At 71.0% G+C, this 43,334-nt stretch carries 43 protein-coding genes and 1 pseudogene; 33 read left to right on the plus strand and 11 right to left on the minus strand.

What is annotated here, in order from left to right; all coding sequences use genetic code 11:
- Positions 1 to 886 (minus strand): tetratricopeptide repeat protein (locus Aple_RS03345; RefSeq protein ID WP_155342954.1); only part of this gene is annotated, 886 nt, incomplete at its 3' end.
- Between the two features lie 114 nt (positions 887 to 1,000).
- Here Aple_RS03345 and Aple_RS03350 point away from each other — a divergent pair.
- Both Aple_RS03350 and Aple_RS03355 read left to right on the plus strand, forming a co-directional pair.
- Entirely contained in the window at positions 1,001 to 2,272 is a 1,272-nt protein-coding gene (locus tag Aple_RS03350) for a S8 family peptidase (RefSeq protein ID WP_155342955.1), read from the plus strand.
- A 133-nt stretch (positions 2,273 to 2,405) separates the two neighbouring features.
- Positions 2,406 to 2,867 (plus strand): hypothetical protein, encoded by a 462-nt coding sequence (locus Aple_RS03355; protein WP_155342956.1) that lies wholly within the window; start codon positions 2,406 to 2,408, stop codon positions 2,865 to 2,867.
- Positions 2,868 to 2,879: 12 nt separating this feature from the next.
- Here Aple_RS03355 and Aple_RS03360 read toward each other — a convergent pair whose 3' ends face one another.
- The gene (locus tag Aple_RS03360; RefSeq protein WP_155342957.1) at positions 2,880 to 4,424 is read right to left on the minus strand and encodes a dolichyl-phosphate-mannose--protein mannosyltransferase; all 1,545 of its coding nucleotides are present in this window, start codon (positions 4,422 to 4,424) and stop codon (positions 2,880 to 2,882) included.
- Positions 4,425 to 4,546: 122 nt separating this feature from the next.
- Between Aple_RS03360 and hisD the strand changes: the two genes are divergently transcribed.
- The 8 genes from hisD to hisF are packed head-to-tail and all read left to right on the plus strand — an operon-like array spanning position 4,547 to position 10,375.
- On the plus strand, positions 4,547 to 5,851 hold the full coding sequence (gene hisD, locus Aple_RS03365) for a histidinol dehydrogenase (RefSeq protein WP_155342958.1): 1,305 nt from the start codon (positions 4,547 to 4,549) through the stop codon (positions 5,849 to 5,851).
- On the plus strand, positions 5,848 to 6,921 hold the full coding sequence (locus Aple_RS03370; RefSeq protein WP_174889782.1) for a histidinol-phosphate transaminase: 1,074 nt from the start codon (positions 5,848 to 5,850) through the stop codon (positions 6,919 to 6,921). The genes hisD and Aple_RS03370 overlap by 4 nt, the downstream gene beginning before the upstream one ends.
- A complete protein-coding gene (gene hisB / locus Aple_RS03375) occupies positions 6,918 to 7,511 on the plus strand; it encodes an imidazoleglycerol-phosphate dehydratase HisB (RefSeq protein WP_155342959.1) in 594 nt (197 codons plus the stop codon). Before Aple_RS03370 ends, hisB begins: the two co-directional genes overlap by 4 nt.
- Complete coding sequence (gene hisH / locus Aple_RS03380) at positions 7,508 to 8,143, plus strand: imidazole glycerol phosphate synthase subunit HisH (RefSeq protein ID WP_155342960.1); 636 nt, start codon at positions 7,508 to 7,510, stop codon at positions 8,141 to 8,143. The genes hisB and hisH overlap by 4 nt, the downstream gene beginning before the upstream one ends.
- A gap of 7 nt (positions 8,144 to 8,150) precedes the next feature.
- Entirely contained in the window at positions 8,151 to 8,489 is a 339-nt protein-coding gene (locus Aple_RS03385) for a hypothetical protein (RefSeq protein ID WP_155342961.1), read from the plus strand.
- A 1-nt stretch (position 8,490) separates the two neighbouring features.
- Positions 8,491 to 9,225, plus strand: a complete 735-nt coding sequence (priA, locus tag Aple_RS03390) for a bifunctional 1-(5-phosphoribosyl)-5-((5-phosphoribosylamino)methylideneamino)imidazole-4-carboxamide isomerase/phosphoribosylanthranilate isomerase PriA (RefSeq protein WP_155342962.1) — start codon at positions 8,491 to 8,493, stop codon at positions 9,223 to 9,225.
- On the plus strand, positions 9,222 to 9,608 hold the full coding sequence (locus tag Aple_RS03395) for a RidA family protein (protein WP_155342963.1): 387 nt from the start codon (positions 9,222 to 9,224) through the stop codon (positions 9,606 to 9,608). The genes priA and Aple_RS03395 overlap by 4 nt, the downstream gene beginning before the upstream one ends.
- Positions 9,605 to 10,375, plus strand: a complete 771-nt coding sequence (gene hisF, locus Aple_RS03400) for an imidazole glycerol phosphate synthase subunit HisF (RefSeq protein WP_155342964.1) — start codon at positions 9,605 to 9,607, stop codon at positions 10,373 to 10,375. Before Aple_RS03395 ends, hisF begins: the two co-directional genes overlap by 4 nt.
- 3 nt (positions 10,376 to 10,378) lie before the next feature.
- Here the strand turns inward: hisF and Aple_RS03405 are convergent, their stop codons facing one another.
- From Aple_RS03405 to Aple_RS53085, 3 genes are all read right to left on the minus strand, one after another.
- A complete protein-coding gene (locus tag Aple_RS03405; protein WP_155342965.1) occupies positions 10,379 to 11,020 on the minus strand; it encodes a GOLPH3/VPS74 family protein in 642 nt (213 codons plus the stop codon).
- Positions 11,021 to 11,372: 352 nt separating this feature from the next.
- A complete protein-coding gene (locus tag Aple_RS51790; RefSeq protein ID WP_170321267.1) occupies positions 11,373 to 11,534 on the minus strand; it encodes a hypothetical protein in 162 nt (53 codons plus the stop codon).
- A gap of 150 nt (positions 11,535 to 11,684) precedes the next feature.
- Positions 11,685 to 11,852, minus strand: a complete 168-nt coding sequence (locus Aple_RS53085) for a hypothetical protein (protein ID WP_170322588.1) — start codon at positions 11,850 to 11,852, stop codon at positions 11,685 to 11,687.
- Positions 11,853 to 12,153: 301 nt separating this feature from the next.
- On the opposite strand from Aple_RS53085, the gene Aple_RS03415 reads away from it, so the two are divergent.
- The 6 genes from Aple_RS03415 to Aple_RS03440 all read left to right on the plus strand — a co-directional run bounded on the left by Aple_RS03415 (position 12,154) and on the right by Aple_RS03440 (position 22,608).
- A complete protein-coding gene (locus tag Aple_RS03415) occupies positions 12,154 to 13,323 on the plus strand; it encodes an SAM-dependent methyltransferase (protein ID WP_155342967.1) in 1,170 nt (389 codons plus the stop codon).
- 63 nt (positions 13,324 to 13,386) lie between these two features.
- The gene (locus tag Aple_RS03420; protein ID WP_155342968.1) at positions 13,387 to 13,836 is read left to right on the plus strand and encodes a hypothetical protein; all 450 of its coding nucleotides are present in this window, start codon (positions 13,387 to 13,389) and stop codon (positions 13,834 to 13,836) included.
- Positions 13,837 to 13,845: 9 nt separating this feature from the next.
- Entirely contained in the window at positions 13,846 to 15,795 is a 1,950-nt protein-coding gene (locus Aple_RS03425; RefSeq protein WP_155342969.1) for a CHAT domain-containing protein, read from the plus strand.
- Complete coding sequence (locus tag Aple_RS03430) at positions 15,792 to 21,044, plus strand: hypothetical protein (protein WP_155342970.1); 5,253 nt, start codon at positions 15,792 to 15,794, stop codon at positions 21,042 to 21,044. The genes Aple_RS03425 and Aple_RS03430 overlap by 4 nt, the downstream gene beginning before the upstream one ends.
- 152 nt (positions 21,045 to 21,196) lie before the next feature.
- The gene (locus Aple_RS51795) at positions 21,197 to 21,361 is read left to right on the plus strand and encodes a hypothetical protein (RefSeq protein ID WP_170321268.1); all 165 of its coding nucleotides are present in this window, start codon (positions 21,197 to 21,199) and stop codon (positions 21,359 to 21,361) included.
- Positions 21,358 to 22,608, plus strand: coding sequence for a hypothetical protein (locus Aple_RS03440; RefSeq protein ID WP_155342972.1), 1,251 nt, complete (start codon positions 21,358 to 21,360; stop codon positions 22,606 to 22,608). The genes Aple_RS51795 and Aple_RS03440 overlap by 4 nt, the downstream gene beginning before the upstream one ends.
- A 25-nt stretch (positions 22,609 to 22,633) precedes the next feature.
- Here the strand turns inward: Aple_RS03440 and Aple_RS03445 are convergent, their stop codons facing one another.
- A complete protein-coding gene (locus Aple_RS03445) occupies positions 22,634 to 23,287 on the minus strand; it encodes a TIGR03085 family metal-binding protein (protein WP_155342973.1) in 654 nt (217 codons plus the stop codon).
- Between the two features lie 375 nt (positions 23,288 to 23,662).
- On the opposite strand from Aple_RS03445, the gene Aple_RS03450 reads away from it, so the two are divergent.
- On the plus strand, positions 23,663 to 25,441 hold the full coding sequence (locus tag Aple_RS03450) for an ABC transporter ATP-binding protein (RefSeq protein WP_246264086.1): 1,779 nt from the start codon (positions 23,663 to 23,665) through the stop codon (positions 25,439 to 25,441).
- A 2-nt stretch (positions 25,442 to 25,443) separates the two neighbouring features.
- Entirely contained in the window at positions 25,444 to 27,204 is a 1,761-nt protein-coding gene (locus Aple_RS03455; protein WP_155343113.1) for an ABC transporter ATP-binding protein, read from the plus strand.
- Between the two features lie 151 nt (positions 27,205 to 27,355).
- Here Aple_RS03455 and Aple_RS03460 read toward each other — a convergent pair whose 3' ends face one another.
- From Aple_RS03460 to Aple_RS03475, 4 genes are read right to left on the minus strand one after another with little or no spacing between them, the layout of a single operon-like run.
- The gene (locus tag Aple_RS03460) at positions 27,356 to 28,150 is read right to left on the minus strand and encodes an ABC transporter permease (protein WP_155342975.1); all 795 of its coding nucleotides are present in this window, start codon (positions 28,148 to 28,150) and stop codon (positions 27,356 to 27,358) included.
- Positions 28,147 to 28,980 carry an ABC transporter permease gene (locus Aple_RS03465; RefSeq protein WP_218038095.1) on the minus strand — a complete coding sequence of 278 codons (834 nt, stop codon included), beginning with the start codon at positions 28,978 to 28,980 and terminating at the stop codon, positions 28,147 to 28,149. Before Aple_RS03465 ends, Aple_RS03460 begins: the two co-directional genes overlap by 4 nt.
- A 1-nt stretch (position 28,981) precedes the next feature.
- Positions 28,982 to 30,187, minus strand: a complete 1,206-nt coding sequence (locus tag Aple_RS03470) for an ABC transporter substrate-binding protein (RefSeq protein WP_155342976.1) — start codon at positions 30,185 to 30,187, stop codon at positions 28,982 to 28,984.
- Positions 30,188 to 30,202: 15 nt separating this feature from the next.
- Entirely contained in the window at positions 30,203 to 31,222 is a 1,020-nt protein-coding gene (locus tag Aple_RS03475) for an ABC transporter ATP-binding protein (RefSeq protein ID WP_155342977.1), read from the minus strand.
- A 67-nt stretch (positions 31,223 to 31,289) separates the two neighbouring features.
- Here Aple_RS03475 and Aple_RS03480 point away from each other — a divergent pair, with 67 nt between their 5' ends.
- The 15 genes from Aple_RS03480 (at position 31,290) to Aple_RS03550 (ending at position 42,768) form a co-directional block, all read left to right on the plus strand.
- Positions 31,290 to 32,015: a FadR/GntR family transcriptional regulator gene (locus Aple_RS03480; RefSeq protein ID WP_155342978.1), complete on the plus strand. Its 726-nt coding sequence runs from the start codon at positions 31,290 to 31,292 to the stop codon at positions 32,013 to 32,015.
- 4 nt (positions 32,016 to 32,019) lie between these two features.
- A complete protein-coding gene (locus tag Aple_RS03485) occupies positions 32,020 to 32,733 on the plus strand; it encodes a cache domain-containing protein (protein ID WP_155342979.1) in 714 nt (237 codons plus the stop codon).
- Between the two features lie 57 nt (positions 32,734 to 32,790).
- The gene (gene hisI / locus Aple_RS03490; RefSeq protein ID WP_174889783.1) at positions 32,791 to 33,138 is read left to right on the plus strand and encodes a phosphoribosyl-AMP cyclohydrolase; all 348 of its coding nucleotides are present in this window, start codon (positions 32,791 to 32,793) and stop codon (positions 33,136 to 33,138) included.
- Positions 33,135 to 33,668, plus strand: coding sequence for a Trp biosynthesis-associated membrane protein (locus Aple_RS03495; protein ID WP_155342981.1), 534 nt, complete (start codon positions 33,135 to 33,137; stop codon positions 33,666 to 33,668). Before hisI ends, Aple_RS03495 begins: the two co-directional genes overlap by 4 nt.
- A 118-nt stretch (positions 33,669 to 33,786) precedes the next feature.
- Entirely contained in the window at positions 33,787 to 34,350 is a 564-nt protein-coding gene (locus tag Aple_RS03500) for a DUF4190 domain-containing protein (RefSeq protein WP_155342982.1), read from the plus strand.
- Between the two features lie 38 nt (positions 34,351 to 34,388).
- The gene (locus Aple_RS03505; RefSeq protein ID WP_155342983.1) at positions 34,389 to 34,793 is read left to right on the plus strand and encodes a DUF2752 domain-containing protein; all 405 of its coding nucleotides are present in this window, start codon (positions 34,389 to 34,391) and stop codon (positions 34,791 to 34,793) included.
- 119 nt (positions 34,794 to 34,912) lie between these two features.
- Complete coding sequence (gene trpC / locus Aple_RS03510; RefSeq protein WP_155342984.1) at positions 34,913 to 35,734, plus strand: indole-3-glycerol phosphate synthase TrpC; 822 nt, start codon at positions 34,913 to 34,915, stop codon at positions 35,732 to 35,734.
- Complete coding sequence (trpB, locus tag Aple_RS03515) at positions 35,731 to 36,960, plus strand: tryptophan synthase subunit beta (protein WP_155342985.1); 1,230 nt, start codon at positions 35,731 to 35,733, stop codon at positions 36,958 to 36,960. The genes trpC and trpB overlap by 4 nt, the downstream gene beginning before the upstream one ends.
- A 9-nt stretch (positions 36,961 to 36,969) precedes the next feature.
- Complete coding sequence (gene trpA, locus Aple_RS03520) at positions 36,970 to 37,767, plus strand: tryptophan synthase subunit alpha (RefSeq protein ID WP_155342986.1); 798 nt, start codon at positions 36,970 to 36,972, stop codon at positions 37,765 to 37,767.
- Between the two features lie 236 nt (positions 37,768 to 38,003).
- Complete coding sequence (locus Aple_RS03525; RefSeq protein WP_155342987.1) at positions 38,004 to 38,489, plus strand: MauE/DoxX family redox-associated membrane protein; 486 nt, start codon at positions 38,004 to 38,006, stop codon at positions 38,487 to 38,489.
- Positions 38,486 to 39,238: a DsbA family protein gene (locus Aple_RS03530; RefSeq protein ID WP_155342988.1), complete on the plus strand. Its 753-nt coding sequence runs from the start codon at positions 38,486 to 38,488 to the stop codon at positions 39,236 to 39,238. Before Aple_RS03525 ends, Aple_RS03530 begins: the two co-directional genes overlap by 4 nt.
- A gap of 315 nt (positions 39,239 to 39,553) precedes the next feature.
- Complete coding sequence (gene lgt / locus Aple_RS03535) at positions 39,554 to 40,609, plus strand: prolipoprotein diacylglyceryl transferase (protein ID WP_155342989.1); 1,056 nt, start codon at positions 39,554 to 39,556, stop codon at positions 40,607 to 40,609.
- Positions 40,606 to 41,211 (plus strand): VIT1/CCC1 transporter family protein, encoded by a 606-nt coding sequence (locus Aple_RS03540; RefSeq protein ID WP_155342990.1) that lies wholly within the window; start codon positions 40,606 to 40,608, stop codon positions 41,209 to 41,211. The genes lgt and Aple_RS03540 overlap by 4 nt, the downstream gene beginning before the upstream one ends.
- Positions 41,208 to 42,116, plus strand: a complete 909-nt coding sequence (locus tag Aple_RS03545) for a hypothetical protein (RefSeq protein WP_155342991.1) — start codon at positions 41,208 to 41,210, stop codon at positions 42,114 to 42,116. Before Aple_RS03540 ends, Aple_RS03545 begins: the two co-directional genes overlap by 4 nt.
- Before the next feature lie 67 nt (positions 42,117 to 42,183).
- A complete protein-coding gene (locus tag Aple_RS03550; RefSeq protein ID WP_155342992.1) occupies positions 42,184 to 42,768 on the plus strand; it encodes a hypothetical protein in 585 nt (194 codons plus the stop codon).
- Positions 42,769 to 42,969: 201 nt separating this feature from the next.
- On the opposite strand, the pseudogene Aple_RS51800 reads toward Aple_RS03550, so the two are convergent.
- Positions 42,970 to 43,334, minus strand: a pseudogene (locus Aple_RS51800) (hypothetical protein); the annotation flags it as partial.

Consider the following 43,334-nt stretch of genomic DNA (forward strand, 5'->3'; position numbering starts at 1 on the left):
GCGCGTCCTCGTGGTCGCCCGCCATGGTGGCGGCGCGGGCCAGCAGCAGCCGCACCTCCGGCAGCAGGATCGCCCGCCGCAGGCGTTCCAGCTCGGCCACCGCCTCCTCGGCCGCCGCCCGCGCCTCCGCGACCAGGCCGACCGACAGCAGCAGCTCGGCCCGGTCGGTCAGCAGCCAGCCCAGCTGGTGGGTGCGCAGCTCCCGGAACCGGGCCTCGGCCTGGTCGAAGTAGCGCAGCGCGGTGGGCACGTCGCCGCGCGCCCCCATCACCCAGCCCAGGTTCCCGCGCGCGATGGCCAGCGACAGGTCCAGACCGAGCTCCCGGCAGAGCGCCTCGGCCTCGCGGAAGTCGGTCTCGGCGGCGGCGAACTCCTGCCGGTAGCCGTGCACGATGCCCCGGTTGGACAGCACCCGCTGCAGCCACAGGTGGTCCTGGGCCCGGCGCAGCACCGGGATGGCCGCCCGGTAGCCGGCCAGCGCGTCCGCCCGCCGCCCGAGGTGGTTGAAGACCGCCGCCTTCTGCGCCTCGGCGCGGGCCCGCAGCACGCCGTGCAGGCCGGGCAGCAGCTCCTCGATCTCCCGCAGCGCCTGCCGCGGCCGCCCGCCGACGCTGGTCACGAACGCCAGCCGGAGCCGGGCCTCGGCCGCCAGCTCGGGCGATCCCGCCCGCTCGGCCAGCCGGATCGCGGCGTTCAGGTGGCGGCTGGCGGTACCCAGGTGGTTCAGGTGCACCGAGGCGATGCCCATAGCGCGCCTGGCGGTCGACTCGGCCAGCGGGTCGCGGGCCGCGCGCGCCCGCCGGGCCAGGGTGGCGGCGAAGGCCACCGCCCGCTCGGGATCGGCTTCGGCCAGCGCCAGGGGGTCGTCGACCGTGGTCGTCGTCATCACCCGGATTTCTCAGGCGGGATTCTCCGAGAGATGTATCAAATCCGGGTGGCACGCCTCCGTCAATAGAGCAACCGATCAATAGCAGCCGATCGATACCGTCAGGAGCGAATCATGGCGCAGACGCCAGAGATATCGGAGAACGTCCATCGCGGCGCCCTCGGGGCGTGGTGGCAGGACCAGATCGTCGTCGACCTGCGCCACGCGGAACTCGTCCGCGAGCGCCTGGTCAAGGTGGCCGGCCTCGCCTGGCGGGAGCTGCGGGCCAGCCAGGAGCTCGGCCTGGCCCTGGTCGAGCTGCCCGGCCTGGCCGACGCCGCCGCGTCCTTCCGCGCCGACCTCGCGCTGGTCCGGGCCGCCCAGGCCAGCCGCCAGCTCGCGTACGGCCCCGACGCCTCCGTGCCCGACCTGGACCTGGTGATGTTCGCGCTGCGCAAGAGCTTCTCCGACGAGTTCGAGGGCTGGGTCCCCACCTGGGGCAAACACCGGCTGATCGACGGCGTCGCCGGCTCGCCGTACACGGGAGGCGGGGAGGACCGGCCGACCCCGTGCCCGCCCGTGGCGATCCCGCCGGCCACCGGGACGGGGCTCCGGGTCGGCGTGCTGGACACCCGCCTGGTCGCGCACCCGGCGCTGGACGGGCGCTGCGACGTCCCGGCGGACGCGATCTTCGAAGGGACGGCGCCCTACCCGTCGCTCGCCGGGCACAGCGCGTTCATCTGCGGTGCGATCCTCCAGGAGGCGCCGGACGCGCGCCTGGTCGTCCGCGCCGTGCTCGACGACCACGGCGTCACGGTCTCGTCCTGGGACGTCGCCGAGGCCATGATGAGCTTCCACGGCAAGGCCGACATCCTCAACATGTCCTTCGGCTGCGTCACCGCCGACCACTCCCCGCCGCTGGTGCTCAGCCGGGCCATCGAGCGGCTCAGCGGGAGCATGGTCCTGGTGGCCGCCGCCGGAAACCACGGCATGCGCCAGCCGGCCTCGCCGGGCGAGCCCAAGTTCTCCGTGGTCACCGCCAGGACGCCGGTGTGGCCCGCCGCGTTCGACGAGGTGATCGCGGTCGGCGCCACCCACGACGACACGATCACCGTGAAGGCGCCCTTCAGCCCCGACCTGCCCTGGGTGGACGCCGCGGTGGACGGCGTGGACGTGGTCAGCACCTACTTCACCGGCCTGGTCGAGATCGTCAGGCCGGAGCTGGGCGGCACCCGCACGCCGATGGGGACGGAGACCTTCGACACCGGATTCGCCCGGTGGAGCGGCACGTCGTTCGCGGCCGCCCGGTTCTCCGGCATGATCGCCCGGCGCGCCGGGGAGCCGGGGCTCGACCTCAGGACCGCCTGCGCCCAGGTCGTCGCCGAGCACCGTCCGCCCACGAAGTGATTCGCCGTGACGGTGGTCGGGGCTGGCCGGGGCCTGCCCTGACCGCCGCTCGGGGTCGCCGGGAGGGGCGTCTCCATGTCAACGATCCATTTACTGCTGTTAGCTGTTCCGCTGCTCGGGCAGGATGGGTGCCATGCGTGAGCACCCGTCCGATGATGAGTTGATGGCCGAGCTGGCCGCGCTCTTTCAGGCCGTCGACGGCGTGCCCGCCGAGGTGCTGGAGATGGGCCGGGCTGTGTTCACCTGGCAGCACGTGGACGCCGAGCTGGCCGAGCTGACCTACGACTCCTGGCGCGGCGATCCCGCGCCGGGAGTGCTGGTCCGGGCCGAGGTGGCCGCCCTGCGCGACCTCGCGTTCGAGACCAGATCCGGCGTGCAGATCGAGATCGGGGTGACCGGCGACGCGCTGCAGGGCCAGCTGATCCCGCCCCGGTCCGGGGAGGTGCGGGTGGTGCTGGTGTCCGGCCGGGACGCCAGCGCTCCGGTGGACGAGGTCGGCGGGTTCACCATCCGCCCGATCCCGCCCGGCCGGTTCCGGCTGCACTTCCGCACCCCGGACGGGGTCAACGTGGTGACCGCGCCGATCTCACTGTGAATATCGCTGTGATCAGATCCAGCTGCTGAACAACATGCGGCGGAACCACTCCTCGTGCGGGATGTTCTCGGCGGTGAGGACCGGCTGCAACCACCAGAAGTTGGCCAGCGCGAACAGGGTGAACACCCCCACGATCGCGGCCCCCACGGCGCGCCGGTTCGGCGGCGCGTCGGCGGGCCCGATCAGCAGCCCCGCGGCCAGCACGATGGCCAGGATCAGGAACGGCAACATCGGCAGCGCGTAGAACAGGTACATGGTGCGGTTGTCGGCGATCGCGAAGTAGAACCACGGCAGCCAGCCGACGGCGTAGGCCAGCAGCACCGCGCCGCCGCGCCAGTCCCGGGTGGCGGTGTACCAGGCGATCATCGCGATCAGGGCGAGCAGGCCGCCGTACCAGATGACCGGGGTGCCGACGCTGAGCACCGCCTGGTTGCAGGAGGCCACGTCGCAGCCGGGGGCCTGCTCGTTGAAGAACAGCACCGGGCGCTGCAGCAGCGGCCACGACCAGGGCCAGGACTGGTAGGAGTGCGAGGTCGCCAGGCCGGTGTGGAAGCTCAGCGCGGCCTGCTGGTAGCCGAACCAGGACCGGAAGGAGTCGATCACGAAGAACACCGGGCCGTGCGCGGTGGCCTGGTCCCAGTTGCGGCCGTAGCCGCCCGCAGTGGCGAACCAGCCCGCGAACGACAGCACGTAGAGGACACCGGGCAGCACGAACGTCCAGGCCGCCGTCAGCGGCAGATCCCGCCGGTACGCCCCCGCCAGCGGCCGGCGCAGCCCGATCGCCCGCCGCGCCCCCATGTCCCAGATGAACACCATGACGGTGAACGCCACGATGTAGAAGATCGCGGTCCACTTGGTGGCCAGGGCCGCCCCCAGGCAGAGCCCGGCCGCCAGCCGCCACGGCCGGTACCCCAGCTGGGGCCCGAGTTCCTCGAGATCGGCTGATTCGTACCAGGCGACCAGCCGTTCCCTGGTGCGATCCCGGTCCACGACCAGGCAGGCGAACGCGGCCACCAGCCAGAATGTCAGGAATATGTCCAGCAGCGCCGCCCGGGACAGGGTCAGGTGCAGCCCGTCGATGGCCAGCAGGAACCCGGCCAGCGAGCCGAGCAGGGTGGAGCGGGTCATCCGGCGGGCGGTCCTGGCCAGGATGAGGATCGACAGGGTGCCGAGCAGGGCGGCCATGATCCGCCAGCCGAACGGGTTCACCCCGAACATCAGCTCACCGAGGCCGATCACCCACTTGCCCAGCGGCGGATGCACCACGTAGTTCGCGCACTCCGAGACCGTCGGGCAACTCGCGAACACCTCGCCGCCGTTGAGCAGCGGGATGTTCGGCTCCTCCACCGACTTGCGCTCCACGCCGAATTTGATCAGTGAATACGCTTCTTTGGCGTAGTACGTCTCGTCGAACATCACCGCGTGCGGAGTGCCCAGGTCACGTAGCCGGAGGTAGGCCCCGAAGGCCGTGACGAGCAGTGGTCCCGCCCACCCCCACAGAACGCTGTCCTGGAATGGCGGTAAAAGGCGGTCGCGCGCCGACGGTGATTCTGCCATTAGGCAATGGTATTGAGGTTGCTGAGGTGAATTGACCCTCTTATGGGGTATCGGGGGCGCGGCGACACGTCCGAATCGTGGACAGAATCGGATCAGGGCCGGTCCCTCCGTAGACTGGGCGGGTGATTTCCCGTATCGACCTGCGCGGCCCGCTGCCGCGGGACCTGCGCGACGTGCTGCCCCGCGCCGACCTCGACGTGGAAGCCGCCCTGGAGAAGGTGCGGCCGATCTGCGAAGACGTGCGCCATCGCGGCGCGGCAGCCGTACGGGAGCTGACCGCGCGATTCGACGGAGTGGATCTGCCCACCGCGCGCGTGCCCGCCGAGGCCCTCGCCGCCGCCCTGGCCGGGCTCGACCCCCAGGTCAGGGCCGCCCTGGAGGAGGCCATCCGGCGCACCCGCCTGGTCCACCGCGACCAGCGCCGCGCCGACGTGACCACCACCGTCGTCCCCGGCGGCACCGTCACGGAACGCTGGATCCCGGTCGAGCGCGTCGGGCTGTACGCGCCGGGCGGCCTGGCCGTCTACCCGTCCAGCGTGATCATGAACGTGGTCCCCGCCCAGGAGGCCGGCGTGTCCTCGATGGCCGTGGCCTCGCCGCCGCAGGCCGACGGGCTGCCGCACCCGGCCATCCTGGCAGCCTGCGCCCTGCTCGGGGTGGACGAGGTCTACGCCGTGGGCGGCGCCCAGGCGATCGCCATGTTCGCCTACGGCACCGCGGACTGCCCGCCCGTCGCCATGGTCACCGGACCTGGCAACATCTGGGTGGCCGCCGCGAAACGGCTGCTCAAGGGCCGGATCGGGATCGACGCCGAGGCCGGGCCCACCGAGATCGCGGTGCTCGCCGACGCCACCGCCGACCCGGTGCACGTGGCCGCCGACCTGATCAGCCAGGCCGAGCACGACCCGCTGGCCGCCGCCGTCCTGGTCACCGACTCCGAGGACCTGGCCGAGGCGGTCGAGAAGGAACTCGCCGCCCAGATCACGGCCACCCGGCATGCCGAGCGGATCTCGGCCGCCCTGACCGGCCGCCAGTCCGGCATCGTGCTGGTGTCCTCGATCGACGACGGCCTGCGGGTCGTGGACGCGTACGCGGCCGAGCACCTGGAGATCCAGACCGCCGACGCCGCCGCCGTGGCCGCCAGGGTGCGCAACGCCGGCGCCGTCTTCGTGGGGGCGTTCGCGCCCGTCTCGCTGGGCGACTACCTGGCCGGGTCCAACCACGTGCTGCCCACCGGCGGCTGCGCGTGCCACTCCTCCGGCCTGTCCGTCCAGACCTTCCTGCGCGGCGTGCACGTGATCGACTACACCCGCCCGGCGCTGGCCGAGGCCGCCCGGCTCGTGTGCGCGCTCGCCGACGCCGAGGACCTGCCCGGTCACGGCGCCGCCATCCGTGCCCGCTTCGACTGGGAGATTCCGGCCTCGTGACCACTCTTGACGACCTGCCCATCAGGGACGACCTGCGGGGCAAGCAGCCCTATGGGGCGCCGCAGCTCAACGTGGCGGTGCAGCTCAACACCAACGAGAATCCGTACCCGCCGTCGGCGGCGCTGGTGGCGGATCTGGCCGAGGCGATCCGGCGGGGCGCGGCCTCGCTCAACCGCTACCCGGACCGGGACGCGGTGGAGTTGCGCAAGGATCTGGCCGACTATCTCGGGCACGGGCTCACCGGCGGGCAGCTGTGGGCCGCCAACGGCTCCAACGAGATCCTCCAGCAGGTGCTGCAGGCGTTCGGCGGGCCCGGGCGGTCGGCGATCGGGTTCGAGCCGTCGTACTCGATGCATCCGATCATCGCCTCCGGCACCAGCACCCGGTGGATCGAGGGCGGGCGCGAGGAGGACTTCTCGCTCGATCCCGACCGGGCCGTCGCGCTCATCGAGCGGCACCGGCCCGACGTGGTGTTCCTGACCTCGCCGAACAACCCGACCGGGACCGCGCTGCCACTCGCGGTGATCCAGCGGGTGCTCGAGGCCGCGCCGGGCATGGTGGTGGTGGACGAGGCGTACGCGGAGTTCGCCAGGGCCGGCACCCCGTCGGCGCTGACCCTGCTGCCCGGGCGTCCCCGGCTGATCGTGACCAGGACCATGTCCAAGGCGTTCGCGCTGGCCGGGGCCCGGGTCGGGTATCTGGCCGCCGACCCCGCCGTGATCGACGCGCTGCTGCTGGTGCGGCTGCCGTACCACCTGTCCACGCTGACCCAGGCCGCCGCCCGGGTGGCCCTGGCGCACCGCGACGAGCTGCTCGGCACGGTGGACGCGCTGCGCGCCGAGCGGGACGCGACCGTGACCTGGCTACGGCAACGTAACCTGACAGTTGCTGACAGCGACTCAAATTTCGTGCTATTCGGTAAGTTTCCGGATCGGCATGCGGTGTGGGCGGGGATTCTCGACCGCGGGGTCCTCATCCGGGAGACCGGTCCCGACGGGTGGCTGCGCGTTTCCATCGGCACACAAGATGAGATGGCGGCCTTCCGCGCCGCGCTGGAGGGGATTCTCTGATGAGGGTCGGACGGATCGAACGCGCCACCAAGGAGACCTCGGTCCTGGTCGAGGTCAACCTCGACGGGACGGGGGAGGTCGACGTGTCCACCGGGGTCGGGTTCTACGACCACATGCTCGCCCAGCTCGGCAAGCACGGCCTGTTCGACCTCACCGTGAAGACCGAGGGCGACCTGCACATCGACTCGCACCACACGATCGAGGACACCGCCATCGCGCTGGGCGCCGCGTTCCGCGAGGCGCTGGGCGACAAGTCGGGCATCAGGCGGTTCGGCAACGCGTCCTGCCCGCTGGACGAGGCGCTGGCCGAGGTCACCGTGGACCTGTCCGGGCGGCCGTATCTGGTGCACAGCGAGCCGGACGGCATGGCGCCGATGATCGGGCCCGACTACGACACCACGCTCACCCGGCACATCCTGGAGTCGTTCACGGCGCAGGCGGCGATCTGCCTGCACGTGCGCGTGCCGTACGGCCGAAACGCCCACCACATCGTGGAGGCGCAGTTCAAGGCCCTGGCCCGGGCGCTGCGCGCGGCCTCGGAGCCGGACCCCCGCGCGGTCGGCGTGCCCAGCACCAAGGGAGTCCTGTGAGCAAGCGCGTCGTCATCCTCGACTACGGCTCGGGCAATCTGCGCTCGGCCGAGCGGGCGCTGGCCAGGACCGGCGCGGAGGTCACCGTGACCGCCGACTACGAGACGGCGCTGGAGTGCGACGGCCTGGTCGTGCCCGGGGTCGGCGCGTTCGCGGCCTGCATGGCGGGGCTGAAGGGCGTGCGCGGCGAGCGGATCGTGGGCCGCCGCCTGTCGGCCGGGCGGCCGGTGCTGGGCATCTGCGTGGGCATGCAGATTCTGTTCGAGAAGGGCGTCGAGCACGGCGTGCACACCGAGGGCTGCGGCGAGTGGCCCGGCACGGTGGAGCGCCTGGACGCGCCGGTGCTGCCGCACATGGGCTGGAACACCGTCACCGCGCCGCCGGAGTCGGTGCTGTTCCGCGGCCTGGACGCGGGGACCAGGTTCTACTTCGTGCACTCTTACGGAGTCCGGACGTGGGAGCTCCAGGCCGGGCCCGGGTTCACCCAGCCGCTGGTCACGTGGGCGGAGCACGGGGTGCCGTTCGTGGCCGCCGTGGAGAACGGGCCGCTGATGGCCACCCAGTTCCACCCGGAGAAATCCGGCGACGCGGGCGCCTTACTGCTCGCCAACTGGCTTACCACCCTGCCATGAGCCGCTTATGAGCAAGGAACGAGCCAAGCGCAGGGCCGTCCGTGAGGCGGAACGGGAGCGGCTGGCCGCTGTCAGGGCTCGCCGCGAGGCCCGCGCGACCCGCCGCAGGGAGCTGCGCGGCCGGCTCGCGGCCGCGCTGCCCAAGCCGATGCGGGTGGCCAGGCAAGGTGGCTACCTGGCGCGGCGGCGGCGCGCCCAGAACGCCGTGATGGCAACGCTGTGGTTCCTGATCCAGGTCCTGGCCTGGATCCTGCTGGACACCTGGATGGCCAGGCTCGCCGTCTTCGGGGTGTCGCTCCTGCTGATCCCGGTGCTCGTCACCGTCTTCTTCGACCGGAGGTCGTGAAATGTCTATAACCGGGTCGCTTGTGTTGCTCCCCGCCGTGGACGTGGCGGACGGCCAGGCGGTTCGCCTGGTGCAGGGTGAGGCGGGGTCTGAGACCTCCTACGGCGACCCGCTCGCCGCCGCCCTCGCCTGGCAGGACGCCGGAGCCGAGTGGATCCACCTGGTGGATCTGGACGCCGCCTTCGGCCGGGGCACCAACCGGGAGCTGCTCGCCGAGGTGGTCGGCAAGCTGGACGTGCAGGTGGAGCTGTCCGGCGGCATCCGCGACGACGCCTCGCTGGCGGCGGCGCTGGCCACCGGCTGCCGCCGGGTCAACATCGGCACCGCCGCGCTGGAGAACCCCGACTGGTGCGCCAAGATCATCGCCACCCACGGCGACAAGATCGCCGTCGGCCTGGACGTGCGCGGCACCACGCTCGCCGCCCGCGGCTGGACCGAGGAGGGCGGCGACCTGTGGGAGGTGCTGGACCGGCTTGAGGCCGACGGCTGCCCCCGCTACGTGGTCACCGACGTCACCAAGGACGGCACGCTCCGCGGCCCCAACCTGGACCTGCTCCGCGACGTCTGCGCCAGGACCGACCGGCCGGTGATCGCCAGCGGCGGCGTCTCCTCGCTGGACGACCTGCGGGCCCTGGCCACCCTGGTCCCCGACGGCGTCGAGGGCGCCATTGTCGGCAAGGCCCTGTACGCCGGGCAGTTCACGCTGGAATCGGCGCTCGCGGCGGTGCGCGCATGATCCCCGCCACGCGTATCGCCTCCGGCGGCCCCTGGGAGGACCGCTACGGCTACTCCCGCGCCGTGATCGCCGGCCCGCACGTCCTGGTCTCGGGGTGCACCGCCGTGGTGGGCGGCGAGGTCCAGCACCTCGGCGACGCCTACAACCAGACCATCACCGCCTTCGGGATCGCCCTGGACGCCCTGGACCGGGCCGGGGCGAGCCGCGACGACGTGGTCCGCACCCGGCTGTACGTGGTGAACGTGGCCGACTTCGACGCGGCCGGCCACGCGCACGGCCACATCTTCGGCGAGGTCCGCCCGGCCTGCACCAGCATCCAGGTGGCCGGCCTGGTCGACCCGCGGATGCTGGTCGAGGTCGAGGTCGAGGCGTACCTGCCATGACGGTCGCGGTGCGGGTGATCCCCTGCCTGGACGTGGACGCGGGCCGGGTGGTCAAGGGCGTCAACTTCGAGAACCTCCGGGACGCGGGCGACCCGGTGGAGCTGGCCCGCCGCTACGACGCGGAAGGCGCCGATGAACTGACATTTCTGGACATCACCGCGTCCAGCTCGGATCGCTCGACCATGTACGACGTGGTCCGCAGGACCGCCGAGCAGGTCTTCATCCCGCTCACCGTCGGCGGGGGAGTGCGCGCGGTCGAGGACGTGGACCGGCTGCTCCGGGCCGGCGCCGACAAGGTGGGCATCAACACCGCCGCGATCGCCCGTCCCGAGCTGCTGCGCGAGGCGTCCTGGCGGTTCGGCGCCCAGTGCGTCGTGCTGTCCGTGGACGCCCGCCGGGTGGTGGACGGGCCGCCCACGCCGAGCGGGTTCGAGGTGACCACGCACGGCGGCCGCCGCGGCACCGGCATCGACGCGGTCGAGTGGGCGGCGCGCGGCCAGGAGCTGGGCGTGGGCGAGATCCTGCTCAACTCGATGGACGGCGACGGCACCAAGGACGGCTACGACATCGAGATGATCGAGGCGGTCCGGGCCGTGGTGACGGTCCCGGTGATCGCCTCGGGCGGGGCGGGCAAGCCGGCCGACTTCCCGCCCGCCGTCGCGGCGGGCGCGGACGCGGTGCTGGCGGCCAGCGTCTTCCACTTCGGCGAGCTCAAGATCGGCGACGTGAAGGACGCTCTGCGCGCCGCCGGTCACCCCGTCAGGTGAGACTCAGCGGCGGCTGATCACCGCGTCGCCGCAGGCCGCCTCGGTCTGGGCGATCAGCTGCTGCAGCGTCTCCGGCAGCGCGGCCAGCGACTCGCGCAGGTAGCGCGGGTTGGCGTCCCAGAGCACGAGCTGCCCGCCGCCGGTGGCGACGATCAGGCCGAACAGCACGCCGTCCTGCATCCGCATGGGCTGGCGGCGTTCGATCGCCAGGTTGAGGCGGCCGACCGGCCAGGCGGCCGTGTTGGCCGCCACCGGCGCCTGCACCTGCTTGGCCAGCAGGCGCCGCCCCGGCGGGTGCAGCAGCCCCGCCTCGGTCATCCGGGCGGCGATGTCGGCGTGTGCCGTACGGGCCAGGAAGAGCAGCCAGGTGCCGACCGGGTGGGTGGGCTCGGCCTGGATGTGGTCGAGCGCGAACTGGGTCGGCGCGTCGCCGGTCTCGGCCGGGTCGACCACGGCGAGCTGGATCTGGCCCGGCACCAGGCGCACGGTGACGCGCCCGGCCAGCATGAGCTCGCCGAGGACGGCGGCGGCCAGCCCGAGACCGGTCAGCCGCGGATGCAGACGCCCGCGCCCCGTGACGTCGTCGTGCATGACGAAATACAGATCGTCAGCCAGACGCGATGCTGGAAGATCACCCTCAGCCACGTTCGGTGATGTTATCGGCGAATTGTTAATTCTGTCAGTACGGCGCTGGAGTTCGGTCACGGGAATTTCGCCGACGCGCCCGCGCGAACCCGTGGAATAAATGTGTTTTCAGCGACTTTTGGGTGATAAGTCCAATTTTGTGTGCGTGGTGGTCAAGTGACGCTCCGTAGCGGATACTGGGATGAGCGGGCTGACAAGGTGTCGGCCTGATCCTCGACTCAGGGATGGGGCCTGGGCACGCGTGACAGGCGTGCGCAAGCCCACCCCTCGACCACATTCGTTCTGTCCGGGCTCAGCCCCGGACCGAGTCGCAAAAAAAGACCCGTGAGGCGAGCTCACGGGCCGGGTCAGATCACCCTAGAACCTGCGTGAAGAAGGTCGCCAACTGCGTGGCACCTGTGTTGATCGTGTCGAACACGCCCGTCACGGCCGCGGCCGCGGCGGACGGCTGCGTGTAGAGATAGAAGACCACGAACGCGATACCCGCATACGTGAGCACCTTCTTGACCTGCATCAGGGGGCCTCCTGCGGTCAGTTTCCCGCTGCTATGTACCCGGCAACCCGAATGATCATAACTAGCCGGGAAGAGAGGAGGACCTTCCGCCCGCCCTTAGGACGCTGACTTCTCGCTGACTGGCCCTGACCGGCGGCTACCGACTGGCGGCTACGACCCCGTGAACAGGGAGTTGAAGAACTGCGCCAGAGAGTTCGCCCCGGTGCCGATGCCGTCCATCACGCCGCGCACGGCGTTCGCCGCCCCTTCCGGCTGGGTGAACAAATAGAAGACCACGAACGCGATGGCCGCGTAGGTCACCAGCTGCTTGACTTTCATGGAGGGGCTCCAACCGTGATGCGCGCTGCCCTCATGCTGCCCCATTTCGGCCGCAACCGTAGGGGATTTGCGGAGATCATCCCAGGCCCGCAACTCGCCCGCGCGCCGGAAATTTCCCGTCATCGGGTGAAACGCCTGCCCCAGGGTCGCGTGGATGAACCATTCATCGAACATGGCTCGCGCATGATCGTATGCTGGCCTCGCGCACCGCATGTGGACGCTGCACCCTGGCGTATTCCGCGGCCGGGTTCCGGTCCGGCTACCTGAACGTCCACCAGTTCATCCTGGAAAGGGCAGAAACATGTCGGAGACGCTCACCTCCGGATTCGCCGGGCGGCTGATGCACCTCGTCGAGGAGCTGTTCGGGGGCTTCTCGCCGGTGGCCCTGCGCACCTGGGACGGCGGCTTCGCCGGGCCGGCCGGAGCGCCCGTGGTGGTCCTGAGATCGCCGCAGGCGCTCCGGCAGCTGCTCTGGAGCCCGGGAGAGCTCGGCCTGGCCCGGGCGTACGTCACGGGGGATCTCGACGTGGAGGGCGACCTGGCGGAGGGTTTCCGGCGGGTCTGGGCGAGCCGTGGCGCCAAGCCGGGCAAGGCCGCTCTGGCGCGGGCGCTGCGGGCCATCCCGGAGGTGCTCGGGCCGCGCCCGCCGGTCCCCGCCAGCGAGGCGCGGCTGCGGGGTAAGCGGCACGCCCGGGATCAGGCGTTCCACTACGACCTGCCCAACGAGTTCTACGAGCTGATCCTGGATCCGTCCATGGCGTACTCGTGCGCCCGCTGGGCGCCCGGCGACTCGCTGGCGGACGCGCAGCGCCGCAAGCTCGACCTGGTCTGCCGCAAGCTGAACCTGCGGCGCGGCGACCGCCTGCTCGACGTGGGCTGCGGCTGGGGCTCCATGATCTTGTACGCGGCCCGCGAGTACGGCGCCCGCGCCACCGGCGTCACCGTCTCCCGCGAGCAGCGCGCCTTCATCCGGACCAAGAGCGCCGGGGTCGAGGTGCGGTTGCAGGACTACCGGGACATCACGGGCGAGCCGTACGACGCGATCTCGTCGATCGAGATGGGCGAGCACGTCGGCGAGGAGAACTACCCGGCCTTCGCGGCCACCCTGTTCCGGATGGTCAAGCCGGGTGGCCGGGTCGTGGTCCAGCAGCGCTCGCGCGGCGCCGGTGAGCCCGGCGGCGGGCCGTTCATCGAGCGCTACATCGCCCCCGACCTGCACCTGCGCCAGGTCGGCGAGACCATCGCCGTCTTCGAGGAGGCCGGGTTCGAGGCCGTGCACGTGGAGAGCATGCGCGAGGACTACGCCCGTACCGCGCACGCCTGGCACGAGACCTTCGAATTCCGCTACGACCGGGCGGTCGCGCTGGTCGGCGCGGAGCTGGCCCGGGTCTGGCGGCTCTACCTGGTCGGCGGCGGCCTCGCCTTCGAGCGGGGCCGGATGGGAGTGCACCAGATCACGCTGGCCCGTTGACAACCACTCCCGCGCCGCCCGCGTCTGGTGAAAAGCTCGGAAAAAACGCGGAGGGGAATGCCGATGGAGCAGCAACAGGGCGGCTTGAGCATGTTGCAGGCCGTGGTGGCGATCGTGCTGATCGTGGTGTTCGCGGCCGTGCTGGTGGTGCTCGGGTTCCTGCGCGACGACGAGCACTGGGACCGCCTGGTCTACCTGCTCGGCGGGCTTGAGGCGATCGTGTTCGCCGGGGTGGGCGCGCTGTTCGGCAGCTCCATCCAGCGGGCCGGGACCGCCGCCGCCCGCCAGGACGCGGCCGAGGCCAAGGAAGAGGCCAAAACCGAGCGGGAACGCGCTCAGGGCCTGCAGGAGGCCGCCACGAACGGGGCGAACCTGGCGGCGGCCGTGCAGATCGCCGCGGCGGGCGAACCGGACGCGCGCCGGGGCGCCCGCCCGGACGCGGCGGCGCGGCCGTCCGACGGCCGGTTGGGGGACCTTGCGGCATACGCGCAGAGGCTGTTTCCTGGCGTCTAGGGGCACACATTGATCACCAGCATCCTGAGGGTCGGCCCGGTGGCCGCGGGAGGCTACCCGGCGGCGCTCCACACCGACCGTGGCGCGGCCTCCGACGCCTGGGCGCGGGAGCCGGTGGCCAGGTGCGTCATCCCGGCCTCGGCGGCCCTGGACGATGCCCGCGCCGTCCTGCTCGGCGCCGTCCCCGACCCCGCGGCCCGGCGCGCGGTCGGGAAGTCCCTTTACGACATGGTGGCCGCGACCGACGTCGGCCGCGCCTGGACCGACCTGCTTCAGGATTCGCCGATCCGGACTTATCTCGATATCCGTCCCGCCGAACTGCGGGCTCTGCCGTGGGAGCTCATGACCGATCCGGACCGGCGGCATCTGTTCCTCGACGACGACCGCGCCTGCGTGCGCGGCGACTATCGGCCCGGCCCGGTCGGTGAGTTCCTGGTCCCGATCCGCCTGCTGATCGTGGTCGGCAACGCCCGGGATCCCGAGCTGCGGGCCGCCGATGAAGTGGACGCGATCCGGAGCGCGCTCGGGGAGCAGCTCGGCGAGTGGCACATCGAGGTGCTCTGGGAGCCGACCCCGAACGAGCTGTTCGATCGATTGGAGGCGCTCCGGCCGCACGTGTTCCACTTCGTCGGACATGGCGGCACCGATGATGGTCTGCCCATGCTGGAACTCGTCACCAGGCAAGGCATCGAGACGCTCACCAGCGAGATGATCGACAACGTGCTGCGGCACGGCCCGAAGATGGTGTTCCTCAACGCCTGCCGCACCTCCTACGGGGACCCCGCCGAAGCGCAGCTCTCCACCTGGGCCATGGCGGGCGCCTTCGAGGCGCGCGGCGCGGACGCGGTGCTGGCCATGCAGGGCGACATCCCGTCCCCGTCCGCGGTCGACTTCGCCGGGCGCGTCTACGCCGCCCTCGCCGCCGGGGATCCGCTGGACGCGGCCGTGCGCCGCGCCCGCCGCGCCCTGTTCGCCGCGCGCGACCCCGCCTGGGCGCTGCCCTCCCTGCTGGTACGGCGCGAGCCCGAACACGTGCTGCCCTGGCGGCTCGGCGTGGCCAGGCCGAACGCCGAACGAGCCACCCGCGCCTGGAATCCCACCGTGCGCGCGACCATCGACAGGACCAGGGAACACTGGCGGCTGTGGGGCGGTCCCGACTTCGACGACAACGGGTGGCACGCGCTGCTGGTCGGCGGCGGCGAGAAGACGGGCAAGACCTCGCTGGTCCGCTCCTGCGTCTTCACCTGGCACCTGCGCGGCTGCCAGGCCGTGTACGTGGACGTCCAGGCGATCAACGACGGCAAGAACGTGTCCTGGCTGGACATCCTGCGCGAGCTCGCGGGAACGCTCGCGGAGTGCGTGCCGGACCGCGCCGCCGTACCGGTCCGCCGGTTCCTGCACCGGCTCTCCTACCTCCGCCGGGGTGAACTGCCGCCGGCCGATCTCGGCGAGCCGGACCCAGGCGAGGTGGATCCGAAGGACCGCAGGCGCTGGGATCCCGCCCACGAGGGCGAACCCGAGCTGCGCGCCCGCCTGTTCACCGCGACGCGCGCCCTGCTCGCCGAGGTGGCGGGCGGCCAGCGGCTGGTCATCGCGTTGGACCACGTCGCGGCCGCGCTCGCGCTCGAACTGACCGCATTCCTGGTGCCCGGCCTGCTGGTGCCGATCGCCGAAGGCCAGGTGCCGGGGGTGCGCGTCATCGTGGCCGAGCAGACGGCGATCACGTCCGGCCTGCTCGGCGACTTCGCCCGGCTGGCCGAATCGCTGGAGGTGGAACGGTTCCCGCAGGCGCAGGCGATTCAGATCTTCCGGGAGTACGGGGCCCGGGTGCGCAGGCCGTACCGGGATCAATGGAAGCGCATCGTGGAGGAGCTGAGCACCCTGCCGGGGCCGTGGCTGGACCCGGTGATGCTGACGCAGCTGCACGCCATGCTGCCGCGTGAGGCGGGCCGCCCGTGACGCCCGCGACCGGCCTCGCGGCCGCCTTGTTCGGCCTGTTGCCGGAGACCGAGCGCGGCATCCTGCAGCGCTGCGCCGCGGTCACCCGGTTCGACCCGTCCTTGTATGAGCGGCTGCTGCGCCGCGACGGGGGCGACCTGGACGAGTTGGTCGCCCGCGGCCAGGTGCAGCGGGTCGCCTCCGGGTGGTACCGGCTGGAGCCCAGCCTGCGGGTCTGCGCCTGGGACCAGTGGTGGGTGGACGAAGGGCTCACTCCGGGCGCGGCCCAGGTTCCGCCCGCGCTCGCGTCCCTCGCCTTGGACCTGGCCGCGTTCTACCGGGGAACCGACGAACTGGAAGAGTTACGCCAGTGCGTGCTCTGCGCTCCGGTCCGCGCCCGCGAGCTCTTCGACCGCCTGTACGCCGCCGCCGACCGTGACTTCGACCTCGTGCGCTGCCAGGACCTGGTGGACGTGCTGGCCGATCCCGACCGCGCCCACCTGGTCCCGATCGACCTGGCCGAGCGGCGCGACGCCCGCCAGGTCCGGCTGACCGCCCGCGGCCTGGCCGCCACCGAATACCACCAGACCGGCCGATACCTCGCCCGCCACGCTCTCGAACAACGGCTGGCGGCACTGACCGGAGAGTCCGGGATCCTCCAGCTTCACGCGATGGGCGGCATGGGCAAGACCATGCAGCTGCGCTGGTTCACCGCCCGCCACTGCCTGACCCAGGACCCGCTCATCCCGTGCGCCCGGATCGACTTCGACGTGATCGACCCGGTCAACGCCCTCCGGTTCCCGTGGCTGCTGCTCCTGGAGCTGGCCGGGCAGCTGAACCCGCAGATCACCGGCTCCCCCTTCCAGGAACTCCTCCGCGACCAGGGCAAATACCGCCGCGCGCTCAGCCGGTCCGCGGTCCCGGACACCGCGCTGCTGGGCGAGGTGGCGTCGGTGGCGGCCGACTCCGCCGACATCACCGGCCGATTCCTCGCCGCCCTCGCCGAAGCCCCCGGCCTCACCCGGGCGATCATCGTCCTGGACACCCTGGAAGAGGTCATCCTCCGCCCGGTCGCCGACCCCGCCGTCCTGCTCGACCTGCTCGCCGCCCTCCACACCGCCGCCCCCACCCTGAGCTTCGTCCTCTCCGGCCGGTACGACCTCCGCGACCGCCTCCCCGGCTTCACCGGACGATTCCCCGCGGCGGAAAGCGTCGAAGTCACGCCCTTCGACGAGGAGGAGGCGACCCGCTACCTCGCCCGGCGCGGCGTGCGCGCCGACCTGATCCCCGCCATGATCAGAAGATCGGACGGCCTGCCCTTCACCCTCGCCCTGTACGGCGACCTCGCCCAGGGCAACCCCGCCATCACCGCCGCGGAGATCGACCAGACCGAGGACCCCGGTCTGCTCTACTGCCTGGACCGCATCCTCGAACGAATTCCCGACGACCGCCTCCGCTGGCTGCTCCGCTACGGCGTCGTACCCCGCCGCTTGGACCTGGACTACGTCACCCGGGTGCTGCCGCCGTTCCTGATCGAAGGCATGACCACCGACAACCCCCTCGACAACCCCGCGCTCGACGACCGCCCGCCCCGGGATATCACGATATTTCTGACAAACGAGCAGTCGCCCCAGGACCTCGACCTCCCGGGCCTGTGGACGGATCTGCTCAAGTACGCGGGCGCGTCCTCCTGGGTCTTCCCCGTCGCCCCCGACGTGGTGATGTTCCACGAGAACCTGCGCGGCCCCGTCCGCGCCTTCCTCCGCGACCAGGCGGTGTTCTCGCGGCTGCACGAGGCGTCGGCCCGCTACCACACCGCACGCCGCGACGCCGAGCCCGCCCTGTGGTCCCGCTGGACCCGCGAGATCGTCTTCCACCGCCTGCACCTCTCCCGCGACGACGGCCTCGCCTTCTGGCGGGCCGGCCTCGAAGAAGCCTGGCGGGCCGGTCGTGACGACTGGGCGGCCGAACTCGCCGCCGACCTGCTGGCCGCCGACTACCAGGACCTAAATGGCGAACCCGCCCTGATCGACCACCAGGCCTGGTACGAAGCCCACATCGCGCTCGCCCGTGCCGCTGTCGCCCGCGCCCGCAGGGAGAGCGGATCGGGCGCGGCCGGAGCATCATGGAGCACGGCCGAACGAGACCTCGCCGCCGCCGACCTGCTGCTCATCGGCCATCCGGAGCTCACCGGCCCGACCGTCCCCCACCTGGTCGCGAAGGCCGCCGTCGACGCGCTGCGAGGCCGGACCGAGGAGGCCGCGGCCACGCTCGCCCGCGCCGAGGAACTGGGCATCCCGCCGTCCCTCGAAGCCGACACCCTGCTGACGCACGCCGACATCAGGCCATCCGAAACGCTGCTAACGATCTTCACACGCGCACAGGAGCTGGCCCTGGACGAGGTCGCGGCACACGCGGCACGACGATTGGGCAATCAGCATGCGTCCGATGGCCAGCTGACGACCGCTCTCGACTGGTACGAGCGAGCGGGCAGCGCCGGCCTCCCCGAACTGGGCGAGACCCTGATCAGGCTCGGCCGTCCAGCTGAGGCGATCGACCGCCTGACGCGCCCCAGCGCACGGCCGAGGACGAGCGAGATTGCGCGGGCGGCCGCCAAGGCGATGCTCGCACTGCGCCAACCCACTCGAGCCCTACTGTTTCTGGCGGAAAACGACCTGGGCGATGGGGATCTGGATCGGGCTGCGGTTTTGGGGACCCGTGCCGAGAATGACCCGGGCGATGGGGATCTGGATCGGGCCGCGATCCTGGGAGCCCGTGCCGAGATCGATCCGGGTGACGGGCACCTGGTTCAGGCTGCGGTTTTGGGGACCCGTGCCGAGAATGACCCGGGCGATGGGGATCTGGATCGGGCCGCGATCCTGGGAGCCCGTGCCGAGATCGATCCGGGTGACGGGCACCTGGTTCAGACCGCAGTCCTGCGAGCCCGTGCCGAGGGCGATCGCCTGCGAACGGCCGCGGCTGAGGCGATCCTGGAGGCCGCGCGCCGCCAGGTCTCCTCGGACCTGGACCACGCCACGCTCACGCTGGAGCTCGTGCGGTTGCACCTCAAGCGAACCGGGAACCTGCGCCTCGCCGAGCGGGCACTGGACGCCGTCGAGCGTCATCCGGAGCTGCCGCCCGGGCTCGAACTCTCGGCCAGGCTGGCCCGGATCGACGTGCGATACGGGCGTTCGCAGTGGTCCCTAGCCCGGGAATTGGCCTCCGACACGGTGGACAGAGCGCAAGATGGTCCGCCAGACCTGTTGGTGGCGGCGGGCTTGGGCGGCCTCCCGTTCGGCGACGCCCTGTTCGCGCGCGCGATCTTGCGGGGGATCAGGCAGTTCGAGGAAACGGGGGCACGGCTCGCGCTGCTGGGCGAGCTGCGGGGCACCGCGTCGTTGGGCGACATGGAGCTGGCCCACGCACTCGCCCGGGAGACGCTCGATCCATGGCTGCTGGAGCGCGATCAGTACCAGGGCGCCGACCGGGCGCACCTGGATCTCGTCGCGGCCGAGGTGGCTCGGCTGGACGGCCGCGCCGAATTGGCGCGGCAACTGCTTCGTGACGCGGCCGAGGTGCTCGGCGCGCTCGACCCCCTGGTCTGGCTCGACTGGATCGACGCCATGGACCGTCTCGAACCCGCCCGCCCAGGCGAGCCGGAACCGCCCCCCGGATTCCTCGACCAGCACGCGGACCATCCCGAACTATGCGCCGCCTATCTGATCGCGCTGGCCCGGCGGCGACTGCCGATCGACCCGCACGAGGTCACCCAGCGGCGTCTCGCGGACGCGGGGACCCGGCTCCGGGACACTTGGCGTCGCGCCGAACTGGCGGCGGCGCTCTCCGCGCTGGCCCTGGCCCAGGGCCTGTCCTCGGCCGCGCGGGCAGCGACCGGCGAGGCTGTTCGCCTGTGGACCGAGCTTGGCCGCGACGAGGACGCCAGAGTCGCGGCCGAGATCCTCTTCCCCGGGTCCTCCGGCGAGCCCGAGGCGGCTCCGACCGTACCCGGCCACGCGGGCGACGAACTCGCGCTCCGGCTCGGCCTGTCGCAGGATCGGGAACGCCTGCAGGTGCAGGTGGACGGCCCGCGCGGGACCGCCACCGAACTGTTCAGGATCCCCGACTGGCTCGATGTCCCGGGTGCCCGCGGCGAACTCCCGCTAGCCCAGGAGCTGACCCGGCCGATCGATTGGGGCGGGTCAGCCGGACAGGTGCTCGGGCCGCTAAGCCCACGCCTGGAACCCCGCGGCGACGGCAAGCCCGTCGACCTGCGCCTGATCGCCGATGGCCCGCTCGCCTCGGCCCCCTGGGAGCTGGCCCGGCTTCCCGCCGATCACGCCGAGGCGCACGATGGCCCCCTGGCCGTCCACCCTGAGCTGCGCTACCTCTATCGCGGCATCGGCGTACGGGAGGGACTGCGGATCGAGGCACAGGCGGTGGAGCGCCTCCTCGCCCGGCTGGCCCTGCCGCACGACGAAGTCGACCGCATCCTCGGCGTCACGGCGGCGGCGGACCTCCGTGACTTCCAACGGCAATCCCGGCTCCGGGACCATGGCCGGTTACGTCGCTCCACCTGGCGGGAGCTGCACCGGGCGCTACGCACGGCGCGCAGGGGTCGTCCGCCGCACGTGCTGCTGCTTCAACCGAGCCGGAGCAGATCGGTGCGAGAACAGCGCGCCCTGCGGGGCAGCGTCGCCGACGCCGAGGCGATATATCGCGACCATTCGGTCCACCTCACGGTTCTGGAGGATCTGACCGCGTCCAGTCTGGACTGGCAAATGATCGCCGACGTGGGCGAAGCAGAACGGGTGGACGTCATCCACGTGATCGCGGCCATCGAACGCCCTCGCCGGGAAACCGTCCTGCACTTCCTGGCCGACGAGCCCGGCCAGAAGGGCTCCGGTCTGACCGTCGACGACCTCGATCGCTTCGTCCACACGCTAGGCCAGACCATCCCGCCCTTGATCATCCTGGATTCGATCACGCCCAGCACGTCCCTGGAACTCGCTCTGGGCATGCTGCAGCGCAACAGAATGGCCAACGACCTGCTCACCGTGGACGGCATCTGGACCTTACTGGCCACCGGCCTGGCCGCCGGGAAGGCCAGAACCACACAGATGACCCGAATCGCCGCCGCCCTCGTCAACGGCGAGGGCCCCGCGGAGATCTGGCGCACCGTCCAGTCCGCCTCGGGCGACTTCCCCTTCGCGACGACCGCACTCTTCTCGAAGCTGCGCCCGGACGCCATGTTCCACCCGGGCAAACAATGAGCACGGCGGAGCGCCGGCGGGCCGAGTTACAGGCCAAGCTCGGGGGTCCTCGTAGCCGAACTCGCCTCCTGGAGCGAGTTGAGCCGGGCGGTCTGCTGGAGAAGCATCACTCAGGTGGCGGCGATCGTGGTCGCGTTCCGTCCGGGTCGGCAATGAGCGCGGCGGAGCGGCGGCGGGCCGAGTTGCGGGCCAAGCTGGGGGGCCTGGAGGCCGAGCTTGCCTCTTGGAGTGAGTTGAGCCAGGTGGGCGGGCTGCTGGAGAAGCATCACACTCAGGTGGCGGCGATCGTGGTCGCGTTCCGTCCGGGCTGGCAATGAGCGCGGCGGAGCGGCGGCGGGCCGAGTTGCGGGCCAAGCTGGGGGGCCTGGAAGCCGAGCTCGCTTCCTGGAGTGAGTTGAGCCGGGCGGGCGGGCCGCTGGAGAAGCACCACACTCAGGTGGCGGCGATAGTGGCCGCGATGGCGGTCCCGATCGCCGAGTTGCGGCCCCGGGTGGACGCGGCGGACGTGCTCGACACCTGGCCTGAGATCGAACGTTCGCTGCTCAGGATTCACCAGGTGCTCGAATATTTCCGGTCGAAGCTGACCCTCCGGTTCGTGGCCGCCTTTCGGGACCATCTGGCGATGGCCGACGAGTTCGCCTGGGAGTGTTACCGCCCGGCCAGGCAGCGGGGATCCGGGCCGCACAACGTTCCGGCTGATCGGGTGCGGGAACCGCCGCTGACGTTCTTCAGCCAGGACAGCACGCCGTTCGCGATCCCACGCGGCGCCTCCTACCGCAGCGAGATCGGCGTTCTCCCGCCGGGGACTCTTCGCGCGGTGGTCGAGCGGCTGCCGGTGCCGGTGATCGGCATCCCGTGGTTCCAGTTGCGGCACCTGCCGGACGCGCTCGTGCTCGCCCACGAGGTCGGCCACCACGTGGAAACCGACTTCCGGCTCACGCCGACACTCGAACGACTGGTCGACGAAGCTGTTCCGGCCGCGCGCAGGCCAGCGTGGCGACGATGGCTGGGCGAGGTCTTCGCCGACGTGTACGGAACCCTCGCCGCGGGCCCCGCATTCGCCGCCGCACTGACCGACTTCCTGGCGACAGGCCCAGACAACGGCCAGGGCGCCTACCCGCCCTCCAGGATCCGGATCGCCCTGGTGGCCGAGGTGCTGGGGGAGTCCCCCTCCGACGAAGAGGACCCGGACGCGCCCGCCGTCGCCGCCGCGCTGGTGGCCGGCCCATATCCGGAGTTCGGTGGCGTCGCCCTCTCCGACGTGATCAACTTCAGCCAGGAACACGCATTGGCCGAGCGGACCGCGAACCAGCTCCTGCGCGGTTTCGCCGTCAAGGGAGCTCCAAGCGTCCGGACACTCCTGGCCGCCGCCGGACTCGCCTTCGGGTCCGACCCCCTCGCGTACGAGCAGAGAAACGTCGCGGACGCCGTGGTCAGAGCCGCACTGGCGACGATCAAGCAGGGAATCCGGGCCGCGGGCACCCCCACCGCCCCAGCACGCGACACCGAGGCCGGTCAGGCAATCATGGACATCCTGACCGCCCCCTCAGACAACCCTTCGTGACTCACTCACCGCCCATGGGGTGTGGCTACATGCCCAGAGGAGCTTTCATGAGCCGGTCCACTGCGTCAGGGTCGCCATCGAGGGTGACCCGTGCGTGGTCCTGACGGCCGAAGGCGAACAGCAGTAGCTCCTGGGCCTCGCCGGTCACCACCACGGCCGGTTCCGCCACCTTCGCTCCGGCTTTGTCGCCGGTGCCCACCCGGCGCAGAACTACACCGACGGGTGACTTGCGGAAGAACAACCTCCCGCCCGTCTTGAGCCGCCGCCACAGCATGTCGTCCAGATCCGCGGGCAACGCACGCGGCTCCCAGCCGGGCTGCGCCCGGCGCACATCCTCGTGGTGGATCAAGAACTCGACGGTGTTGACCAGCGCGTCCAGGCCCGGAACCAGCCCATACGGCGTCCACCGCAGCGGACCCTCCCGGAACATGCCCACGACTTCGGGGTAAGGCCGGGCGGCCAGTTGGTTCTGCACCGATCTCGTATACGGCGCCAGGAACTTCACCGCGATGCCCGCAGAGGCGTCCACGCGCCGTTCCCGGACCACCAGGTGGGCGGCCAGATCGGCGGTGGTCCAGCCCGCGCAGAGAGTCGGCGCGCCGGGTCCGAGCCGATCGAACAGATCGCTGAGCGCGCGGCGCTCGGCGCGCGCGTGGGTTTCCTGGGTCGCCTGGGTCACCCCTCAAGCCTAGACCGAGCGGCGTTCTAGCGCGGGCGGCCGGAGCCCTGGAAATGAACAAGGGCGGTTGGAAGAACCCCAGATCGGCAGCCGCTTCGTTCGGGCGGCCACGATGCTGGCGGAGCCGGGCGGAATCCAAGGGTGGGTGGGGAGAACCACCTCGAACACGGCCTTGGCGGGATTCGAACGGACGATCGGGCGTGTTCGGGAATATTCCGACAGATCACGGCAATTTTCAATGCTTAGGACCAACGACCTGCCTTCGTGTCGGCCAATGGGCTGATCCAGGATGTCTGTCCCCTTATGTACTGTCATTCCTTGGCAGCCACCCGATCGAGAGGACCCCGCGTGCCGACAAAGGTCTCATCCACAGTCATGCGCCAGGGGTTCAAGGTCATCGGCCACGCGATCCGCGCCGAACCGGGCATCTTCCTCGCGGCCGTACTCTCCAGCGCCGTCTACGGCGTGATGACCGTCCTGTCCGCCTGGGCCCTCGGCTGGGCCACCGAGCACGCGGTCATCCCGGCCTTCCAGAACGGGGCGCCGGAGGGCGCGCTGGCCACCGCCACCCTGCTCATCATCGGCACCGCCCTGTTCAAGGCACTCGGCGTGATGGGCCGCCGCATCCTGGCCGGCATCATGCAGTTCCGCATGCAGGCCCGCTCCCGCCGCGCGGCCACAAGGCAGTACCTGCGCCTCCCGCTCGCCTGGCACCACCGCCACCCCACCGGCCAGCTGCTCTCCATCGCCAGCTCCGACGCCGAGGCGGCCTGGGGCCCGCTGGCCCCGCTGCCGATGGCCGTCGGCGTGGTCGTCATGCTGATCGCCGCCGCCGTCGCGATCGTGATCACCGACCCGGTCCTGGCCATCGTCGGTTTCCTGATATTTCCAGCGATCGCCCTACTGAACCTGGTCTACCAGCGCCGGCTCTCCCCACTCGCCACCCGCGCCCAGGAACTGCGCGCCGCGGTCAGCGAGGTCGCCCACGAGAGCTTCGACGGCGCACTCGTGGTCAAGACCCTCGGCCGCGAGGACGCCGAGACCGCCCGCTTCCAGGCCAGAGCCGACGAGCTGCGCGACGCCAACATCGCGGTGGGCCGAATCCGCGGCCTGTTCGATCCCCTCCTGGAGGCACTGCCCACGCTGGGCGTGCTGGCGGTGCTCCTGGTCGGCGCGTACCGGCTGGGCGGCCAGGATGTCACCTCCGGCGAGCTGATCCAGGTCGCCTACCTGTTCACCCTGCTGGCCTTCCCGATCAGGGCGCTCGGCTGGGTGCTGGCCGAGCTCCCGCGCAGCGTCGTCGGCTGGACCCGCGTCCAGGAGGTCCTGGACGCGACCGGCTCCCTGGAGTACGGCACCGCCGTCCTCCCCGGCGACGCCCCAGCCAGGATCGAGGCCACCGGCGTGACCTACGGCTACGACCCCGGCGCGCCGGTATTACGCGGCGTCAGCTTCGGCGCGGCTCCGGGCCGCACGGTCGCCCTGGTCGGCCCGACCGGGGCGGGCAAGTCCACCCTCACCCTGCTGCTGGCCCGGCTGATCGACCCCGACGAGGGCGTGGTCGCGGTCGACGGGACCAACCTCAGGGACGTGGTGCGCGGCGGGGTGGCCGCCAGCGTGTCGCTGGTGCCCCAGCAGACGTTCCTGTTCGACGACTCCGTACGCGGCAACGTGACCCTCGGCGCCGACCTGCCGGACGAGCGGGTCTGGGCGGCCCTCCGCCTGGCCCAGGCCGACGGCTTCGTCAGCGCGCTCCCCGACAGCCTCGACACCCGCGTCGGCGAGCGCGGCGCGACCCTGTCCGGCGGGCAGCGGCAGCGGCTGGCCCTGGCCAGGGCGCTGGCCAGGGAACCCCGGCTGCTGATCCTGGACGACGCCACCTCCAGCGTCGACCCGCAGGTGGAGAAGCGCATCCTGGTCGGCCTGCGGGAGCAGGCGTCCACCGTGATCGTGGTCGCCTACCGGATGGCCACGATCGCACTGGCCGACGACGTGATCTACCTGGAGCAGGGCGTGGTCGCCGACCACGGCACCCACGAGCAGTTGCTGGACCGGTGCGAGGGCTACCGCAACCTGGTCACCGCGTACGAGCGGGAAGAGGCCGAGCGGGCCGCCCTGGCGGAAGAGCTGGAGACCGAGGAGGTCGTCGCGTGACGATGCAAGCGCTGGAGCGATCCGCCGTCGAGACGGTCCGGCAGGGGTTCCGGCTCTCGCCGGAGTTCCGCCGCGGCCTGGCCGGCACGCTCGTGCTGGCCGTCCTGGCGACCGTCGGGAAGATCATCGTCCCGATCGCGGTGCAGCAGGTGATCGACGAAGGGCTGACCAAGGCCACCCCCGACCTCCCGTTCATCCGGAACGCGCTGCTCGCCTGCGCCGCGGCCGTCCTGCTCACCGCGCTGTGCTCCTACCTCATGAACGTGCGCCTCTACCGGGCCACCGAGTCCGGCCTGGCCACCCTGCGCGGCAAGGGCTTCCGGCACGTGCACGACCTGTCGGTGCTCACCCAGAACACCGAGCGGCGCGGCGCCCTGGTCTCCCGGGTGACCGGCGACGTGGACCAGATCAGCACGTTCATGCAGTGGGGCGGCCTGATGATCATCCTGGCGGTGGGCCAGCTGGGCATCGCCACCGTGCTGATGGCCGTCTACTCCTGGCAGCTCACCCTGGTGGTCTGGGGCTGCTTCCTGCCCGTGCTGGTCGCGCTTCCGCGCTTCCAGCGGCTGGTCGCGCGCGGCTACACGACGGTCCGCGAGCGCACCGGCGACGTGCTGGCCGGGGTCAGCGAGTCGGTCGTGGGCAGCGCCGTCATTCGCGCGTACGGCTCGGAGGACCGCACCTCGGACCGCATCGACACCGCGATCAACGCCCAGCGCAAGGCGCAGATCCGGGCTCAGCGGATCATCGGCCTGACCTTCCCGATCACCGAGCTGGTGGCCTCCTTCGCCATCGCCGGGGTGGTGCTGCTCGGCGTCGTCCTGGGCGCCGACCGGACGATCACGGCCGGCGAGCTGCTCGCCTTCCTGTTCCTGATCACCCTGTTCATCATGCCGCTGCAGATGGGCACCGAGGTCCTGAACGAGGCGCAGAACGCGATCGCCGGCTGGCGGCGCATCCTCGGCGTGCTCGACACCCCCGCCGACGTGGCCGACCCCGCCGACGGCGCGATCCTGCCGCGCGGCCCCATCTCGGTCACCTTCGACAACGTCGGCTTCGCCTACCCCGACGGCCCGCCCGTGCTGCGCGAGGTCTCCGCCGAGATCCCGCCCAGGACCAGGATCGCCGTCGTCGGCGAGACCGGCTCCGGCAAGACCACCTTCGCCAAGCTGCTCACCCGCCTGATGGACCCCGCCTCGGGCCGGATCCTGCTGGACGGGGTGGACCTGCGCGACATCAGGTTCTCCTCGCTGCGCGAGCGGATCGTGATGGTCCCCCAGGACGGCTTCCTGTTCGACTCCACCCTCGCCGACAACATCCGGTACGGCCGCCCCGACGCCACCGACGAGGAGCTGACCGCCGCCCTCACCGAACTCGGCCTGGCCGACTGGCTGGAGGGCCTCGCCCAGGGCCTCCAGACCCCGGTCGGCCAGCGCGGCGAGTCGCTCTCGGCGGGGGAGCGGCAACTGGTCGCCCTGGCCCGCGCCTACCTGGCCGACCCCGACCTGCTCCTACTGGACGAGGCCACCTCCGCCGTGGACCCAGCCACCGAAGTCCGCCTGGCCAGGGCCCTCGACGGCGTCACCCGCGGCCGCACCGCCATCTCGATCGCACACCGCCTATCCACCGCCGAGGCCGCCGACGAGATCATCGTCTTCGAACACGGCCGAATCGTCCAACGCGGCCCACACGCCGACCTCGTCGCCGAGCCCGGCGTCTACGCCGACCTGTACGCCTCCTGGACCACCGCCACCCGCTCCTAGCTGCTCGCTCATGGCGCGGGCAATCCGCCTAGGGAAACCCAACACGCTCCGTGAAAAGATCTACCTATCCGCCACCATCCGAAGAGCCATCCGCCACTCCCGATCAGGAGCCGCAGACCAACCCGCAGACCCTCAACCCACGAAAACAGGCCTAGCGGGTGGCCTCGCCCGTGATCCGCTGGGCCAGCCAGATCGGCAGGACCGACAGCAGGATGAGCGCCGCGGCGACCACGTTCACCACCGGTGCCTGGTTGGGACGGAACAGGTTCTCGAAGATCCAGATCGGGAGCGTCCTGACCCCCGCCCCGGCCGTGAACGTGGTCACGATGATCTCGTCGAAGGACAGCGCGAACGCCAGCAGCCCGCCCGCGAGCAGCGCCGACCGCATCATCGGGAACGTCACCAGCCGGAACGTGGTGAACATGTCCGCGCCCAGGTCGGCCGACGCCTCCTCGATGGACACCCCGAGCCGCCGCAGTCGGGCCAGCACATTATTGTAGACCGTCACCACGCAGAACGTGGCATGTCCGACGATCACCGTGAACAGCCCGAGCGGCACCCCCAGAACCGAGTGGAAGGTGTTGCTGAGCGCGATCCCGGTGACGATGCCCGGCAGCGCGATCGGCAGCACGATCAGCAGCGACACCGTCTCCCGGCCGAAGAACGCGTGGCGCTGCACCGCGAACGCCGCCAGCGTGCCCAGCACCAGCGCGATCAGCGTCGCCCCCGAGGCGGCCTGCACCGAGGTCCACAGCGCCTCGCGCATGCCGGTGGATCGCCAGGCCGCCGCCCACCAGTCGAAGGTGAAACCGGGGGGCGGCCAGCCGAACGTGCGGTCGGCGTTGAACGAGTTGAGCACCACCACGGCCAGCGGCACGTAGATCACGGCCAGGCCGGCCGCGAGGGCCGTCCACAGCGCGGCGCGAGCCGTACGAGACAGGTTCACAGGTTCTCCAGCGCTCCGGTCCGGCGCACCGCCGCCAGGTAGGCCAGCATGATGACCACCGGCACGGTCGCCACCGCCGCCGCGAACGGCAGGTTGTTGGCGGCGCCGATGTTGTCGTAGACCACGTTGCCGATCAGCTGCGACCGGCCGCCGACGATCTTCACGGTGATGTAGTCGCCCAGCGACAGCGAGAACGTGAAGATCGACCCGGCTGCCACGGCCGGGAAGGTGAGCGGCCACACCACCGTGCGGAACGTCCGCCAGCCGCGCGCGCCCAGATCCCCGGCCGCGTCCAGCAGCGAGTTCGGCAGCCGCTCCAGGCCCGCGTAGATCGGCAGGATCATGTACGGCAACCACAGGTACGACAACGTCAGCACGGTCGCCCCCAGCCCGTACCCCCAGCCCAGAATGCCGTCCGAGGACAGCAGCACCCGCCACGCGTACGCCTTGACCAGATACGACGCCCACAGCGGTGTGAGCACCGCGATGACCAGCCAGCGCTGGGCCCTGGGCGAGGCCAGCTTGGCCATCGCGAACGCCACCGGGAACGCGACCACCAGATCGATCAGCGTCACCGCCGCCGCCACCCCGAGCGAGCGCAGCGCGATCGTCCGATACACCTCACCGGTGACCAGATCCTCGAAGTTCGCCCAAGTGAACGTCCTGACCAGGTTCCCGGTGAAGGTGTCGGTGGACCAGAACGCGGTCACCAGCAGCGCGGCCAGGGCGCCCAGATAGGCCAGCCCCAGCCACGCCATCGGCGCCGACAGCAGCAGCGACAGCCGGACCCCGGCGTGCCGGTGCAGGAAGGTCGCCAGTCGCCGCCTCACATCAGCCCTTGATCTCGGTCCAGGCCCGGGTCCACTCCGCGTAGTCCTTGCAGGTCACGTCGGTGCGCCCGTCCAGGCACTGCGGGATCGGGGTGGTCCAGTAGTAGACCTTCGAGAAGTAGGCCTCGTCGGTGGCGTGGAAGGTGTCGCAGTGCTTCGGGTCGGCCGTCTCCGCGCACGACTTGGCGTTCGACGGCGCCTCCCCGAACCACTCGGCCACCTGCGCGTTCGCCTTCGGGGAGATGATCCAGTCCAGCCACTTGTAGGCGCAGTTGGGGTTCTTGGCGGCGGCCGCCACCATCCACGTGTCCGACCAGCCGGTCGCGCCCTCCTTCGGCAGCGTCACCTCCACCGGGGCCTTGTCGGCCAGCGCCAGGTTGGCGATGACCTGCCAGGTGGTGCCCACCACGGTGTCGCCCGCCTTGAAGGCCTGGATCTCCTTGGTGTAGTCCGACCAGTACTCGCCGATGATGCCGCGCTGCTGCTTCAGCAGGTCCACCGCCGCCGCGAATTGCGTGTCGTCCAGCGCGTACGGATTCTTGATGCCGAGTTCGGGCTTGGTGGCCATCAGGTAGACGGCCGCGTCCGCGATGTAGATCGGCGAGTCGTAGGCGGTCACCGCCCCCTTGTACGGCGAGGCGGGGTCGAACACCACACCCCAGGAGTCGGGCGCCGGGCTGACCTTGTCGGTGCGCCACATCAGCAGGTTCGCCCCCCGGCCGTGCGGCACGCCGTAGGAGACGCCGCCGACCGAGTTCCACGGCTTGTCCTTCAGGCCGGAGAACACGTCCGCGTAGTTGGGGATCAGCGAGGTGTTCACCGGGGCGACCGTGCCGGCCGCGATCAGGCGGAGCGAGGCGTCGCCGGAGGCGGAGACGGCGTCGTACTCGCCGGTCTTCATCAGGTTGACCATCTCGTCGGAGGTGCCCGCGGTCTTGGTGTTGACCTGGCAGCCGGTGCTGCTCTCGAACTCGCTCACCCAGTCGACCTTGGGGTCGGTGGAGCCGTCCTCCACGTAACCGGCCCAGGCGACCAGGTTGACCTGGCCCTCGCCGGCGCCGAGGGAGGCCAGCGCCTCGATCTTCGGCGGGGTGAAGCCGCTGACGCCGGGGGCGGGGGCGGCGGTGCCGGACGGCTCGGTGGAACCGCAGGCGGCGGCTAAGGCCAGTGCTGCGACGGCTGCGGCGATGCGGGGGGTTGATCGCATGTGAGCTCCTGATATCTAGACGATCGCGAACTCGTGGCGGCGGTGCCACACGAGCCGGACCCGGGTGCCGCGCAGGCCCATCACGTCCATGGACGAGACCTGCAGGTTCTGCTGGAGGGCGATGAGCCGCCCACCCGCGTCCAGATCCACCACGAACCGGGTGGCGGGCCCGGCGTAGACGACCTCGGTGACCAGGCCGGTGGCGCTGTGCTCGCCGTCCCCGACGGCTTCCTCCGGCGGCGCGACACGCAGCTTCTCCGGCCGGACGCTGAACGTGCCGTCCCGGCCGAGCACGGCCTGCGCCGCCTCGCCCGAGATCAGGTTGGAGGTGCCCACGAAACCGGCCACGAACGCGCTGGCCGGTCGCTCGTACACCTCGGCCGGGGTGCCGACCTGCTCGATCCGGCCCTGGTCGAACACCGCGACCCGGTCGCTCATGGTCAGCGCCTCCTCCTGGTCGTGGGTGACGAACAGGAACGTGATCCCGACCTCGCGCTGGATCGCCTTCAGCTCGACCTGCATCTCCTCGCGTAACTTCAGGTCGAGCGCGCCGAGCGGCTCGTCCAGCAGCAGCACCCGGGGGCGGTTGACCAGGGCGCGGGCCAGCGCCACGCGCTGCCGCTGGCCGCCGGAGAGTTCGCTGGGACGCCGTTTGCCGAAGCCCTCCAGGCGGACCGTGGCGAGAGCTTCGAGGGCCTTTTCGCGGCGATTGGGGACCTTCTTGACGCGCAGGCCGTACTCGACGTTCTGCAGCACGCTCATGTGCGGGAACAGGGCGTAGTCCTGGAAGACGGTGTTCACGTCCCGCTCGAAGGGCGCCAGCCGGGTGACGTCCCGGCCGCCGAGCTCGACGGTTCCGGCGGTGGGGGTCTCGAAACCGGCGATCATCCGCAGCACGGTGGTCTTGCCGCTGCCCGACGGGCCGAGCATCGCGAAGAACTCGCCGTCCGCGATGCCCAGGTCCACACCCGCGACCGCCTCGACGCTCCCGAAGCTCTTGCGCAGCCCGCGCAGGGCCACCGCTTGGTCTGCCATGAAATTAAACATATGGTGTTAAATGTTTCGCAACAAGACACGATCCGGTATCACAGGGGTTAACCAGATGGAATCGGCGCGGCTGGCCGTCTTCGCTCCGGTGGACAGCACGGCCAGGGTCGAGGCGGTCGTCCGCCGCCTCGCCGACGCGATCGCCCTCGGCCTGCTCGCCGACGGCGAGCAGCTCCCCAGCGAGGCCGAGCTCGCCGGGCAGCTCGGCGTCTCCACGGTCACCCTGCGGGAGGCGCTGATGGCGCTGCGTCAGCAGGGCATGGTGGAGACCCGCCGCGGGCGCGGCGGCGGCAGCTTCGTCCGCCTCCCCTCCGACCTCGACCTCGGCTCGCTCCTGCGCGGGTACGCGGTGGAGGAGTTGCGCGATCTCGGCGACCACTACGCGGCCATCGCCGGAGCCGCCGCCCGCCTCGCCGCCCAGCGCGCCCTCCCCTCCGACCTCGCCCCGCTGCTGCGCTCCCTGGACGAGATGGCCGGAGCCGACTGGGACGGCCGGCTGCGCCGCCTGGACGGCCGCTTCCACGTGGAGATCGCCGCCGCCTCCCAGTCCGCGCGACTCACTCAGGAGGAGATCCGGTTACAGGCTGACATCGGACCCTTGCTGTGGCTTTCCCGCGACGAGCACCATGAGATGGCCAAAAGACATCTGTTCGACCAGCATCGGGCCATCGTCGAGGCCATCAGGGCGGGAGAGGGAGACCAGGCCAGGGAGCTCGCCGAACGCCACGTGCTGGACGCGGTTGACCACCTCATCGAGCTTCGGCTGCGGCTCCAGGAGTAGCGAAATGACCCAACTTCAGGCCGGTCGCCCCGCCGACGTCGTCAACGCGGCCGTCACCCGCGTCACCGAGGTCGCCGACGAGGTCTTCGCCACCCTCCACGAAGTCCGCACCGCCACTGCCGCCTCCGTGCGCTCGGTTCGCGGCCGTACGCCTGTCGCCGCCGACCTGGCCACGCTCCGCCCGCTGCTGTGGAGCCGCCTCGACCTGGGCGCGCTGATCGCCGGAATCGGCTTCATCGCCGCCCCCGGCCTGCTCGCGGACGCCCCCTGGTATCTGGAGTGGTGGCAGGAGAACCCCTCAGGCCGCCCCGTCCAGCTGTTACGCGACCTCGACCCGTCCAGCAGCGCCTTCTACGACTACACGCACTGGGACTGGTACACCGGGCCCCTCGCCGGCGCCGAACACACCATCTGCGGACCCTACGTCGACTACCTGTGCACCGACGAATACAGCCTCACCCTGTCGGTCCCCGTGACCGTGGCAGGCGCGTTCATCGGCGTCGCCGCCGCCGACGTGTTCGTCCGCCGCTTCGAGGCCGCCGTCGACCCCGCCCTTCGCGAGATCCCCGCACCCGCCCTGCTCACCAACGCCGAAGGCCGCGTGGTGGCCTCCAACACCGCCCGCTGGATCACCGGCTCGGCCTACCGCGGCGCGCCCGGCTTCACCGCCCACCCGATCGCCGATCTGCCGTTCGCCCTGGTCGCGGCCGACGGCTGACCACGCCCGAGGGGACGAACGCGCTGGTCGGGGCCCCAGATGAGGCAGAATTACGACATGCCCTTGGACCCGAAGATCGCCGGTAGGTTGAAACGCACCCGGGACGGCCTGGTGGCCGTGGTCGTGCAGCAGCATGACAGCGGGGAGGTGCTCATGCTGGCCTGGATGGACGACGAGGCGCTGCATCGCACGCTCAGCACGGGCCGGGCGACGTACTGGTCCCGGAGCCGGGGCGAATACTGGGTGAAGGGCGACACGTCGGGACATGTGCAGTGGGTCAAACACGCCGCGCTCGACTGCGACGGCGACACGATCCTGCTCCAGGTGGACCAGGTGGGGGCCGCCTGCCACACCGGCGACCGGACTTGCTTCGACGCCACACCCCTGGAAGTGACGATTACATGAATCGGCGCGTGATCTCGCTCTGGCTGGCCGTCTGCGCCGCCGGATCCGGGCTCACCCTGCTCGCCGCGAGCCGGGACTGGGCGGTGCTGACCTTCGACGCCACCGCCCCCAACCTGCCCACCCTCACCCTCACCGGCGGCGAAGTCGCGGCCTCCCTGACGCCGGTCGCCCTCGCCGCCCTGGCCGGATCCGTCGCCGTGCTCGCCGCCCGCGGCGTCTGGCGCTCCATCCTGGCGGGACTGGTCGCCCTGTGCGGCGCGGCGCTCGTGCTGGCGTCCCTGCCCGCCTGGGGCGACCTCGCCCCCGAGGGCAGCGCCGCGGCCACCACCCAGCTCACCCCCTGGCCGCTGATCGCGGTCGCCGGAGGAGGGCTCCTGATCCTTTCCGGCCTGTACGCGACCCTTCGCGCCACCCGATGGGCGAGCCCGGCACGCGGAAGCCGTACTCCGATGAGGCCATCGGGAGAGCGAGAGTTGTGGGACGCCCTGGACGCGGGACTAGACCCGACGGAATCCGACGAGCATCGTTGACACGCGGGCCACGCCTGGTCACAAATTGTCCACACCTTGAGCGTATTTCCCAAGTAATCAGTGCAAATCGCTAGGCTGCGCCCCGCACCTCTCACGATGACCGCTAGGAGTCATTCACATGAGTTACGGGAACCAGCCGGGCGACACCGGGGAGCACGGGGGCCAGCCCGGCTACGGGCAGCAGCCCGGTTACGGCCAGCAGCCCGGCTACGGGGATCAGGGATACGGCCAGCAGCCGGGTTACGGGCAGCAGCCCGGCTATGGGGCGCAGCCCGGCTACGACCAGTACGGCCAGCCGCAGCCCGGCTACACCCAGCCCAGCGGCTACGACCAGTCCTACCAGCAGCAGGCTTACCAGCAGCCCGGCTACCAGTACCAGCAGCCGGGCTACGGCTACCCGCCGCAGCGGCCGACCAACGGGCTCGCGGTCGCGTCCCTGGTGATGGGCATCGTCGGCCTGGTGCTGTGCGGCGTCACCAGCATCCTCGGCGCGATCTTCGGGCACATCGCGATGGCGCGGATCAAGGACAGCGGCGAGGAGGGCCGCGGCATGGCCGTGGCCGGCCTGGTCACCTCCTACATCACGATCGCCCTGTGGGTCATCCTGTGGCTGGCCTTCGGCGCCGCCCTCCTGGCCCTGATCGGCATCGCCGAGACAGCCGACACGAGCTTCAACTACTAGGCGGCCCGCACGGGGGCGGGCCTGGTTAAGCTGTTCGGATGGAGACGGCGACGCGGCGTTTCGCCGTGCCCGCGGGAGTGGCGGCGATCACGATCGCGGCCACCGGATACGTCGCCGCCGTCGACCCGAACGCGGCCGGGCACTATCCGGCCTGCCCGTTCCTCGCGGTCAGCGGCTTCTTCTGCCCCGGCTGCGGCAGCCTGCGCGCCGTCCACGCGCTCGCCCACGGCGACCCGCTCGCCGCCCTCGGCCTCAACCCGCTGTTCACGCTGACCGCGCCCGTGCTGCTCTATCTGTGGATCCGCTGGGCGCGCGCGGCCTGGACCGGCCGCCGGATGAGCACCGTCCTGGCCAGGCCCGTCTTCGTCTGGGGGTTCGTCGCGGTGGCCCTGGTCTTCTGGGTCGTACGGAACCTCCCGTTCGGCCGCTTTCTCGCCCCGTGACACGCCCCGGTGGCCGGGCAGGGGCGGCAGGGCCGATACCATCGGCAGGGCAAGGCGGGCGCGGAAGCGAAGCCGGCAGATGCCCCGCGAGCGAAGCCAATCGGAGGGACCCGGAGTTCGTGAGCGTTCTCGACGAGATCATCGAAGGGGTCCGGGAGGACCTCGCCGAGCGGCAGAAGACCGTGTCGATCGACGAGCTCAAGCAGCGCGCCGGACGTGCGCCCGCCCCCCGTGACGTGCGCGCGGCGCTGGGCGGAGACCGGGTCTCGGTGATCGCCGAGGTGAAGCGGTCCAGCCCGTCCAAGGGCGCGCTCGCCGCCATCGCCGACCCGGCCGGCCTGGCCGCCGACTACGAGGCCGGGGGCGCGCACGTGATCAGCGTGCTCACCGAACGCCGCCGGTTCGGCGGCAGCCTCGACGACCTGGCCGCCGTGCGGGCCAGGGTGGACGTGCCGATCCTGCGCAAGGATTTCATCGTCAGCTCCTACCAGCTCTGGGAGGCCCGGGCCTACGGCGCGGACCTGGCGCTGCTGATGGTCGTCTCGCTGGAGCAGGAGGCGCTGGTCTCGCTGATCGAGCGGGCCGAGTCGATCGGGCTGACGCCGCTGGTCGAGGTGCACACCGAGGACGAGCTGGAGCGCGCCGTCGCCGCGGGCGCTAAGATCATCGGGGTGAACGCGCGCGACCTCAGGACGCTCCAGGTGGACCGGGACGTCTTCGCCAAGCTGGCCCCGAAGATCCCGGACGGCATCATCAAGATCGCCGAATCCGGCGTGCGCGGGCCGCACGACCTGCTCGCCTACGCCCGCGCGGGCGCCGACGCGGTGCTCGTGGGGGAGAGCCTGGTCACCGGCAAGGACCCGAGGGCCGCGGTCAACGACCTGGTGACCGCGGGCGCGCACCCGTCATCCCGTCAGGAACGGCAGCAGGAGAAGCCATGACATCCTCCGAGGACGCGGTCCTCCAGCCGGGCGACCTGGTCGGCGGTGACGCCGGGACCGGCGGCAAGTTCGGCGTGTTCGGCGGCCGTTACGTGCCGGAGGCGCTGATCCCGGCGCTGGACGAGGTCGCCGCCGTCTACGAGAAGGCCAGGACCGACGTCGCGTTCATCCGCGAGTTCGACCACCTGCTGCGGACCTACGCGGGGCGTCCCACCACCCTCACCGACGTGCCCAAGTTCGGCGCGCACGCGGGCGGCGCGCGGATCGTGCTCAAGCGCGAGGATCTCACCCACACCGGCGCCCACAAGATCAACAACGTGCTCGGCCAGGCGCTGCTGACCAAGCGGCTCGGCAAGACCCGGGTCATCGCCGAGACCGGCGCGGGCCAGCACGGCGTCGCCACCGCCACCGCCGCCGCGCTGATGGGCCTGGAGTGCGTCGTCTACATGGGCGCGGTCGACTGCGAGCGGCAGGCCCTCAACGTGGCCAGGATGAAGCTGCTCGGCGCGACCGTGGTGCCGGTCACCAACGGCAGCCAGACCCTCAAGGACGCCATCAACGAGGCGTTCCGCGACTGGGTCACCAACGTGGACAGCACCCACTACCTGTTCGGCACCGTCGCCGGGCCCTACCCGTTCCCCGGCATCGTCCGGGACTTCGCCCGGATCATCGGCGTCGAGGCGCGCCGCCAGATCCTGGCGCTCACCGGCAAGCTGCCCGACGCCGTCTGCGCCGCCATCGGCGGCGGTTCCAACGCGATCGGTATCTTCCACGCCTTCATCGGTGACGAGGGCGTCGCCCTGCACGGCTACGAGGCCGGCGGCCGGGGCCTGGAGACGGGCGAGCACGCGCTCACCCTCACGGCCGGATCCATCGGCGTGCTGCACGGCTCCCGCACCTACGTGCTGCAGGACGAGGAGGGCCAGACGATCGAGTCGCACTCGATCTCGGCCGGTCTGGACTATCCGGGCGTCGGGCCCGAGCACGCCTGGCTCAAGGACAGCGGCCGGGCCTCCTACCACGGCGTCACCGACGCCGAGGCGATGGACGCGTTCGCGCTGCTGGCCCGCACCGAGGGCATCATCCCGGCGATCGAGTCCGCGCACGCGCTGGCCGGGGCGCTCAAGCTGGGCCGCGAGCTGGGCCCGGAGGCGACGATCCTGGTGAACCTCTCCGGCCGGGGCGACAAGGACATGGGCACCGCGATGACGTACTTCAACCTCTAGGGCTCCGATATGACATCTCTTGCCGCGGTCTTCGAGAAGGCCCGATCCGAGGACCGCGCCGCGCTGGTGGGCTACCTGCCCGCCGGGTTCCCGACCAAGGACGGGGCCGTCGCCGCCGCCTCCGCCATGGTGGACGCGGGCTGCGACGTGATCGAGATCGGCTTGCCGTACTCGGATCCGCTGATGGACGGGCCGACCATCCAGGACGCGGTGCACCGGTCGCTGAGCAACGGCACCCGGATCGCCGACGTCATGCGCACCGTCGAGGGTGTGGCCAAGACGGGGGCGGCGACCCTGGTCATGACGTACTGGAACCCCATCGATCAGTACGGCGCGGCGCGTTTCGCGCGGGACCTGGCCGGCGCGGGCGGGGTGGGCACGATCACGCCCGACCTGACGCCGGAAGAGGCCGGGCCGTGGCTGGAGGCCAGCCGGGAGGCGGGCATCGAGACCGTGTTCCTGGTCGCGCCCAGCTCCACCGAGGAGCGCATCGGCATCGTCGCCGACTGCTGCACCGGCTTCGTCTACGCGGCCTCGCTGATGGGCGTGACCGGCGCCCGCGAGTCGGTCGGGCTGGCGGCCGAGGGCCTGGTCAAGCGGACCCGCGCGCACACCACGCTGCCGGTCTGCGTCGGTCTCGGGGTCGGCACCGGCGCCCAGGCGGCCGAGGTGGCCGCGTACGCGGACGGCGTCATCGTCGGGTCCGCGTTCATCCGGCGGCTGCTTGACGCGCCCGACGAGTCCGCGGGGCTCTTCGCGGTGCGCGAGCTCGCGGCCGAACTCGCGGCGGGCGTGCGCCGCCGCTGAGCCTGCTTTTCCGTACGGCCGATCTCCCTCAGGAGATCGGCCGTTTTGGCGTGTTATGCAGGCAATATTCGGCGATCGCTCGCGATTTACCAGGCTCTTATCCAGGGCATGGTGAGCTGTCTCTATTAGGTTCGGGACCGGTGACCGCCTACGCGGTCAGGTTAAGGAGTTCTGACGTGGCAGCGGATATTCCCGCTTCGCGATGGCCACTCTCCGTACAGGGAGCGGTACCCTGGGTGACGACCATCACCCGGCTCGTGCTCGGTGGCGTGCTCATCGCCGCGGGCTGGCTCAAGATCGGCACGCCCGCCCTGTCGGTGCAGGCGGTCAAGGCCTACGAGCTCCTGCCGGGCGGGGTCGCCACGGCCGTGGGTTACGGCCTGCCCATCCTGGAGATCGTGGTCGGAGCGTTGCTTGTCCTGGGCTTGCTCACGCGCGCCTCGGCCGTCGTGGCCGGGCTGCTCATGCTCGCCTTCGTGGTCGGCATCGCCTCGGCCTGGGCGCGCGGGCTGCGCATCGACTGCGGCTGCTTCGGCGGCGACGGCACGCTCGCGGCCGGGCAGGAGCCCGCCTACCTCAGTGAGCTGCTCCGCGACGCCGGGCTCGTGCTCTGCGCGGCCTGGGCCGCCTGGTTCTCGCCGGGCCGGTTGGCGCTCGACTCCGCGCTGGGCCTGAGCGCCCCGCCCGATCACCACGACGACAACGAGGAGAACGTTTCATGAGCAAGGGTGCGCGGGAAGCGTCGGCGCGTAGCCGCATCGCGGCGCAGCGGGCCGCCGAACGTCAGCGGGAGCGGCGCAAGCGCCTGATGGTCATCACGGCCGTGGGGGTGGTCGCGGTGGCGGCCATCGGCCTCGGCTCCTGGTATGCGGCCTCCCAGGACGCCGCGGAGACACCGGCGCTCGCCCAGGCCCCGGCCACCGTCAACTCCGACGGCACCGTCACGCTGGCCAAGGCGGGCGTGACCGCGCCGGTGCTGGATGTATACGAGGACTTCCAGTGCCCGGCCTGCAAGGCCCTGGAGACCAGCAGCGGTTCGACGATCAAGAACCTGGCCGCGGAGGGCAAGGCCAAGGTGGTCTACCACCCGGTCTCGATCTTCTCGGCCGAGCCGACCAAGTCCAACTCGATCAGGGCGGGGGCGGCGGCCCGTTGCATCAGCGACGGCGCGCAGTGGCTGGCCTTCCACGACAAGCTCTTCCAGAACCAGCCGAACGAGACCGTCGAGGGGTTCGCCCTCAACGACCTGGTGACCTGGGGCAAGGAGGCCGGTGTCACCGATCCCGCCTTCCCCGAGTGCGTGACCACGCAGAAGCACGCGGCCGCGCAGGAGAGCCAGTCGGCCAAGGTGCTGCGGGAGGCGAAGGTCACCGGCACGCCGCAGGTGAAGCTGAACGGGAAGGACCTGCCCAACGAGGTCGCGTTCGTGCCCGCCAAGCTGCGCGAAGCCGTGGTCGCGGCCGGCGGCTGACCGGCACGCGAGGGTCCCGCACCGATCCCGCACCGGCCGCGAGAGGCAGCGCTGGGCGTTGGGCTTCCGCCCGCGCGCTTCTCCGCCCTCCAGGAGTGCCTCCCGCTCGGCTCCGACGATCGGGCTTCCGTTCGCGCGCTTCTCCGCCCTCTTGGAGTGCCTCCCGCTCGGCTCCGACGATTGGGCTTCCGTTCGCGCGCTTCTTCGCCACGGGGGATCTGAGACGGCGTCGCTCCGCTGATTACAGGCGCTGTGACAGGTCCTTTACGATCGTCCGTACCCGAGCGCGTCGCGGAGGCGGTAGCGTCCTGTGACATGCCCCTCGCCTTCATCCCCAGCCCGTCCCAGGGGGTCTGGAATCTCGGACCGATCCCCATCCGGGCCTACGCTTTGTGCATCGTGCTCGGCGTCGTCGTCGCCGTCTGGATCGGCGAGCGCCGCTGGCGGGCCCGTGGCGGCCAGCCCGGCACCATCACCGACCTGGCCGTCTGGGCCGTGCCCTTCGGCCTGGTCGGCGGCCGGCTCTACCACGTCATCACCGACTGGCAGCTGTATTTCGGGGCGGACGCCCCCAACCAGCCGATCGACGCGCTCTACATCTGGAAGGGCGGTCTCGGCATCTGGGGTGCCATCGCCCTCGGCGGCGTCGGCGTCTGGATCGCCTGCCGGCGACGCGGCATCTCGCTGACGGCGGTCGCGGACGCGCTCGCGCCCGGCATCGCCGTCGCCCAAGGCATCGGGCGCTGGGGCAACTACTTCAACCAGGAGCTGTTCGGCAGCCCCTGCGACTACGCCTGGTGCCTGGAGATCGACCCGGGCCGTCCCGGCACGGTCCCCGGCGCGGCCACCTACCACCCGACCTTCCTGTACGAGTCGCTCTGGGACTTCGCGCTCGCCGGCGTGCTGATCCTCCTCGGCTCGCGCCTGGCACTCCGCCACGGCCGCCTCTTCGCGCTGTACGTCGCGGGTTACACGGTCGGCCGGTTCTGGATCGAGGGCCTGCGGGTCGACCCGGCGCACGAGATCCTTGGCCTGCGGCTGAACCAGTGGACCTCGGTCGTCATCTTCATCGGCGCGATCGCGTACTTCTGGCTGACCAGGAACAAGACCACCGAGGAGATCATCGTCGCGGGCGACGGGGACGACCCCGCCCATGACCCCGCCCACGGCCCCGAGCAGGCAGAAGCCACCGAACTAGCCACCGCCGACAAGTCCGCCACCGCCGACAGGTCCGCCAAGGACGCTGAGGCCGCAGAGGACTCCGCAGATCCCCCCAACTCGTCGGACTCCTCCGACTCCTCCGATTCTTCGGATGTCGATCCCGACAAAGCCACCTCCGGAGTATCGGGGGAGGAGGCAGGCGGGCGATGACGGACCCGGCCGCCTCCATGGCCGGGGCTGCGTACGTGTCGTTGGCCGGCCGGCGCGAGCCGGCCCAGGCCGAGATCGGGGTCGAGCGACATGAGCTCGAACGGCATCCGAAGGACGAGCAGGACGAATTGGCTCAGGTTCACGTAGGCCGCAGTGCCGATCCCGCGCTCGTGGGGCAGGTCTCGCGCAGTGCGGGCAGTTCCGCGCTTGTGCGGCAGGTCTCCCGCAGCGTGGAAGATCCCTTGCTCGTGCGGAGAATCTCGCGCAGTGCGGAATATGCCGCGCGGCATCCGAAGGACGAGCAGGGCGAATTGGCTCAGGTTCACGTAAGCCGCAGTGCCGATCCCGCGCTTGTGCGGCAGGTCTCGCGCAGTGCGGAGAATGCCGCGCGGCATCCGAAGGACGAGCAGGGCGAATTGGCTCAGGTTCACGTAAGCCGCAGTGCCGATCCCGCGCTCGTGGGGCAGGTCTCGCGCAGCGCGGAGAGTCCCGCGCTCGTGCGGAGGACCTCCCGCAATCCGGAAAAGGTGCTCATGGTCGGCGGGGGCGTCGCCGTGCTTACCTGGGGCGTCAGCTCGATCATCGGAGTCGGCGGCATATGACTCCCCGCAAACGACGCCCGGCGGTCCGGCAGGACCGCTGGAGCGACTCTCGCCTGGCCGAGCTCGGCCTCACACCTCTCCAGCAGAAGATCTTGCTCGGGCTCGGCGGCGTCGCGGCCCTCCTGGTCATCGGCCTGCTCCTCACCCTCGTGGTTCAGGGCGTCAACGGCACCGCGGCCGGGCCCAGCCAGCTCTCCGCCGGATCCTCCATCGGCCAGGCCCGCCCGTCCGAATACCGGTCCTGGCCGTCGCTGAAACAGTTCGCCCCCATCGCCGACCGCAACGCCGACGCGAAACCCCTCACCGCCGAGGAGGTCTTCGCCACCCGCACCCTGAAATCCGGCAAGCAGACCCTGAAGCTCGCCCAGCGCCAACTGGACAATTCCTGCGCCTCGGTTTTGTGGGGCGACGAACTACGCGAACAGGTGGCTGCCGCAGGCTGCACTCAAGCCGTCCGCGGCCTGTACACCACCACAGTCACCACCAGCGCCAAGCCCAGCGCCAACCCCACCGGGACGCCGACCAGCACGACCACCGAGCCAACCGAAACCACCGGGTCACCTGGCGCGACCACCCGCACCACCTACATCGCCCAGTACACCCTGCTCAACCTCCGCGACGCCGAAGCCGCCAACACCCTGGTCACCACCTTGGAAGCCCTCCACCGCGGCGGCTGGACCCTCCCCCTCAAACCCGACCAGGCCCCCTTCCAGGGCTACTCCGAAGCCAGCGGCCACGCCATGGGCCACTACGTCGGCCTCGTCTGGGTAGCCCGCTCCGACGGCGCCGACCCCGAACCCACCGACGACTTCGTCACCCTAAGCCTCACCCTCCGGGAAGCCGAGAAGGCCATCTACCGTCGCGTGGTCACTGCCACCGGCGGAACCCCTTCCGCGGGCTCGTAAGTGATCGCCGCGTCACCGAGGCCGATCCCAGAGTAACTGTCGGGGCGCTTGAGTAGGATCTGGCGTCATGAGGTGGGTCGGGGTGGTCGTGGCAGGGGCGTTTCTCGGGGCGGGGTGTTCGGTGGTCGCCGGTGATCCTCGGCCGCAGGTGTTTCGGGCGGAGTCGTCTTCGGCGATCTATGAGGCGATCGTGTCCAGGGAGGTGGATCCGGAGCCGTTGGCTGTTGGTGAGGTCTTCGGGAAGGACACGCTGAGCTTTGGGGCCGTGCAGATGAAGCGGGGTCAGTCGTTCGTTTCGGGGAATTGTGCGGAGGCGGTGTGGGGGAATCCGCCGTTGCAGGGGTGCACGCAGGTGTTGCGGGCCGTCTACAGCGCGGACGGGGTTTCGGGGCAGTTCGCGATCTTCAATCTGGCTGATTCCGGGGCAGCGGATCGGCTGGTGCAGGCGTTCAGGAAGGATGCGTTCCTGAAGCTCGCGCCAGGGCAGCCCGCGATCGCCGGGGGTTCGGCGCAGGGCAGGGCACTGGGGCATTACGCCGTCGTGAGCTGGGTCGCGGCGGTGGGCGACGAGAAGCCGGACCTCACCGATCCGCTACTGGCCGTGGACTCGGTCAGCCAGTTCCTGCAGACCCGTCTCCTGAAGGCCGGGTAGCGGCCGTCAGGGAGTCCGTTCACCGCTCTCGAAGACCGGGCGGCAACCGTCAGGGAGTGCGCCGCCGTTCTGTTAAGGGCGGGTAGCGGCCGTCAGGGATTCCGCGCGCCGCTCTCGAAGGCCGGGCGGCAACCGTCAGGGAGTGCGCTGCCGCTCTGTTGAGGGCGGGTAGCGGCCGTCAGGGAGTGCGCCGCCGTTCTGTTAGGGGTGGGTAGCGGGCGACACGGAGTCCGCCTCCGCTCTTGAAGGCTGGGAAGCGGTCGTCAGGGAGGCCGCCGCTGCGTGCGGGAGGGCGGTCAGGCGGTGGGCCGGGAGTTCCAGGGTGGTGGCGTCGGCCCAGTCGGGGATCAGGGCGCGGGCCTGTTTCTTGGTGAGGTTCTGGGTGGAGATGAGGGCTTCGCGCCAGGAGTTGGTGGCTTTGCCGTGGGCGTTGTCGAGGATGCGGCGCGTGATTCTGGCGGGGGTGTGGTCGGGGAGCGCACGGCGTACCGCGTTGAGGACGGTGCCCTCGGCGGTGAGGTCGTAGAGGGGGGAGAGCAGGTCGGTGAGGTCGGGGGGTGGGGTGG

Origin of the sequence: Acrocarpospora pleiomorpha (assembly GCF_009687885.1) — a bacterium.
Classification (GTDB): Bacteria; Actinomycetota; Actinomycetes; order Streptosporangiales; family Streptosporangiaceae; genus Acrocarpospora; species Acrocarpospora pleiomorpha.

Excerpts from the sequence above, each read along its gene's own strand:
- Aple_RS03350 (WP_155342955.1), top strand. The coding sequence starts at position 1,001 with ATGGCGCAGACGCCAGAGATATCGGAGAACGTCCATCGCGGCGCCCTC.
- Aple_RS03355 (WP_155342956.1), top strand. The coding sequence starts at position 2,406 with ATGCGTGAGCACCCGTCCGATGATGAGTTGATGGCCGAGCTGGCCGCG.
- Aple_RS03360 (WP_155342957.1), bottom strand. The coding sequence starts at position 4,424 with ATGGCAGAATCACCGTCGGCGCGCGACCGCCTTTTACCGCCATTCCAG.
- Aple_RS03385 (WP_155342961.1), top strand. The coding sequence starts at position 8,151 with ATGAGCAAGGAACGAGCCAAGCGCAGGGCCGTCCGTGAGGCGGAACGG.
- priA (WP_155342962.1), top strand. The coding sequence starts at position 8,491 with ATGTCTATAACCGGGTCGCTTGTGTTGCTCCCCGCCGTGGACGTGGCG.
- Aple_RS03395 (WP_155342963.1), top strand. The coding sequence starts at position 9,222 with ATGATCCCCGCCACGCGTATCGCCTCCGGCGGCCCCTGGGAGGACCGC.
- hisF (WP_155342964.1), top strand. The coding sequence starts at position 9,605 with ATGACGGTCGCGGTGCGGGTGATCCCCTGCCTGGACGTGGACGCGGGC.
- Aple_RS51790 (WP_170321267.1), bottom strand. The coding sequence starts at position 11,534 with ATGCAGGTCAAGAAGGTGCTCACGTATGCGGGTATCGCGTTCGTGGTC.
- Aple_RS53085 (WP_170322588.1), bottom strand. The coding sequence starts at position 11,852 with ATGAAAGTCAAGCAGCTGGTGACCTACGCGGCCATCGCGTTCGTGGTC.
- Aple_RS03415 (WP_155342967.1), top strand. The coding sequence starts at position 12,154 with ATGTCGGAGACGCTCACCTCCGGATTCGCCGGGCGGCTGATGCACCTC.
- Aple_RS03420 (WP_155342968.1), top strand. The coding sequence starts at position 13,387 with ATGGAGCAGCAACAGGGCGGCTTGAGCATGTTGCAGGCCGTGGTGGCG.
- Aple_RS51795 (WP_170321268.1), top strand. The coding sequence starts at position 21,197 with ATGAGCGCGGCGGAGCGGCGGCGGGCCGAGTTGCGGGCCAAGCTGGGG.
- Aple_RS03440 (WP_155342972.1), top strand. The coding sequence starts at position 21,358 with ATGAGCGCGGCGGAGCGGCGGCGGGCCGAGTTGCGGGCCAAGCTGGGG.
- Aple_RS03450 (WP_246264086.1), top strand. The coding sequence starts at position 23,663 with ATGCGCCAGGGGTTCAAGGTCATCGGCCACGCGATCCGCGCCGAACCG.
- Aple_RS03455 (WP_155343113.1), top strand. The coding sequence starts at position 25,444 with ATGCAAGCGCTGGAGCGATCCGCCGTCGAGACGGTCCGGCAGGGGTTC.
- Aple_RS03470 (WP_155342976.1), bottom strand. The coding sequence starts at position 30,187 with ATGCGATCAACCCCCCGCATCGCCGCAGCCGTCGCAGCACTGGCCTTA.
- Aple_RS03475 (WP_155342977.1), bottom strand. The coding sequence starts at position 31,222 with ATGGCAGACCAAGCGGTGGCCCTGCGCGGGCTGCGCAAGAGCTTCGGG.
- Aple_RS03480 (WP_155342978.1), top strand. The coding sequence starts at position 31,290 with ATGGAATCGGCGCGGCTGGCCGTCTTCGCTCCGGTGGACAGCACGGCC.
- Aple_RS03485 (WP_155342979.1), top strand. The coding sequence starts at position 32,020 with ATGACCCAACTTCAGGCCGGTCGCCCCGCCGACGTCGTCAACGCGGCC.
- hisI (WP_174889783.1), top strand. The coding sequence starts at position 32,791 with ATGCCCTTGGACCCGAAGATCGCCGGTAGGTTGAAACGCACCCGGGAC.
- Aple_RS03495 (WP_155342981.1), top strand. The coding sequence starts at position 33,135 with ATGAATCGGCGCGTGATCTCGCTCTGGCTGGCCGTCTGCGCCGCCGGA.
- Aple_RS03500 (WP_155342982.1), top strand. The coding sequence starts at position 33,787 with ATGAGTTACGGGAACCAGCCGGGCGACACCGGGGAGCACGGGGGCCAG.
- Aple_RS03505 (WP_155342983.1), top strand. The coding sequence starts at position 34,389 with ATGGAGACGGCGACGCGGCGTTTCGCCGTGCCCGCGGGAGTGGCGGCG.
- trpB (WP_155342985.1), top strand. The coding sequence starts at position 35,731 with ATGACATCCTCCGAGGACGCGGTCCTCCAGCCGGGCGACCTGGTCGGC.
- trpA (WP_155342986.1), top strand. The coding sequence starts at position 36,970 with ATGACATCTCTTGCCGCGGTCTTCGAGAAGGCCCGATCCGAGGACCGC.
- Aple_RS03530 (WP_155342988.1), top strand. The coding sequence starts at position 38,486 with ATGAGCAAGGGTGCGCGGGAAGCGTCGGCGCGTAGCCGCATCGCGGCG.
- lgt (WP_155342989.1), top strand. The coding sequence starts at position 39,554 with ATGCCCCTCGCCTTCATCCCCAGCCCGTCCCAGGGGGTCTGGAATCTC.
- Aple_RS03540 (WP_155342990.1), top strand. The coding sequence starts at position 40,606 with ATGACGGACCCGGCCGCCTCCATGGCCGGGGCTGCGTACGTGTCGTTG.
- Aple_RS03545 (WP_155342991.1), top strand. The coding sequence starts at position 41,208 with ATGACTCCCCGCAAACGACGCCCGGCGGTCCGGCAGGACCGCTGGAGC.
- Aple_RS03550 (WP_155342992.1), top strand. The coding sequence starts at position 42,184 with ATGAGGTGGGTCGGGGTGGTCGTGGCAGGGGCGTTTCTCGGGGCGGGG.